This window comes from Candidatus Chlorohelix sp., from assembly GCF_037138995.1.
In the GTDB taxonomy this organism is placed as follows: Bacteria; Chloroflexota; Chloroflexia; order Chloroheliales; family Chloroheliaceae; genus Chlorohelix.
Genome location: NZ_JBAXHI010000008.1, coordinates 57,672 through 115,342, shown reverse-complemented (window position 1 = coordinate 115,342; position 57,671 = coordinate 57,672). Strand labels below are relative to the sequence as shown.

The window sequence follows — 57,671 nt, the reverse complement described above, 5'->3', positions numbered from 1 at the left end:
GTTTGATATATATAATCATAACATTGGAATAATATGTTCATACCATGCCTCACCTATATGCAGCTCGCAAAATAGCTCTAAAGCTCAGACAAATAATAGCTGAGCCAATTGCCGGAGGAATTTCATCCAATGAAACCTAATCGCACTAATCACAAAATTTACAAATCCCGATTATTTCGAGTATCAATACTCCTAATAGTTACAGTAATACTGGTAGAATCTGCGCTTATGGCTTCAAGCTACAGTCCGGTAGCAGATGGAGCTTTAAGTGCGGCTGAACCGACCGCTGTTAGCGCGTCATGGAATGGCGTTTTGCCATCGCTTCCGAATAACAAAGATGAAGCGCAAAGGATTGAAAAGCAATACGCCTCGCCCTTTAATTTTAACAGGGTTATGCAACTGGACAAAGCTTACCTTAATGGCGCGAATCCCAAAGCATTAGCCGCAAATGGAAACGTAGTAAATCAGGCTGCGCCTGTAACCACGCCGCTTGCACCTACACCGGGCTATCGGGTTATGGGAGCTTGTCCCGGAACAGTTGATACATATGAACCAGATAACACAGCCGCTACTGCAAAACCTATTCTGGTATCAACAATACAAGCCCACACACTGAATCCAGCCGATGAAGATTGGGTTGGGTTTACTGCACAAGCAGGACGAAGTTATACAATAACGGCAGAAGCATTAGTTGAAACTCTACCTGAGTATCAAACTTACCCAGCAATCTTTCTGCTGGATAGTATAGCCAATGTAAATACTCCGCTGGCAGCCGATAACGGTAGTGGAACTACTAGTGCCAGCTATATTTCTACTATTACTTTTACAGCATCAGCAACCGGTAGCTACTATATAAGGGTTATTCAGGGTCAACCTGATCATAACAACCCTTGCGGAGCATATGGACTTACACTAACATTAAACGGCATAGGCACTACCGTACCCGCTACCAGTACACCCGGCGCTACACCAACTCTTGGAACATGTTATGACAGATTTGAACCGGATAATAACCCTAGTCAAGCCAGCCAACTTAAACCTAGCCAAAGCGCTACGGCACCTTTCAACCCAACTCCCGGTTTGCCTACTATAGACACTGCTAATGATGGAACCCAATTCCATTTTGCATGCCCTGCCAGCGATGTAGATTGGCAATATTTTGATTTGGTTAAGGGTAAAACGTACAGTGTTTTCACCAGCAAACTGCAAGGCGGAATTGACACCTTTATAGTGCTGTACCAACTTAACGCCGATGGTAGCCTCAAACCTATCTATTCCAGCGATGATTATCCCGGAGCAGGTCTAGCCTCTCGCATTGACTGGGTAGTACCTTACACCACCGGAACATCGCTCGGTGAATTTGTTCGGTATTATCTGGCAGTTAAAGACGTTGCCGGACATGGCACCGATTTAATGAGCTATAACCTCACATTAGCAGCCTTTGGCAACGGAATCGGAACCTGCTTTGATGCTTATGAATCGGATAATACGCCAAATACTGCCAAAGAAATTTTGATAAACGAAACTCAGACCCATACATTCTGCCCTGACGGTGATAGAGATTGGGTCAGGTTTTATGCTAAAGCAGGTCGGATTTACTCAGTCGGCACCAGTTTTACCGGATTACCTACTGCCGGAATTGATACTTCCCTATTCGTATGGGCTATCAGCTTTGATTCGACGGATCCTTCCAAGATTGCAAGCCAAGTTTTGATCGGGCAAAATGATGATAGAAGCGATGGCGACCTATCTTCACAGGTTAATTTCGGCGTACCGAGTGATGGTATATACTATGCAGAGGCAAGGAATACAGGTGATAGAGGGCAAAATGGGATGTCTTACCTGTTAACTTTCTCGACTGGGTCTGGTCCCATTGCTACAACCGCCCCCATAGTCACTACCACTGCTATCAGTACAACGACTGTCGCAGGAGCCTCAGTAAATTCACTAAGCCTAAGCTTCAGTGATTCCGGTTTCAGGCGCGTATGGGATTACACCGATCTAGCGGTACTATCAGGACGCACCGCCCGTACTTGGATGTGGGGAACGCCCGGTTTGTTTAAAACAGAATCCTATGCTGATGCACCCGGCGGTTCACGACAGGTACAATACTTTGACAAAAGCCGGATGGAAATCAATAACCCTAAGAGTAACCGCGACTCACAATGGTTTGTAAGCAACGGTTTGTTAGTCAGGGAAATGATTCTTGGTAAAATAGCAACCGGAGACTCATTATTCCAGCAAACCGTACCAAACACATTACCAATAGCGGGAGACTTGAGTAATTCCAATCCATCACCCACCTACCAAAGTTTTGCAAACCTAATTACAGTCGATGGAAACGGCATGGCAGCCGATCTTTCAGGTCAAACGGTTAATATTGTAGTAACAAGCGAAGGTAACACCTTTGAACTTGATACAGCCCCTGCTCAAGTTAAGCTGTCAAAATATGTAACCGAAACCGGACACAATATTCCTGATGTTTTCTGGAATTATCTCACTTCTACCGGAACAGTATTTGACGGAAATAGTTACATAAAAGCCCAATTAATGGATTGGGTATATGTAATGGGGTTGCCATTAAGTGAACCTTACTGGATAAAAGCTGTGGTCGGTGGACAGGAAAAGGATGTCATGGTACAGGTCTTTGAAAGACGAGTCCTAACATTTACACCGAATAACAGTGCGGAATGGCAGGTGGAAATGGGGAACGTAGGGCAGCATTATTTCCAATGGCGCTACGGAAGACCTTAACAACTATATTAGAGAAATCAACCCCTCTCACTAAAGAGGGGTTTTTCTTTTAGAACAACGAACCGCTACTATCAAACTCAATTTCGGCAAGCTCTGTAATAATTTCAATCCCATCCAAAGATTGGAGTTGCCTCAAAACAGCCTCACTAACCTGCAAAACATCCAGCGTCAAGGTGTTGCGGATACGCATCATTTTGATGTCAGATGGGTTCATTGGAGGCAATAGATATTTGCTGGCAGTCTGTATTGCTTCCTTGTCTGACTCTAATGTAACCGGTATCGCACCATGTTGCGGACCGTTACCGGTAAGCACATTAGTATAAGTGGCATGGTAATCCACTTTGTTAACTAAACGTCGTACAGTCAAATCCGCCAGACCAACACCAACGGCGTTTCCATGTGACTCCTCCGTCATATCCAACGCAATAATCACCTGAATGTCAGGTTCAGGAAAAGCGTTAAGACCGGGCAATCTTACTCTGCCAACTACATTTGAGTCCATACCAGAACCACTGATATTTTTGCCGATTTGATCCACCACCAGAATATCGAACTGCTTGAGGGGTAGTTTCGGCATATAATGTTTTGCTTCTTTTAAAAGCTCAATCTCGGTGCGTAAGAAATTTTCAGGCTCTACTCCTATAATTCGGGTGGCGTTATGATAACCATCTTCAATTGAAGCAAAGCCAGCCAGCACAGGCGCACGGTCTAGGAGCGCCTGCCCTACCTCTGGTATATTATCGCGCAATCCATCCGCGCCCATTGCATGTATAGCCATTGCCTGCCGCTGTTTGCCCGTTCCAATTGCCAACATTTTCATTAATCCGCTCTCAACTTCACCACGAAAATTGGTATGAGCCTTGATGCGGTTTGCAATTATTATTCCATCGGCTTGGCAGGCATTTTTATCCAGAAATACCGGCACTCCCCTAGCGGTAGTACCCAATTCGATTACATCCATACTACTGAGAATGGAACAGCCGATATAGCTCTCGGTTATCCCCAAAGTACCAAGCATCTCTACCTGCCCTTCGGCAGTAGCCCCACCATGACTACCCATTGCAGGAAAAACAAACGGGTTAGCGTTGATTTTTTTAACTTCTTCTACCAGAGTCCTAATTATCAAATTGATTGAGGCTATCCCACGACTACCCGCCCCAATAGCAATAGTTTGTCCAGCTTGAATCTTGTTCAACAAACCAGTTCTGGCAAACTCACGCTGTACCGATGCAATAACCTCTGCCTCACCTAAAGGAGCATGGTACAAACTTTGACGGATAGTAGCCATACGTGGCAATTTCAAGTCGAAAGCGCTCATATCTTTAACCTTTGGCAAAAATTAAATGGTTTTGAGAGTAATACTTACATCTTATTTGGAACAAAAGATAAAGTCAATCGGAATATTTTGACAAAATAGATTGATAACCTTAAAATCTAGTAAGATAAGCTGCTTAAAATAACAATTCTGTAATTTAACAAGGAAATATAATAACTTTATGACTAGAAATCATCCTAGTAATACAGATAATCATCAACTTATCGAACCCCAAAAAGCTTATTTTAATCGTGAAATTAGCTTACTAGAGTTTAATTACCGCGTACTAGAAGAAGCTATGGATGAAACACATCCATTGCTGGAACGTGTGAAATTCCTAAGCATTTTCTATAGTAATGTTGACGAATTCTATATGATTCGGATTTCCGGTTTAAAAGCGCAGGTGGAAGAGGGAATTACCTCACCTAGTGAGGATGGGCTGACTCCTCGCGAACAATTGTTACTACTGAGCGACCGAGTACAGGCACTTTATAGTTTAGCAATAAAATATTTCAAGCAAACACTACTACCATTATTGGCTAAAGCCGGAATCCACATCTATAATTATTCAGAACTAAATGAGGAACAAAAAACCACTCTAAAGGGCTTTTTCGATAGCACCGTTTATCCGGTTCTTACCCCGTTGGCAGTTGACCCTGCTCATCCTTTCCCACATATCTCCAATCTGAGTTTGAGTTTAGCAGTTGCAATTAAATCCCCAGAGGGTGACAATAAATTCGCGCGTGTGAAAATTCCCCAAGTTTTGCCTCGACTTGTTCCGGTAGAAGTGCCATACGACCGCAACCAACCTGAGCTAATACGTGGGCGCAAACGCGGTTATGTTTGGCTTGAACAATTAGTAGCGGCGAATCTAGATAGTTTATTCACCGGTTTGCAAGTAGTGAATAGTTATGCTTTCCGAGTAGTACGCGATGCCGATATTGAAATCCGCCAAGACGAAGCAGGCGATCTTTTGCAAACTGTGGAAGAAAGCCTAGCTAGAAGACGCTTTGGTAGTGTAACTCAACTTCTAGTGGACGCACACACCCCAGAATCAATCAAAAGCATTCTTAGCTCCAACCTCGAAATTGAGTCAGACTATATCTATCCAACCGAGGGTCCACTTGGTTTAGCCAATCTCATGAGTCTGTATGAGCTTGAAATACCGGGGTTAAAAGACCCCCCTTTTCGCCCTCGCGTGCCGTCCAGCTTACGTAGCGGCACAGATATATTTGCCAGTATCAGAGCGCATGATATACTGCTACACCATCCCTATGACAGCTTTACGCCCGTAATTGATTTCCTCAATGCCGCTGCAAATGACCCAGATGTGCTGGCAATCAAGCAAACTATTTACCGGGTCGGTTCTAATTCTCCTATTGTAGAGGCTCTGGCAGAGGCAAGCCTGAACGGTAAACAAGTGTCGGTGCTAGTAGAACTCAAAGCTCGCTTCGATGAAGAAAATAATATAGAGTGGGCGAGGGCGCTTGAAAAAGCGGGGGTACATGTTGTCTATGGCGATATTGAACTGAAAACTCACTGCAAGATTTTGCTAGTAGTACGTAAGGAACCGGATGGTATCAGGCGGTACGTACACTTAAGCACCGGAAATTACAATTACAAAACCGCAAGGGTATATACTGATATAGGTTTATTCACTTGTCAACCGGACTTAGGAGCAGATGCTTCCGCGCTATTCAACTCTCTGACAGGCTATAGCGTTAATACGACTTATCGCAAACTTTTAGTTTCGCCCGGTGGAATCCGAAACGGTTTGCTGGAACGCATAAAACGCGAAGTTGAACATGTTAAAGCAGGTAGAGGGGGACAATTAATCTTCAAAGTAAATGCCCTTACCGATTTTACCTTGATAGACGCTTTATATGAAGCCAGCCAAGCCGGTGTCAGCATTGACCTCATTATCAGGAATAGTTGCTGTATTATCCCCGGTATAAAGGGGCTAAGTGAAAATATCAGGGTTATAAGTATCGTGGGACGCTTCCTCGAACATCACCGAATCTTTTATTTCCGCAATGGTGATAAAACCGCAGAGGAAGTCTGGCTTGGCAGCGCCGATATTATGCAACGCAATCTGGATAGACGTGTGGAGACCATGTTCCCGGTAGAAGAAATAACACTCAAAGAATGGTTAATCAAAGAGGTATTAGCTTCATACCTTAAAGATAACCAAAAAGCCCGGTTCCTATTACCTGATGGCGCTTACAAGCATATCAAACCAAAAAGCGAGGAACCTGCTTTCAACGCTCAACTATGGTTCTTGCGCCGTAGCCAAGAACATGACACCCTTCCAATTATAGAAGAAAATAAAATTACCAAAATAGAAGATTAGTAAGCAACATTGAGGGTGCGAATCTCTCCGCACCCTTGCCCCATTATTTTATTTTTGACTCCAGTGTTTCAAGCCGTTCGCGCAATTCCTTATTCTCACTTTGCAATTTGTCCAAATCTTCACGCAACTTCTTGACCTCGTCATCTTTTGCCGACTCAGTACGAATAGCGGCAATTGCCTCACGGCTGATTCTTATCTCTCGCCCTTCTACCGCAGTATCTACAATCCGTTGTAGATCGGGAATATGTCGGTTATCGCCTAGAGTTTGCGCCGCTCGAATTGCTTGTAAGCGGGTGCGCCAACTTGGGTCTTGCAATAATTCGGTTAACCGTTCAACCACCTTTTCTTTTTCAGCATCCTTAAGGGTTTTGCCAATTTTACCCAAAGCAGCCGTAGCCGCTTGCCGATTTTGGTCAGGCTTCCCGTAGGCAGTCCACTCTAGCGCAATCTGCAAGGCGCGTGCATCTTTCAATTCTACCAACCCGCTAATCGCACCGTTACGCACCATCTGGTTAAACGAATCGCGTGATAAAGCCGCTACAAGCGTATCAAAAGCGTCAGGTTGTTTTGTCTTACCAAGCGCAACAGCCGCAGAACCTTCTACAATATCGGTAATGTCGCCCTCCAGCACTTTGGTAAGCGCCTGCACAACCGCATCGGTGCGAAACTCGCCCAAGCCCACAGCAATTGCACGCCGCACTTTGGCATGCTTTTCAGTCTCCAACGCTACCAGCAACGCTTTTTCGGCAGCAGGAGTTTTAGCCACGCTAAGAGCTTTAGCACATTCGGCGCGAACCGCCCAGAAAGTAGCGTTTGCCAAACCCTTTGATAGAGCATTTACCGCTTCAAGCGTTGCCAGTTTGCCCAATTCTTGCGCTGCTAGGATACGCCCGAATGAATTGGTATCCTTCTCAAGTTGCGCTATTAACTGCTCTGCCGAACGTTTCCAGTCCACCGTCTTAAGAATCCAGTTATCCGGGTCGAAACTGGCAAAAAGCGGTTTTTCAACTAAGCGGAAATAGAAGGTCTGCTCTTTTTCTTCAAGCTCAACCTTAAATAGCTCACGCTTGCCGCTTTCACTTATAAAAGCGATTTCCATCGGTAAGGTGAACAGCAATGTTTCAGCGTTAATCTCTTGCGTTTGCACCACGCTGAATTTTGCAGTTTGGCTCTTATCGTCATAGCTATAGCTCAGCTTGAACTCAGGATAGCCGGACTTATAGACCCACTGCTCGAAAAAGCCTTGCAGATTAAAGCCGGTTGCCTCTTCAATTGCGCGTTCCAAATCGGAGGTAATCACGTTTTGGGTCTTGTGCTTGTTCACATAATAATTGATAGTCTTCCACCACAAATCATCGCCCAGAAGATAGCGAATCATGTGCAGAACCAACGAACCCTTCTCATAGAGATGGCGGTCAAACAGGTCTATCGGCATGTTAAAGGTATAGGCGACAATCGGGCGGCGATAATGCCCAGTATCTTCAGAGAAGTAAATTTGAGAGTTCTGGTACATCTCATAGATAAATTCATCGCGCCCAAGGTCATGCTCCGCCCATAGCGCTTCAAAGTAGGTAGCGAATCCCTCATTCAACCAACCATGACTCCAATCACGACATGTCAACCAATCCCCAAACCACTGGTGCGCCAACTCGTGCGCCAGCAAGGGGTCGCTGGAATAATCCTGATGGGCGCGTTCATCATGCAAAGTAGTATCAGTGAGAGTGGTAGCAGTAGTATTCTCCATACCCCCAAAAATAAAATCGCTGACACAAACACTGGCATATTTCTCATAGGGGTAGCGATGACCGACCTTCTCGGAGAAGAATTGCATCATTTGGGGAGTTTTGGTCAATGAAACACGCGCTTTTTCTTCTTCACCCGGCAAAACATAATAGGGTACTGGAATATCCTCCCAATTATCCTGAATTTCTACAAACTCTGCTGCTGCCAGCGTTATCAGATAAGAGCTATGAGGAATCGCCTGTTTCCAGTGGTAGGTTCTGGTTCCGGCAGAAGGGTGATGCTTAGTCTCAAGTAATGCGCCATTTGACAGAGCGAACATATTCTCCGGCACCGTAACCCGCATTTCGGTAACAGCCTTCTGATTTGGCGCATCGTAGCATGGAAACCAGTAGTGGTTATCGGTATCTTGCCCTTGCGACCACACCTGTAACTTTTTATCGGGATAAGCTTCACTAGGCGCTACAAAATATAATCCACAGCGGGGATAAGCCACATATTCGATTACAATCGTTAGTTCTTCGTTCGATTTACAAGGTTTGCCTAGTTCAATTTTAAGTTTTGCATCTTCGTGTCTGAAAAGCAAAGCTTTGTTCTCACCTTCAAGCCACACTTTATTAACTACAGTATGCTCAGAATCGAAAGTTATGGAATCCAACCCATCATTGACGGGTGTAAGGGTGGTGCGTACCAAACCTGCCACACTTTTGTTATCAAATTGCACTGTAATATCCAGAAATAAATGTTGTAGCGCGTACTCACGGTTAGGCGCATAATGTGGTTTATCGCCCGGTAGTGGGAACGGTCTTACGCCTCCCGCTCGCGCTTCCTTCTGCTCGTAGAGTGAAAGCATCCGACTGCAAGTATGAGAAGGCAGCAATTCATGGTAATTTGCCAATCTGGTTTCCTCTTTCTATAAAGAAACGAATTTAAATTTATTGAGCGAAATATTTTACTATAGGTATTCTATGACATACGAACAGTTTTTTCAAAGAAAAAGGTTGATGCTATAATTCAGCAGAAAGACATTTAGCTATCACTACACACATTTTTTGGAGCTAAGCCATAAATGACAACGTTATCAACTCTGGTGGACGAGTTTGCTTTACGACTCTGGATGCAAACCAATGTGCGGGGTGAAGATGCTCCGGTTACAATTCAACGCATTGGAGAGGGACATTCAAACCTCACATTTCTAGTAAAGCGAGGCACTGACGAATTTGTTTTGCGCCGCCCTCCGCTACCACCCTATCTACCTACCGCCCACGATGTCATCCGCGAATGGCGCGTTATCAATGGGCTAAAAAATAGCCGCGTTCCGGTGCCAGAACCGATTGCAGCTTGTGAGGATAACAACGTAATCGGTGCGCCCTTTTATATGATGAGGCGGGTTGAGGGATATGTTATTCGTGGTGAGTTGCCGTCTGAATTTGATAATGATAAATCCCGCCTTGAAATTTCACGGGAATTAGTACGAGCTATGGCAGAACTACACTCGGTAGATTATCATAAAGTTGGGCTGGCTAATTTGGGCAAACCAGAAGGCTATATCGCCCGCCAGTTGAAACGTTGGAACGGTCAACTAGAAGGTGCTTATACCCGTGATTTGCCCGATTTAATCTGGGTAAGCGAATGGCTTAAGGAACATCTTCCCGACTCTCCTCCTTCTACACTGGTTCATGGCGACTACCGCTTGGATAATGTGATAATCGGCAAGGGGCAACCTGCAAGCATAATCGCAATTCTGGACTGGGAACTCGCTACACTGGGCGACCCTTTGGCAGATGTGGGTTATCTACTTTCGTTTTGGAGCAATCCCGGAGACCCGCCGATTCCCTTTAACCTAGAAATGGGTCAAATATCGGTACAACCCGGTTTTATGAACCGCCATCAAGCTGTTGAATATTATGCGGAATTGACCAGCACCAAAGTTGGAAATCTGAATTTCTATGTAGCTTTAGCTATTTGGAAATTGGCTATCGTGCTGGAGGGCAGTTACAAACGTCACAAGTTGGGTATCACCGATGACCCGTTCTTCGCAACCCTAGATGAAGGCGTACCCGCATTAGCAAAACGGGCGCGTGGTGTGTGCGAAGGAGCGCCAATCTGATTTAATCCAGAAAGATGTCACAACTATGAAAGTATTACTACGAGTACACGCGCTATTGATTTCTTTGCTACTGGATGATTCCGACTCCGATTCTGACTCTGGCGATAGTGACTCCGCTTCCAGCGATGGCAGCGACACCTCCTCAGATGCCTCGTATTCGGCGGAGAGTAGTTCGGATAGTGGAGGAGGAGGCGATACTGTGGCTCAGTCAGCGCAGCCAAAAAAACGATTAAACCCGGAAGATTTAAATCCGGGTGACTTTGGCGATATTCCGCCAAACTTCCCAAACCCACCCGGTCAATAGCTGAAAAAGTATGACGGCTAAATCGAACGACAAAGCTTTCTTGCATGCCTACTATGCACCGAAAGTATGGTGGCGCGTGGCGCTTTTCTGGGTATGGTACACACTTGCAACTATTATTTATCCGCGACTTTCAAGCCTAGTTTTCTTTCGCCGCCTCGTTGATAAGCCAGTACAGGTGGAAGGATTAGAAAATCTGCCCACTGTCGGCTCTTTTGTATTGACGGCTAACCACTATCGGGGAGCAATTACGCTAGATGTAATAGCCGCCATCTATGCAGTAGTACAACAGGCTCGCCCGGAATTTAAGGAAGAATTTATCCTAGTGGTAGGGCAGCGTCCTTCCAAACGCAAGAAAAAACCGCCAATACCCTCACGCCTTACAAAAAAACTGATAAACTATGCTTACCAACGTTGGAGCAAAAATGCGGTGCGGATAACTTTGGGTAACGAGTGCGCCTCCATCAAAGCTCTACGAGAATGGAAATTGCGCGTCAAACAGAATCCGGCGCTGGTCTTCCCGGAAGGAAAAGCTCGACTGGTATTCGGCAATATCCGACCCGGCGCAGGCAGATGGCTGAATTCGCTAGGGCTACCGATAATTCCGGTAGGGGTTTGGTGGCATAACGGCGGTTGGCATGTCCGAATTGGCAAACCGCTCATCTGGTCGGCTCGTTCTGAACTTTTTGAAGTGCAGCTTGGCTTGAACATTGCGGCTCTTTTACCGCAAGAACTGACGGGACAATGGTCGAATAAATTAAAACTATGGCAGGAAGTTCACCGAGTAGCAGCAGAATAACATGAACTGGAAAAATCGTGTTTAGCAACTGAAATGCGCTGTCACACAGAACAAGTCCTTTTTTTTATGGCAGTATTACTTTCCGATGGTATAATCTATGTTTGGGTGCGCTGGAAAGGCAACTCTCTTTTGCCGGAAATCGCGGGGCATATAGCCTGAAACGGTACGCTGGCAATCGGACAACTAGTCATATCATAAAATTTGAACAAAGGAAATTATGAGCGAGACTTCTCAAAACATCGGCTCGAATCCATTTATGAGTCGGGCTAACGCCACCGAAATATTGCTGATAAGGCATGCCGATGCCCTGCCTGACCCTGCCGAAGTCGTTCCCGGCGGTAGTTACGATGACCAACCTTTAAGCGCAAAAGGACGCGCCCAAGCAGACGCGCTGGCGCAACGATGGGGAAGTATCAAGCTAAAAGCAATCTATAGCAGCCCTTTGCGGCGCACCATCGAAACCGCTACCCCGCTCGCCAATTTACAAGGGCTTGACATTATCCCTATAGCAGGGGTGCGAGAAATTAACATTGGACCTCAATTCAAGCTCGAAGAAACTTTATCTCCGACTGAAACTGCCACCGCCCTTCGAGAACGGCTTGACCGCATTATCCAGATTGCCGCAATACATGGCAGTTGGGACGCTGTTAATACGGAAGAACGCTCCGCCGATTTCCGCAAACGTGTTGTAGAAGCAATGGACAGCCTTGCTTTAACACATATCGGAGACCGAATTGCAGTTTTCTCGCATGGGGGCGCAATAAACATCTATATTTCAGAGGTGCTGGGTATTAACCGCGATTTCTTCTTCCCTTGCGGAAACACTTCCGTAACCTTCTTACGTATCTTTAAAGGACAGGACGGAAAGCCACAACGCCTGTTGGTTTCTCTCAATGAATTAAGCCATCTTCGCGATGCCGGATTATTAAAAGAAGATTGACAGTACCAATCTAAAGGCTATTCAGGTCTGGTGCAAGTTCAGAAAGGGGGTGCAGGAGTGTCCATTTGAACTCACCCTTTCTCCTCTTCCTCTCTGTCAGGCGCAACAGGTTTATTGCACGAAAACCTTTTTTTGCAGCTGCCCTGTTGCAAGTAAGGGTTATTCCTCGATAGTAGCCGTCCCCAAAGTTAATCCGCTAATCAGGGGAAATACTATAGATGCCATGCCCTTACCCTGAACCAGACATTACTTTAAATTGACACACTTGCTGTATCTCTTTGCGAGAAGTCTCAACTAAACGCATTTTCCCTACATAATATTTTTAGCCCTTATTGGCTAGTTTGAAGGCTGTACACCCTAAAACGGCGTATTTACCAAACCTATATAACCTAATAGCTGTGGAGTAATCACTGCACCAAAAACTGTCCTACCAAACGATGATACCAGTTATTCATTTGTTCAGCGGAGTAGGGTAGGTCATTGTCGAACCACCACGTTAATAGTGCCATGAGCGAACTCGCAAGGAATTGCACCATCAGTTCTACTGGCACTTCCTCCTGTGACTCATTGTTTGCTAAATACCCACTGAACATTTCTTTCAGGTATTCATAGAAAATTTTGGTAATCACAGAACCGCTTCGTTTTCCCACTACCGCCTTGTAAAGCGCGTAGTGACTTTGAGCGTGTTTGAAAAAAGCAAGGCTTATCTGCATTTCAGGGTCTTTCAATCCCACTTCCAACCCCAGTTTCTGGTGCTGCTCCTCAAAGCTAGTTCGTAACTTTTCAAGCCCGCTCATCAGTAATTCATCCTTATCCAGAAAGTGGGAATAGAAGGTAGAGCGCCCCACATTGGCTTGGTCAATCAAATCCTGAACGGTTATCTCATCGTAATCCTTTTCCTGAATAAGTGAAATTAGCGCGTCTTGTAATAGTTGCCGAGTTCGTTGGATTCGCCGATCTGCTGATTTGTGGGCTTTTTCGATCTGAGTTGTTTTAATTTCCATACAATTTCATTTCCACCATTCAGTATTGAACAAATCTTACAAAATTGATTGTTGCATAATTGGCTAATTAGGATTATATAATAAGTGAACATCTTGTTCAATATCGGCTATAGTGTACCAGATAAGAGAAAGAGGATTTCCATGATTGCACATACCCATGAAAAAGCTTCGAAAGGCAACCTTGTTCGATGGTCTAAACGCTATGACGCGATTTTCGGTCACTTGTTGAGAGGAAGCGAAGGAAGGGTTATCGAACTAGCTGAAATCAAAGCAGGTGATACAGTATTAGATTTGGGGTGTGGTCCTGGTAATCTCACCTTAAATGCTAAAGCTAATGTCGGTAAAACCGGTAAGGTATTCGGGATTGATGCTGCCCCAGAGATGATAGAATTAGCAAACAAAAAGGCGGCTGAAAAAGGGGTAGAAGTGGGATTTCAGGTAGCTTACGCGCAAGAATTACCTTTCGCGGATGCCACCTTTGATGTAGTAATTAGCCGGTTGGTTTTCCACCATTTGCCGGGAGATCTAAAACTTCAGGCGTTGAACGAAATACAAAGGGTGCTAAAACCGGGAGGCAAGTGCTTGGTGGTGGATTTCGACATGCCTTCCTTACCAGTAGTTGGCGGTCTTTTCAAGCATGTCCTGAGCAACCACACTATGCCGCAAACAGATGTTAGAAATTATGCAGTTCTGATGAAGCAGACTGGTTATCAGGAAGTGGAATGTGATTCCACCGGACGACTGTTATTGGCATATGTAAAGGGCAAAAAATAAACGATAGAAAATAGCCAGCCGTTTATTTGGCTATAACTATCATAGATTGGGCTTTCAAGGGTCTGAAACTTTAGGACTAACAGCTTATCTAAGGCAGTTTGGTGGGTACCAGTGGTCTGGCTTAAACACTCGCTAATGGCTTGCTTGAAACCGTCAAACTTTTCGTAATAATGCGAATATAAACATTACCCTGATTGCTAGTGGGTCAAGTTACAAATAAATTGCCTATTAAATCAAGCAAATTGAGCTTAGAGCAATGGCACCTCAATTGCAATGTGACCCACTAGTACAGGGAAAATGCGTTTAGTTCAAACTTTTCATGAAGGCTAAAGCAAACGCAACTAGCCATCAAGAGAGACAAGCTCAAAGTAACCGCTTCAAAGCTGGCATTTATTTCCAAACGCATTTTCCCTACCCGTATAGTATGACCTAAATATAACCAGCATCACTTGTGCTATACTTATAGCCGAATTGAAGAATAAAACAGAATTAAGAATATGTCAGTATTAAACGCATACAAACTAAGCAAATCCTACAATATTTATCCTGTCTTTAAAGACGTTACCTTCCAAGTTAACGAGGGCGAGAAAGTCGCACTAGTTGGGGTGAACGGCGCGGGAAAAAGCACCCTGCTGCATATCATTGCCGGACAGGAAAGCGCTGATACCGGTGAAATCGTAACCCGGCGTGGTTTTCGCATTGCCTATCTTCCCCAAGAAGCTACCTTTGAATCCGAAAGAACTCTATATGCCGAAATGCTGGAGTCTTTTGACTCTTTACGTGCCGACCAGCTAGAAATAGCCAGCCTCGAAGAGCAGATGACTGCCAGTACCGAACATAGCGGAGCGCAATGGGAAGCTCTGCTGGAGCGTTATGGTGAACTGACGCATCGCTTTGAAATGGGCGGCGGTTACGATTATGAGGTTCAGATTGAGCAGGTGCTAACCGGGTTGAATTTCCCGCGCCCGATGTGGCAACAACCAGCCACTCGGTTTAGCGGCGGTCAAAAAACCCGCGCTGCTTTGGCAAAAGCGCTGCTCTCTACCCCAGATTTACTGCTACTGGACGAACCCACCAACCATCTTGACCTTAAAACGTTAGAATGGCTGGAAACCTTCCTTTCTAGCTGGAACGGCACGCTTATCGTAATCAGCCACGACCGATATTTTCTGGATAGGGTAGTAACCCGGGTGCTGGATCTAAGCTTCGGGGTGGTTGAAGATTATCCCGGTAACTATAGCAAGTATCTTTCCTTGCGTGCCGACCGTATCGAGCGGCGTGTGGCAGAATACGAGGCACAACAAGAGCATATTGCCAAAACTGAAGATTTTATTCGCCGCTACAAAGCCGGGCAGCGTTACCGACAGGCACGCGGGCGGCAAAAGCAACTGGATCGCTTGGCTCGATTATCGCGCCCCAAAGAGCGGGACAAGTTGCATATTGCCCTACAAAGCGAGTTGCGTAGCGGGCGTTTGGTGTTGGCAACCGAAGAGCTTGAAATCGGTTATCGTGATAAGCAAAGCGCACATTCGCTGTTCAAAGCTCCAGACCTTGAGGTGCAAAGGGCTGAACGTATCGCAATTATCGGCTCTAACGGCAGCGGGAAAACTACTTTTCTAAAGAATATAATGGGCGAAACAACCCCACTCAACGGTCTGGTGGAACTGGGTACAAACGTGCGGGTTGGCTATTACGCCCAATCGCATGAAGGCTTGAATTTCAAAAATACGGTGCTGGAAGAAATACTTTGGGCAGCCCCGATGAGTGAAGGCGAAGCGCGAAATTATCTAGGACGGTTTCTGTTCAGCGGCGATGATGTGTTCAAGAAGGTTTCTTCTTTGTCCGGTGGCGAGCGCAGCCGGGTGTCGTTGGCTAAATTAACGCTTACCAAAGCTAATTTCCTGATTCTCGATGAGCCAACCAACCATCTGGACATTAATGCACGGGAGGCTCTGGAAGAGCTTTTGAGCGAGTACAACGGCACGATTTTATTTGTTTCGCACGACCGCTACTTTATTGATGCGTTGGCAACTCAGGTTTGGGCTATTGAAGAGGGTGAACTCAACTCATATTTGGGCAATTACAGCGATTATCAGGAATGGAAAGCTCGCAAACGTGCGGAAGTAGAAAATAAACGAGAGCAACCAAAAGCGGTAAAAGCAGTAACCCCTGCTCAAAACGGCAAATCTTCTAGTGATAAAGAAGAGCGACAACGCCTTCGTAAAGTCACAGAATTGGAAGATTCGATAGCAAAACTGGAAAAACGGCTTAATGAGATTAGCGAGGAATTAACCACTGCCAGTTCTCGACAAGATATAGAGGCAATTTCTCGGCTGAGTAAGGAATACGAAACTTCCAGCGCAGAGCTTGACCGTCTTTTCAAAGAATGGGGCGTATTGGCAGGATGAGTTTTTACAAATAAATCGAACAAGGGGGAACCTAGATAAAAATGGCTTACCAGTTTGTATTATTTGACCGTAGCGAGGGTGTTGGGATGGTAACTTTGAATCGCCCCGAACAGCTTAACGCCTTTACGCTCCAGATGCTGGAAGAGCTACTAAATGTGTTCAAGGGTATGGAACGTGACCCGGAAGTGCGTGCGATTATCCTGACAGGCGCTGGCAAGGCTTTTTGTGGTGGCGAGGATTTCAAAGCACGCGCCCAGCAGGAGATGCAAGCTCTGGAATCTACCACTGTCGCCCCGCCCGCTTATGCCTATAACCCCCAACCAATCGCGAATCCAATGCCGATAGCGAATCCCGATTACACACCGCTAAATCCGGGACCTCCTCCTTCTTTTCAGCGCAGTGAGACTCAAGACCCTTTCGCGCCTGTTTACAGCCCGAATCCTGCTCCAAAAACTCCTGAATCTGTCGCTTCAACCCGTCCGGTTTCAATGCCTGAATTGATTAGCCGTGCCTATTCTCCGCTTTTACTGCAAATTCGGCGCATCCGTAAGCCTGTAATCGCAGCGATTAATGGCGTGGCTGCCGGAACGGGGTTTGGGCTGGCTTTGGCTTGCGATGTGCGCTATGCCAGCGATAATGCGCGTTTTCTGGAGGTTTCCACGCGGGTGGGTTTAATGCCGAGCGGTGGGTTAGCCTATCTCTTGCCACGTCTTATCGGTACTAGCCGAGCAATGGAACTGACTTTTGCAGGAGAAGAAATGACGGCAGGGGAGGCGTGCAATTTGGGGTTGGTCAGCAAAGTGGTTACGCCCGAATCCTTGCTGGATGAAGCCCGTAAGTTGGCTTTACGCCTTGCCAAGGGACCTACTCGCTCTATTGGTCTGGCAAAAACCCTTATGAATGAGTCTTCACAACTGAGCTTCGAACAGTCGCTTAATATGGAAGTGCAATTGATGGAAGAATCCTCTCGAACACAGGATTACAGGGAAGGTTTAAAAGCCTTCCTAGAAAAACGTGCGCCAAACTTCAAAGGAAGTTAATCTACACAAATAGAATAATTACTGAGATTGCCTAAAATAAAAGAGTTAGGCGGTTTTTATACTTCTTAGGATTACTTCTAAGCTTACGTTGGCAACGATTGCAATGCCATTTGTACCGCTATAGCCAAACCTTAGCGCGGGGTGAAGCTCTAACTATTTTCGAGTTTTACGCTCAAAATACTAAGTTATTAGGTAGTATCAAAGCCTCTCGTAAAAAACTTCTTAAAGCTTGGCTTCTCTTGTATTTTCTTAAGTTGTCACTGATGGACTTCACACTAAAGGCATAACTCCCCTGATACCTCGCTCAAATATATCACCCACAACTATGAAGAGATGAAAGCCGAGTAGCAAGTTAAATCGTAAAACAACGCGCGGTTGCGGTAAGACCTCAAAAAGGATATAATTACACACCGGGTCTGTCACAAAACAGATAGCCGGGCGCTCAGGATAGGAGCAAAGGCTATGTTGAATTTTTTTAGAATGAGGTGGTTTCTCACTCTATTGCCTCGCACTATAGGCAATCTGATAGACAAACGAGTGCCATTCCTTTATAAACTAATACCGTTTCTGGTAATCCCGTTCTATTTTACTCCGGTAGGTAGATTATTCCATGCCTATTCTATATGGGGTCTTTTAGATGATTTTACAATAATACTGCTGAGTGCCGCGCTTTTCACTTGGCTTTCCGGTAATTATTTACGCAAGAAATATCCGAAGAATGATAAAGGCAACAGCGTGAAAACCACTATTGAAGGCGAATTTACAGTGGTTAACAAAGAAACCCACCCTAGGTAAGCCAGAACGCACCGAAAAAAATATATTGAGGAGATAGAAACTTTTATGCCTAAAAAGAGCCGCTCGGCTCGCGCCCAGCAAATTACCAAGCGGCAGACCGCCACTAGACCGCTGGTAGCCACCGCATATGCGGATAATGATGAAAATGAAGAGCAAGAGCCTGTAAATATCAATACCCTTGACCACGATATTAATTTACCCGAAGATAAAGTTGAACGAGTGGTACGCCAGTCTTTACCATTGCGCCCGGTGCAACAAAGCGATAGCAGCGCTGAGCCAGACGCACGTACTGCTGCAACTAATCGGGCAGTTTCGCGGCGCATAGCTTCTGCAAACGCTTCTAAGCAGCAGCAAAGCGTCTCGCGTCAGCAGGAATATAATTTTATCCGCTCTGACATTATCACCGTAGCAGTATTGACCATAATAATGATTATATTGCTAATCGCTCTGGCGTTTATACTAGCGCGTTAACTCGAAATATTTCAATAATAGTTACCCCCTCACCATCTTTCCGGTCAGGGGTTTTTTATTTCATGGCAATGCTAACTGATTAATGGTTTGCCTCAAGGCAGCTATTGTTGGCGAACTATCCTCGCTCCCGAACCTCGCATTGCGGGCAGGAGAAGCTTACATGTACATACGCTTGCTCTTTGGAATTGGTCTTTTCTTGCCACTTCTGGCTCACTTTCCCCACTGGACACATTGCCTGCTGCTTTTACCATTCCAAATGAAACTATCGTACCTGCCCCGCTCAAGTTGGCTGTCTTTTACTTACTCAGCGCTGATATAAACTCCGTCCACGATATGCAGCTGAGATGCTAAGGCTTCTAATAGATGCCATTTCTAATGCCCTTACGCTGAACCAACTATTACTTTAAATTTACACACTTGCTGTATCCCTTTGCGAGAAGTTTGAACTAAAATCATAATCCCTGCAAAATTTATATAGGAAAAAAGTAATAGTACTACTTGGCTATATTCTTAATATTATTTTAATTGCACAATTACACGATTATAGGTTAAGCTTTATAAAGAGCCGATTATAAAAGGCTTTTGACTATTGATAGTAAAATTAAAATTCAAGTTTGCTTAAAATTGCCGAATCAGAATAGAGTCAATAAGCTATGATAGATAAGTCTGAGAAGACTGCCGAAAAGCCATTGGTCGAAGCATGGGGAAATCATATCCTCATCATTGATGATAGCAACCAGATATGTAGTTTGCTAGTTTCCAGTATTATAAGCCAGTGCGCTGCAGTGAACCGAAATGTACAAGTGGTACAGGCTTCTGCTTTAGGCTTATTGGTAACAATGCCAATTGTTTTCTCGCAGGATGATACAACAGACGTATTAACAATTTATACGGCAAATAACCCTAAAAGCGCTCTACCCGTTCTCCAACTTAATTCTCTTTCCAACCTGACGATAATTTGCGATATTATGACACCCGCCGATACAGAAGTTGGTTTGTTTGGTTTATTGGAAGACTTAACAACAAAGCAAGTGCCGGTAAACCTAGTGTTCGCCAGTAGTGAGGGGCAAAATCGCTATTATGTGGAACAGTTAATCAAACAGCATAAAGCCTTCTTTGTAGAAAAAGGCAGCCAAGCATGGTTAGAGTTACCGTTCGCGCTGGTGCATCGTCGCTCAATGTTCCAGTACAAAACCATCATACGTAGCGATTATGATAGCGGTTTCCTGAGAGGGAACAAACAAAAAGTTGAGGAGCATTCTATCGAGCCGGAAATTAGAAAAGCTTGGTGGCGAAGGCTGTTTTCTTGGCGAAAACAATAATTAGGAAGATACTAAAAAAAGACGCGCCCGAAGCGCGTCCTCTTTGTTACTATTTACTTTCTCGTTTCTCGCGAATACGAGCAGCTTTGCCGCTCAACCCACGCAGATAGTAGAGCTTGGCACGGCGTACTTTACCGCGACGCATAACTTCGATTTTGTCGATACGAGGAGAATGAATCAGGAAAGTGCGTTCTACTCCGATACCATGAGTAGCGACACGGCGTACTGTGAAACATTTATTGATTCCACCGTTGCGCTTGCTGATTACCACTCCTTCAAACTGCTGGATGCGTTCTTTACTACCTTCAACTACCTTAACGCCTATGCGTAAGGTATCGCCCGGGCCAAAATCCGGGATATCCTGACGTAACATCGGCGCAGTTATTTCTTTGATTATTTCTAAGGCTGGTCTAGACATTTCAGCTATTACCTCTTATTACTTACTTCCGCAATTATTTGGGTTTATTAGCGCAAGAAAATATTATAGCGCTTGGTCGTACTCTAGTCAAATTTTTCAACTTCCCAAACCTGCTTCCACAACTCCAATGCGTTCATAAAGACGGGTACACCCGTCGGTGGCAATATCAGTTCGAGAAATTGTAAAGCCTCTTCAGCAGTTACGCCTAGCCGTTTTAGCACTTTCAGATGAGTGATAATGTGATCTGCGCTGCTACCCGCCACGATAATAGCGGTGGTAATTATATATTCTTTGGTGCGGGCATCCAGCAAGCGGGGGGAAGTGTAGGCAACCGCCAGTAAGTCATTATAACTTTTCAGGAAATCCAAATCGTAATGTGCCATTACCTTGTGGAAATCCAGCAAATATCCTCGCTCTGCTTCCATTTTCTTGAGATAGGCGGTGCGTTCTTGCTCCCGACTGCTATCGTCAGACATCCTCTTTACTCCTTGAATTAAGTTTTGACTTTTATTTCGGCAAAGCCCTGCCGCCCACTCTGCAAACCCTTCGCCGTAACCGATTGTGTAATCGGCATAAATGGCTTGAATGTAATGGTAAGGTGCCCTCGCGAATCTGCTATAACCGTAGGCAAACTTTGAGCTTGGTTGCCCCAAGTTAACCAAACCGAAACTTTCTCATTGGGATCATAACCATCTCCGGTAAAAATATAGGTCTGGTCAAGCGTACCTTCACGTGGCGTTACACTTAGAGGACGATTCATGGGTCTGTTGACAATGGTAAAGGGACCGTAATTCACCACATCATGGTAGTTACCCTTTAAGTCATCTATCGTCTGTTTATCTCCGGCAGTTTCTATATGCAGCCACACCAGCGGTTTATCGTCCACTACCGTTCGCAATAAACCATTGATTTCCGAAATAACCCGCAAACCTTGAGCTTCGGAATTGGGGAAATGCCCACCGTCAGGGCGATTCGTCAATACGGTCAAGGCATATATATAGCTGTAATCGCCCCCGTTCTCTGCTTTCGGATTGGGGAAATGCACCGGAATAACCACATTGGAGGGCAAATTCCCGCTTTCCGTTTGTTCATTGAACCACAACGCCACCTGGCGAACATTCTTATCAGGAAAAACGTAGGCGTGGTCGAGCGTGCTTGCTGCAAATAAGCCAAGTATTAGCGCAAATATCGCCCCACCTACAAGCAGCGTTATTAACTGTAATTTCCTTACTGAAGCAGTTTTTAAAACCCATTTTATGCTGATTTCTACTGTCCGACTCACCAACCAAACCACTACCGGCAAGAGTAGCAACAGGTTCGAGACTGGATAACGGGCGCTGCCCGGCGCAATATTATTGGTTGGTAAGGTGATAATAATAAATAGGCAAAACTCGCCCCACACTAACGCCAAATAGGAACGTGCTTGCCGAACAAAAAAAACCAGCAGCACAGTTCCAATAATCGCCAAAATGGTAAGCCACGGCATCAGGTTGTACATAGTGCGGGGATAAAATACCAGACGCTCTAGAAAATCCGCATTCTGGTTCGCCTCGGCAGCCAAAGTGGCATTAATCTCGCTGGTCAAACTGACAAATCCCCATGGCTTGCCCAGTTGTACCCAGCTTGCCAGACACCAGATAAAGGCAAAACTGAAGGGTATTGCTAACACCGCCAAAGTTTTCCAGTGGAACTTCCCTGTTCGCAAAGAAAGAAACAGTACAATCCCACAAAAGGTAAGGCTGTAAAACCAAGCTTCGTAACGCAGCATGGTTGCACCTAACAAGCCCAATGCCGCAAAGGAAAGATGCGACAAGTGGCGCGTTTGTAGCCATCGCGCAAACCACATCACGCCAATGCTCAAAAACATGTGGGTAAGGCTTTCCGCCATTCCGCTCAAGCCAAATTTAATTTCCCACGGAAAAAGCGCAACCAGCGCGGCACATGCATAGCCGTAGCCTTTGCCAAACAACCAACGTCCTAGGAAAAAAAGGTTTAGCGTGGTAATACAGGAAGCCAACAGATTAACAGCACGAGGTTGCCAGTATAAGTCTGACCAAAAATTCATGAGAAAGCCATTAAGCCAGAATTGGAGCGGCAACCATGCATCTACTTCTATCCGGGGTTTTTGCAACCATTCCCAAGCATGTACTGAACGAGTAAAGCCATCCCCGTCATATTCAAGGTAGCCGTTCCGGTATAGCAGCAGGGTAAGACCGGCTTTTAGCAGCAAAACACCAGCCAAAAATAGCAATGTCAGCGGCAGTTCTTTGCGGTCAAACGGTTCAGTTGTTATCTTTTTTGTATGTTCTCTAGTTTCTATCAAACTTTCTCAAACCCGCCCGACAGAATTTTTCACCTTTTTATAACGTCTGCACCCGACTGCAAGCTGTAATGATACCATAATTCAAGGCTGAGAGTGTTTTTTCTTCTTGGGGATATGTTCGCTCAAGGCTATTGCCCCTATCCCCCCTAACGTAAAAACCAGCAGCCAGATTAGCTGAACAGGCGTATTATCCAACCCTTGAGCAGGTTCAAGAACCGTCACATAGGAGGGAAACCAACTCGCTAGATTGGCAGAGCGCAAGAAAGCGATATTATCCTGCAAAAAAAGCAGCAACTTAGCAGGTTGAGTATCTTGCCAATGGTAAAAGAGCTTTGGATTAATTGCAAAGGCAAAGCTAACAAAAAAACCCCAGCTTGCCAGAAAGCTCACCAGCACACGCCCACTCCATTTTCTCCACAACCTTTCCAACGCCAAGCCGAGCGGTAACGCCAGCAAAGGCAGGAATGGTGTCAGATAACGGGCAGGCGGACACCACTCGCCCCACCACTGCCTGTACCGCGCTATATAACTAAAATAGGGTAATATTACTATCGCCAGCCAGATAAAATCTTGACGGTGGTGCTGCGAAATTAGCTGTACGGTAGTTGGCAACACCAGCAGCGCGAGACCTGACAACGCCAACAAATAAATTGGAGCATACAGCAGTAACCCCCACTTTTGGTCCAGAAAGAGACCCAACACGCCCGTTCCCACTTTATTCCACTCTACAAACCCAGCATGATCCTGCTCGTTCGGCAACAACTTTCCAAAGTAATATAGATAGTAGGATGCCAGCAACCCTCCAAACGCTAACACCGGCAGAACCAGCAACGCCGATTCCGCCAAGCCCCACACTTTATCGCGATGGCACAAGTAGGCAACCAATCGCTTTTTCTCAGACCGAAAACGCCAAACGCCCCCCAGCAACCAGTAAACCGCCAGCGAAAGAGTAAACGTTATGTAAAGGGAGTGCAGCCAAGGCAAAAAGCCCAGACACAACCCCACCGCAAAAGCTTGCGCCAGATTATTTGCGCGTATTTCTTCCGATTGCACCGCTAAACGGATACGCCGGAAGGCATAGGTTACACACAAAGAAGCGGGAATAGCCGGAAATATCAGAAAGGCGTAACTAAATAGCGGTAAGCTAAAGGTCAGTAATGCCCACACCGACCATGCAATTGAGCGTTTTCGGGTGGTTTCCCACGCCAGCAACCAGATATTCAGCCCAAGCAAAGCCGACAACGCGGTCATGAATAGAGCCACCGCTAAATGGATGCCGACAACATTTCCCAGCGCGTAAGCGGGCAAGATTAAAAACGGGAGTCCCAAACCATGTTTTGTATAGTTGCCATTACGAATCGTCTGACCAGAAAAATGAGGCGTTATATCAATCGAGATTTGGTCATAGGGCGAAGGACATAGCCGCAAACCCGGCGCAGGCATGCCCGGCACATATAGCGAAGTAGCCCAACCGGGTTGCATTATTTCTTCACAAGACGGGGAGAATTTCCAGTAATTGTGCTGATTGTAATTATTAGTTTCGTCTATATCGTGGTCTGCCAGCAAACTCTGAGCAGTCATAAGGTAAAATGGCTCATCACCTGTCACCGGATTTAGCCACTGGATAACATGCGGGGTTAGAGCCACGAAGAATAACCACGCCACAAAAAATACCAGCGCCATTTCTGCCCGGCGCGGTTTGTCAGAAACGGGAAGCGAAGTTTTCTCTACCACCGCTAACTCCGACTCGGTTTCCAGCGGTACGCTTTCCTCAATACTACTCATCTTTTCTTAAAAATATTCATGAAAGCCACTTCCCGACCCCATTTGCCCCGAACCTATTACGGTGACCCGCTCCACTATACCCGCTCCTGTAGTAAACCGATTCTTTCTTATTTCGGACAGGCTAATAATCGGTTCATTTTAGCATAAAGCAAAAAACGAGGCGTACCTCGTTTCTCATCTCTTGAAATTTTATTCGATATTGCCCTACATAAGCCGTGAATGGTTGTGAGCAAAGTTCGCCATAGTCCAGCAGTGACATTCAGCGCAAAAAACCAGTTGGCGAGTAGCGGCAGGAGACGGGAGCTTGTACGCCCGTTGCCCTCTTTTGCGAGGAGAAAAGCGCGTTATTCGGATTATTCCATTTACAGGTTGAGGCTGTTTTCTAAATTTGAGAATTGACCCGCGCAACGTCAATCCCACCAGACCCGCTACCACCCCCACCAATCCCAATACTCCCAGACTGGCAAAAGTTGTGTCCTGTGAGGGGTAAGGTCTAGGCAATCCGGCAAACCACACTAGTAACCCGAAAAGCGTACAACTAAAAAAATACGCCCTCCGTGAAATACGGCAAACATATAGCGAAAGTAAAGTGAGTAGGATAACCAGAAACAAAACCAGAAATACAGCCAGTAAAGGGGGCATATGTTTCTCCTCTCCAGAACAAGATTTAGTCACAAAGCTGCTAGTATCTGAGTATCTTTCGGTTTAGAAAAATGTGCCTTGTCCGGATGTACTATTGCGACTCTCTGCCTTGCGCGAACGAACCCCCTTGAATTCATCTTGGCGTAAGCCCATCCCGTTTAGCCGATAGCTTATCGCCGAAACCGAAACACCTAATTCCTGCGCCATGCCCTTTACATCTCCGGCATGTTTTTTGTTAAGCCATTGCACCAGTTCACGAGGCATTAGCAAACCGGAAGCAAAAACGTTTGCCTCCCATTCAAAGCGAGCGGCACGTTGTTTGAATTTGATAATCTTTGCCAACCGCGCTTGCGCCTCCGTGTCGTTCAATATTGTTTTCAGAGTGCTATCCTGCTGTTCTTCCATTTCGGTTGAATCGCAGCGAAAGAAACACACGGCTTCCGCTTCGCCCTCTTCTTCCAACTCAAACAAGGTGGGTTGCTGTGCAAGCTCAAGCGCCGGAATATAGTGTAAATAGTAATGCCCAAGCTCATGCGCGATTGAGAAATTCTGGCGTGGTTGCGACTCGTTTTCTTCATAAAGAATCTCGCCCGCTTCGGGGTCAAGCAAACCGGAGAGCGAACGCCCGTCACATTCCAAAAACTTTACGCCCCGCACGGTAAAATCGGTCAGCGTCAACACCACATACTCCACCGGAACAGGTGGAATAGCAGGCATTTCAAGCCCGACTTCTTCCAGCCTACTTTTAAACTCACCGATGAGCTTGACTGCACGTTCTTCTATTTGGTAAAGGTTCGGTCTGCTAGACCATCTGCCGCCCCTATACCCTGCCATAGCTTTTACTCCTGTTCTTCTTCCCCTTTGAGCGCATCAAAGATTTCCGCCTCGCTCAAATTCTGCGTTCGGGTTTCACTATCGCGGGCAAACGCCATTCCACGCATGGCTGGCGTTGCCGGCGTACTCAGGCTCTTCACCGCGTTTTTCAGCCATTTCAGCAAACGCGGGAAAGCTATATCCTTTACCCCATAACGTTTTGCCAAAGCCGCATAATCCGCCAGTCCGTAATTCTTCAAATCATTCAAGGGTGTTGCGTCCTTTTTCAACGCCTCCACCACTTCCGGACTTAACCCGCTACCCGCTAATTCACCTGCGTTTAACGCGGCAGATTGCTGCACATATTCGCCTAAGCTGGGGTTGGCTACAATTTCTCCAATAAAAACTTTGGTTTTAAACTTTTCCCATGCCTTACCCCTATCCGGTATTGCACGTCCGGCAAGTGCCGGTATTTCAAACAGTCCTAACCATTCGTGTAGTTCAACTTCAAGCTCAGGATACTCGCTCGCAAAGGCATCAATCTCAATGGATTGCCCTTCGTTGCGCCTTGCCAGAAATTCCGCTACCGCTAATGCCAATGACTCTTCCCGTGCGCTGATTGTCAGCTCATCACCCGGTAATTCGCTTTTCCCCATGACTTTCACAACCTTTCCACTGCCGCTAAATTAGCCAGTCTTGCGCATGACCGGGCATACGCTTGCGGAGCCATACAATGCCGCGAGATGTATTATGTTTAACCTGATCCATCGTCAAGCCCAATTCATCCGCCACTTCCTTGATTTTCTTTCCAAGTAGCCACTGGTAAACCAGCGGAGTGCGATAATTGGATGGCATTTGTTCAAGCAAATCATGCAGAACCCTGACTTGCTCCAACCGAATAGCCGAGTCTGGCACATTTGCGGAAGCATCTTCCACCAGATTAATGAGTTCGGCACTATCGCCTTCCACCCCCGGCGCAGAAACATTGAGAGAAAGTACCACCGCCCCTTTAAGCTTTGAAGATTCTTCCTGTCCTACCTCGTTGCGGTTGGCGCGTTGCAACTTGCGCCCTTGCAAAAGCTTTTCCAGCATGGTAGCGTACTCACGCTCAAAAGAGTGACGCACCAACCCTTTTAGGTTAGTAACCACCTCTCGCCCGTTCAGCCGCTCCCAAACAGTCTGAAGGGTATCCTGAGCCAAATCTTCGGCATAAACCGCACCGATTTTACGCAACGCCCAAAAATAAGCTTGGTGCCAGTACCGCTCATAGATAGGTCTAAATGCTTCTGCCGCTTCCTCACTAAGTGCGCCGAACTGTTCCGCTCTTGCCTTGTAGATAGCCACCAATTCACCATCGCTGGATGATTGCAAATTCTGGACAGAACCGCGTGGTCTGCCGCGCCCGCGGGGTGCGTTTTCGCTCATGCGTCCTCTAACCTCTTCAATATATTCCCCCGCAGCTTCAATATCAGAATTCAGCTTGTACACGTTTTTTCCTCCAGTTTTTCGTTTCGGCTCAACAATAATTGTTTCGGCTCAGATGAACGTGTAAGGTTCTCAAATATTAATCGAGAGATCTAATAAAAAGTGCCACTATTCTCCTATCATTTACCTCTATTAAAATCCGATTAATCATAGCAAATTATTTCACACAATAAAATTAGTCAGTTAACCCCTTTACCGTTTTATTCTGCGTGCTATAATCCAAATATACCTAAACAGGAGAGAAAATCCAACAGACATTGTGAGAGTGAAACTCTAGTCTGCCTGTACCTAATTATACATTTTAGTCGCGGGGTGGCAGCACAAGCCGCATCCCTTTTTATTAACTTAACTTTTTTCGGGGAGCTTAACATGAGTACCAACGAATTGGAAGGACTAGTTTCTACATTGCGCCGCTTGGTGAACAAAGCACAACAAACAGGCGATACCATTGAGTATTTTCGCCTGAGCGAGGAATTGCGTATGGCAGACGCTGTCCTTAAAAGCATTAAGAATTAGCCTACTCTTCAAATCACCTGAACGGCAACCCAGCCACCTGATAAAGCCCTTTTTACGATGAAGTAAAAAGCCCCTAATTCTGAGACTTATCTGCTTTTATTGTAGATATAGAATCTATTAACGCTCCCAAAAAGTACATCCGCCTACCTACCTATACTGCCTGTCCTGCCTAAACGTTGCTTCCAACCCTCATAAGGGTTATACTGAGTCTCAACTTGAGACAAATTTCACATATAGACAGGAGCCTTGGTATGAGAGAAATACCAGTAGCCACCATCAGAGATGCTGTCGCAGAACTCTGTCGTATCGCAAACTTTGAACTTCCACAGGATTTCGTAACCGCGTTGCGAGTTGCCCAAACCAAAGAAACCTCCCCACGCGGATTGCGAACCCTGCAACTACTAGACCAGAATCAGGAATTAGCCCGCACCGAACAAGTACCAAGTTGCCAAGATACAGGCTTTGTAATTGTATTTGCCGATGTCGGAGCCGAAGTAAAAGTAATCGGCGGCGAACTAGAAGAAGCAATTCAAGCAGGGGTAGGCAAAGGCTATAAACAAAACTATCTGCGTGCCTCAATGGTAGAAGACCCGCTTTTTAATCGCACCAATACCGGCAATAATACACCCGCTATGACCCATTACGAGTTTGAGCCGGGCGACCACCTTCATCTAACATTGGTAGTCAAGGGAGGCGGCTCGGAAAACTCCACCAAACTCTACATGCTTACCCCAGCACAGGGCGCAGAAGGCGTTAAAAAAGCGGTAGTAGAAGCGGTACGAATGGCGGGACCAAACGCTTGCCCTCCGGTAGTTGTATGCGTGGGTGTGGGCGGCACAGCCGATAAAGCTATGTTGATTGCCAAGAAAGCCAGCCTCCGCGAAGTCGGCGCGGCGCATCCTGATGAGCGCATCGCCCAGTTCGAGCGCGAATTGCTGGAAGAGGTCAATGCTACCGGAGTAGGTCCGCAAGGTTATGGTGGGCGCGTTACCGCTCTAGCGGTTCACGTTGAAACCTTCCCAACCCACATCGCCTCGCTACCTGTTGCCGTCAATCTGCAATGCCATGCAGTCAGACGCGCCAGCGTAACAATCTAAAGGAATAAACAATGCGCCACTCGTTACGTAGCGCGATACCTTCAGGGAGATAAATATGAGCGCAGTACAAGACCCGATAAAAATTCACACACCCTTGACCACAGAACAAGCGCTCCAGCTAAAAGCGGGAGATCAGGTACTCATCACTGGCACCCTTTACACAGGGCGAGATGCCGCGCACAAGCGTTTTGCTGAAACTTTAGCGCGTGGTGAAGCTCTGCCGGTAGATTTGAACGGGCAAATCATCTACTATGTCGGACCAAGTCCCGCAAAACCCGGGCAGGTCATCGGTTCGGCGGGTCCCACCACCGCCACCCGCATGGACAGCTACACTCCCCAATTGCTAGAGTTGGGTTTGCGTGGCATGATAGGCAAGGGCAAACGCAGTGATGCCGTCCGCGAAGCCCTCAAAAAACACGGAGCGGTATATTTCGGCTCTATCGGCGGGTTGGGCGCATTACTGGCAAAGTGCATCAAAAAATCCGAAGTAGTAGCCTATGCCGACCTTGGCGCAGAGGCGGTCCATCGCCTCGAAGTCGAAGACTTCCCTGCGGTAGTGCTTTGCGACGCACATGGCGGGGATTTATACAGCAGCGCCGTTAAGGAATGGGCTTTGGCAGAGTAATTACACTCGCTGAAACAAATCAAGCCTCTCGTGTGTCTCAACTTGTGAGATAGGGAGAGGTTTTTTATTGCAATAAAAATTCGGGCAAACTCTCCCCTTGTCGCGGTAAAATTACTATGATAGCATGTCAGGTAAGGCACAATGGGATTTTCGTTAACGCTAAGCCGTAGTGGAATTGAAACACTAACCGCCCACAAGGGTAAACAAACGGCAGCGAGAATGACCGAACCAAACCGGTTGGATACACAGGTCGGTGCGATCCCCTACCATGTAGTAGCGGCACATCCCGCCCACACCGCACCTACCGAAGCAGCTTTGATTGAACTGAGCAAAGCAGGCGATCAGCAAGCTTTTGGCACGCTTATTGAGCTACACCAAGACCGGGTTTATAACCTTGCCTACCGAATTTTACAAAATGCCGAAGAAGCCGATGATGCCACGCAAGAAACATTCCTGAAAGCTTGGCAAGCGTTACCCACTTTCAGGGGCGATGCCAAATTTAGCACTTGGCTCTATCGCGTAACCCACAATCACTGCTTGAACCGTTTGCGCTCTGCCCGTAGTAACCCTAAAACCGTTTCTGTGGAATGGTTCAGCGGAGAGGACAACGAAGAACATGATATTCTGGCTAATTTGTCCGGCAACGAAAGCGATTTACCCTCCATCCAATATGAAGGGCGCGAACAGCGCGATATAATCTGGAGTCAGGTAGATGCGCTTCCCGCTCGCTATCGCGCCATCATTGTTCTATACTATTCGGACGAATTATCCTACGAGGAAATTGCTGCCGCGCTCAACATTCCGGTGGGAACCGTAAAAACCCACCTCTATCGTGCCAAAGGGCTCCTCAAAACCCGTTTGGGTGAATTGCACCAGAAGGGTGTTCTAAGCTAACTTTGGGTAGGTAAACATGGATATGAAAGAAAACAATCAAAATAGCAACGTTGCCGGGGTTCATATCCACTATTATGATGCTCTTGAGCGGGTCTTATCCGAACGTCCGGTTCTGAAAGCGCCTCGCAATACTTCCCACCGCGTATTGGCTAGGCTTTCCGCCTTGCAATCAACAAAAGCACAAGTTACGATGGCAGCTCGCGTTAAATACGCGCCGCCCACCACCCTACCGCTACCCGATAGTGAGGATGAAAACTCCTTGTCGGTCAGCCATCGTCTTGGCTTCTATCTGTTTGCGTTGGGTTGGGTTTCTCTGCTAATTGGGCTTGGAGCATTAGCTTGGTTTTTCGGGCTTTCCCCGCTTTTGCACGGCGATAAATTCGGGCTGATTTATTGGATGCTGGATACGCAAGACGGTTTGATGAGCTACGGGCGCAATCTTCTTGACCTATTCGCACAAACCACGCCATATCTGCCCTCCTTCCTGAGCCTAATAGCGGGGCTAGTAATAATGCTGCTTATCTTCCGGATACAACGTTATCGTGAAACCGCCTAATCCCAGCAAACCAAATTTTTCAGACAATGGACTTAAAGCCTCTTGTCCTTTTGCCCGGTCTAAGCTATGAACGATAAAGAAACTGTCCGCTGTTTTGTGGCGTTAGAGTTACCTCCTATACTCAAGCAAGAACTTGCCACCCTAATAGTCGAATTACAGCACATTGACCAGAGTCGAAAAGTACGCTGGGTGCGCCCGGACGGTATCCATCTCACCCTCAAATTTCTTGGTGATGTGGCGGCTTCACGCTTGCCCGAAATCATTTCCGTTACCAAGAACGCGCTTGCCCCTGTCCAGCCGTTTAGCCTGATTGCCGCTAAACTTGGCGTTTTCCCCAAAGCAGATGCCCCTCGTATAATCTGGGTTGGGCTAGACGGCAACCTGAAAGCGTTAGCGGCAGCGCAACATGCGGTAGAACAGAACCTTGTACCGCTTGGCTTTGCCCCCGAAACGCGCCCATTCTCGCCTCATCTAACTCTTGGGCGCGTCCCCGATATTGGCGCAGAAGACAAACGCCGTCTGGGACAAGCGCTTCAAACCTTTTCAGGCAAAAGCTCTTTTGGTCATTTCCGCTTTGAAGAAGCCGTATTAATGCAAAGTACCCTGCTACCTGAAGGCGCAATTTACAGCCCTATCGCCCACTTCAAATTTGAAGGGGATGCCCCTAACTAATCTAATTTACGAATTAGGATTGTGATTCCCCAATTTGCTAGTGTATAATGCCGCTAGGAAACTCATCGTTCCACCTGTGCCCAGTATGGGGTATTGGAGAAGTTAATGCCCATTATCTCTTTTGGCTATCCCCAAGCTCTCTTTCTGCTTTTACTCCTGCCTCTGGTCTATCTAATCGCACGCCCTAGCAAAAAAAAGCTGTCCGCTCGCCCTCTTTTACGCTGGCGGAATCGCCGTTTGAGCATAGGGTTACGTCTCCTCATCATCACCCTATTGGTGTTGAGCATAGCCGACATTCAGCTAATCACCCAAAGCGATAAACTAGCAGTAGTATTCTTGCTAGATGGTTCAGATAGCGTAGGTGCGGGAGGAAAACAGCAAGGTGCAAATTTCATCCGGCAGGCTTCCGAAAAGATAAAGGACAATCAAGAATACGGCGTAGCAATTTTCGGACAAGATGTATGCATCGAAAAAGTAGTGGACAAACAGCAGCATTTTGATAATCCCACCTGCGCTCCCGGCACAAATTACACTAATTTAGCGGAAGCGGTACGGCTTGGTACTTCCATGCTGCCTAACGACTCACAGCATCACCTAGTGTTAATCTCGGACGGAAACCAAAACCTAGATGAAGTACGTAGCGCCGCTAAACTGGCGGCATCTACTGGAATCCAAATTGATGTAGTGCCATTGGAACAAGCTAACAGCCCTGAAGTATCAGTAGGTAATATCAGTGTCCCCAGCAATTTGCGCGAAGGTGAGCAATTCAGCCTGACCGTCAACATTGACAGTAATTACGATGGCACCGCCAAACTATATATTTTGCAGCAAAATCAAGAAGTTAGCCAAAGTCAGGTTAGCCTGAAAAAAGGCAGCAATACCTTCTCCCAAGCACTAACCGCCACCAGTAAAGGCTTTGTAAACTACACGGTACGAATTATCCCCGAAAATGATACCCTAGACCAGAATAACGAAGCCAACGCCTATAGCGTGGTCAAAGGTAAACCCCGCGTATTGCTGGTAGATGGTCATCCCGAACAACAAGAAGCAGCTAATCTCCAGAAGGCACTCACAGCCGGAGAAATTCAGCCGAACATCATCCCACCCGAACGCTTACCCAACCTCACCGACCTAACGCAATATGACGCGCTAGTGTTGGTAGATGTCCCTGCCAGTAGCCTTACCGCCAATAACCTGAATATTATCCAAGCTTATGTCAAAAATCTAGGCAAGGGCATGATTGTGATCGGTGGCGAAGAAAGCTACGGACTGGGCGGTTACTTCCGCACCCCTCTTGAAGAAATGCTACCGGTGGAACTTCAATTACCCAACAAACTACAAGCCCCAAGCGTGGCAATGGCGCTGGTTATTGACCGTAGCGGCAGCATGGCAGAGGCTTACAACGGGGCGGGCGCAGGCGTATCTGGTGTGCCTAAAATCGAAATTGCCAAAGATGCGGCATATCTTGCCGCTAATCAGCTAAACAATTCCGATCAAGTTGGGTTAGTAACCTTTGATACTACCGCCCAATGGGTAGTTAATCTTGCGCCTATGGGCAACCCTAGCAATCTTGTTAGCGCGATTGGGCGAATTGCGCCGGGAGGAGGCACCCAAATTTCCACCGGACTTTCGGCGGCAGTTGATGAGTTGAAAAAAGTTACCGCCCAGAACAAGCACATAATCTTGCTCACCGATGGTCAGGATTCCGACAATACCAACTATGACGCGCTGATAGCGGAGGCAAATAAAGCTAATATTACCATCAGTACCGTAGGATTGGGCAAGGAAGTGGATGAAAGAAGACTCAAAGGTCTGGCGGATCAGGGTGGAGGGCGTTATTATTTCGTGACTGACCCCAGTAACTTGCCCAAAATCTTTACCAAAGAAACACATCTTGCTTACCGCAGCTATATAGTCGAAGAACCTTTTGTACCTACCGTAAATGCTCCAAGCCCTATTTTGAAAGGCATTACCGCTACACCCCAACTGTTGGGCTATGTAGGCGCTAAAATACGACCGCTCGCCACCACTGCTCTTGTCACAGGCAGGGGCGACCCGCTTTTAGCGCATTGGCAGGTAGGGCTTGGGCGTGTGGTAGCTTGGACTAGCGATGCGAAAGCGCGTTGGGCTACCGATTGGCTAAAATGGAATGATTTCCCACGCTTCTGGGCGCAAACGGTGCGCTGGACTATTGCCGAAAGCGAAACCGGAGGCATGCAAGTCAGCGCCAAAACCGTTGGCAACAAGGTTCAAATTTCCGCCGATGCTATTAACAATTATAGCCAGTACCTTAACGGGCTGGAAATTAATGCCAACGTGGTAAATAGTAACCTGAGCGGCAGCAGCGAAGAAGTTACGCTCTCACAGACCGCACCGGGTCATTATGAAGGGTCTTTTGTCCCCAAAAACACTGGCAGTTACATCATCAATGTACAAGGTGGCGCAAACAACAACACCGTAACGGTGGATAATGGGCAGGTCTCGGAGGTGGGCAACCTCTCCCAAACTGTTGGAGCAGTCGCCGATTATTCGCCAGAATACAAACAATTGGGTACCAACAAGCTATTACTAGATGAGATAGCCTCTCTTACAGGCGGTCACACCCTTACCAATCCTGAAGAAGCCTTTAACGATAATTTGCAGCGTACCAACCGCATCCAATCGCTCTGGCAATTCTTGGTTGCCCTCCTATTGCTACTATATCCGCTAGACATCGGCATAAGAAGGGGCAATCTTTCGCCTCGTGCGCTCCTCAAGGGCTTCCGCAAACGTAATCAGGCTGAGTCTACTAGTCAAATTGAATCTGCGCGGATTAGTCCAGAAGTAAATCGTCTCTTTATGGAAAAAGAAAGAGCTTATGCCCATAGCAGGGCGCGGTCTGAAACGCATCGCCCCGGCGGGGTATTGAGCAACAACGGCGAACTTGACGCAACATCCGGGATTGCCCTTGAAACCCCCCCGCTTGTTAGTAGCAACTCGTCCACCGACACAACCGCAATCGCTCCGATTAACCCCAAAGTAGTGGGAGAACCTTCACCCGAAGCTGATAACGAAAAAACCACAGAACAAAAAGAAAACTAGGCAAAGTAAAGAAAATGAACCTTGCACCTTCGGTACTGAGTAGTAAATTAAAAGTTCAAAACTCGAAACTGAACCGGAGCATTTTCATTTTCTTCCTGTTACTCTATTTCCTAACCTTCGGCGGGCATCTCTACAGCGGTGACGGCTTTACCAGTTATGCCACTGCCCGCAGTTTTATTGAAGGCAATGGCGGTGCGTTGGATAGTTACAGTAACGATACCCGTTTCGCCTTGCGCGGTGCGGACGGCAAATTCTATGGCAAATACGGGCTTGGGCAAGCGTTGGTTGAAATCCCCCCTATCCTTTTTATAAAACTACTGTCGCTTTTCTCGCCCGGTTTCGCCGAAAATGCCACCGCTCGTTTTCTGATTAGCGCGTTGAACCTATTCATTTGCGCCACAACGCAGCTAATCCTATTCAAGCTCGGCAGAAAATTAGGCTTTAGCACGCTCTCCGCTTTTTCGGTAACGCTGCTCTATGGGATAGCTTCGATGAGTTGGGTTTACAGCCATCTCGATTTCAGCGAACCGTTGGTCACGCTCTGCTATTTGCTCATGTTCTCCGCGCTGCTAGAAGGACAAAACAGGCGGAATTTACTTCGCGCCGGGTTTTGGCTAGGCGCAGCCATTCTCTTTAAAACGGTAGCAGCCATCGCCTTTATCTCCTTGCTGCTTTACCTGATAATGAAAACGGGTTGGCGTAATGCGTTACAAACAATGGTATGGTTATCGCTGCCCTTACTGGCTACCGCCACGCTGATACTTTGGTACAACTTCTACCGCTACGGCAAATTCACCGAATCAGGCTACAGCGCGATAGCCGACCAATTTGTCTTCGGTTCTGTTTACGGCGGAATCTACGGCTTCCTGTTCAGTTCTGGTAAAAGCGTCTTTCTCTATGCACCCGGACTACTCCTTGCCCTTTTCGGCTTAAAGCCATTCTGGCAAAAGCAAAGAATTGAAGCGGTTTTCGGTCTGAGCTTGTTCCTGTGTTATCTAATCTTTCACGCCCTATTCTGGAACTGGGAAGGCGATTGGACATGGGGTTCGCGTTATCTTTATCCCGCCCTGCCTTTCCTATTCCTTTTTGCGCTGCCGCTGCTGCAAAACCCAAGCAAGCCGATACAGCAGTTCTTCAAATTGCTGCTGGTCGCCGGGATTCTGGTGAATATTACCGGGTCGCTGGTCGAATTCAACTATTATTTTTACGTGAGTCGCGCTGCCAACGCCGAACCGGACTGGCGTTTTGTACCAGAACTCTCGCCCCTACGCGGACAAGTATTTTTAGCTGCGTCCGCCCTCAGTCGCGCCACTGGAGGCGCTTCACTGCAAATGGACTATACCGGGTGGGATGCCGAACGGGTGCATGCCATTACCAAAATCATCGAGCTTACGCCTTACGACAAATTCGACTTATGGTGGCTGCGTTTTGCCAACCCTGAAGGCAACGCTAACGGTTGGGGGGGCTTGTTATTCGGTGGGCTTACCGGAACCATTTTGCTTGGAATACTCTGGGTTATCTGGCAAAAGCTAAAAATTCAACGAGATATAGTAGCCGCTAGTGAGGTTTGATTAAAAAACTCTCAAAACCTAACGACTCTACCAATTTCCACCTTATATAATTGGGCTATTTTCTTGAGTCGCTCTGCATCACCGAATAGAGACAAATCGGTGGTGGTGATTAATACTTGCTGCGAAATTGCCAGCACTGTATCCAACACATACTGCCGCCGTCCTGCGTCTAGTTCGGACAGAATATCGTCCAGTAGCAAAATTGGACGTTCTTCGGTTTGTTGCTCCATCCAACCTGCCTCTGCTAGTTTCAAAGCCAATACGGCGGTGCGCTGCTGCCCTCTTGAGCCGAACACCGCCAAATTCTTGCCCTCATGCAAAAAGCACAACTCATCCCGGTGAGGACCTGCTAACGAAACGCCTCGCACAAATTCCTGCGACCGTACTTTTTCGAGCTGCGTGGTAAAAGCGGCGGCAATCTGCCCCTCATTCTCTACCACTCCCTGCGGCAATTCAAAACTGGTCTGATAAACCAATTCAAAATCTGGAGTAATGCTAGCACCTAGCAAACCAAGCAAGTTAGAGTGTAGCAACGCGGCACGGCGGTTCAGCCCTTGAATACACTCATAGCGCCGCTTTATGATGTACGACCCTGCCTTTATCAGTTCCTCATCCCAAATAGATAATTCCAATTGCTCTTTCTGACGCAGTGTACCTGCCAACCGTTGCGCCTTTTGCTTCTCGCGATAGTGGCGCAAATAGCCATTGCGCTGTGCAAGCACTTTGGTATAATCCTGAAGGCAGCGGAGATAACGGTAATCTACTTGTGAAAGTGTAATATCAAAATAGCGGCGCCGCAATGAAGGCGAACCGATTACCAAATCCAAATCTTCCGGCGAAAACAGCACCACATTTACCTTGCCAATCAAGTCCACCGCTCGTTTGGCAGAACCGTTAAGCTTGATACGTTTGCGTGCCGGAGCAGGTTGCTCCAGTTCTTCGCCCGCTGGCGCATCACGGGTAATCACTATCTCCGCCTCCAGTTCGTCTTCGGCACGCTGAACTTTGGCATGGAGGCGAGCAAAAGCGGGTACTCCAAACTGGGGTTCTGCTGCCAAATTCACCAGTTCTTGATCACTTCCGGCACGCGCAGATTTAGTAGTGGCAAGCATATAAATCGCTTCCAGCAGAGTAGTCTTACCCGCCGCATTTTCACCCTGAAACACACTCAAACCGGGCGAAAGCGACAAATCCAGCTTGCGGTAATTGCGAAAATCTTTGAGATATAGTTGAGTGCAATACATGCGCCGATTATAGCATAAGCTGGACAAATCCCTCGTAAGCCCGGATAATATTGAGGTGCGGACTGACAAAATAATATAGGCTTGAAAGAGAAATAAACCAATGTACAGGCTTAATCACATACGCAAAGTGGCGATGAGTAATATTTTGGGTGGTGTAATCGTTGCAATCGTTGGTACAGCCGAATGGATATTGCTACTCAGAGATTCAGCCCAAATCGGGGAGTCGCTCATCGGTGCGCTTGTTTCGTTTCTAAGTTTTGGCGCAGTCTGGTATTTTTTACGTGTTATGCTCGCCACGCAACTTTACCTGAACCTGAACAAAGAGCAAAACTGGAACAAAACTGAAATCACGCGACTCAATAAAATGCCCGCTGCCGAACCGACCCGCAACGGGCTACCCTTCATGAATTACCACATCACCCGTCTAGTGGTGATATTCATCGCCGTTCTGATACTCACCTACATGCTTACCGATTTGGTCGGGCTTTCATTGGGGAGTTTCGTAGGTGGCTGGTTGGCTGGTAGCGGACTAGGCAAGTGGCATTTTATCGCTAAGATGGAAAAGGAACAGGCAATAAGCGGGCGTATCTATTTCTTCAACGACCCGGATTTCGGACCCTATGCCAAAATCAACTATTTTAACCCTGCTGAAGTTGTCGTCTTAGCCGAATCGCAAGGATTGTCGCAAGTAAAAAAGCCGACTCGAAACAACCCTAAAAGTCGCGCTGCCCAACCGCTCGTCCGAAGTGATAGCCATTATAACAAGCGCAAAAGCTAAGAAAAATTATGTGCAACCCTCTTTCTAAACCGCAAAAAGCCGCGCTGGAAATAGCCGCCAAGCTGTTTGATTCAGACTCGCTTTGGTTGGTGGGCGGGTGGGTGCGCGATGCCCTGCTATCTCGTCCGGCGGATGATGTTGATTTAGCGGTCAGCGGCACTCCTGCTGAAGCACTGGCAATGGCGCGTCGGTTCTCCAACGCCATCCAAGCACACCTTTCAGGCTGGCAAATCTCCTATTTCCCGCTCGATACCGAGAATGGCGTGGCACGCATCGTCTTTAAATCAGGCGATGAACATTTCTACTTCGATTTTGCCGCCCTTCAGCAAAATGACATCACTGCCGATTTGCTACGGCGCGATTTCACCCTAAACGCCCTTGCTATTGCGCTGCCCGATTTCCTAGAGCATGGGTTGGAGGCAACCGTAATTGACCTGTGCGGCGGTCTGGCAGATATAAAAGCGCGTCTGATTCGCCCCATCCGCGAAGCAAACATCATTAGTGACCCTTTGCGTATGTTAAGGGGAATCCGCCTCAAGGCGCAGCTATCCAGTTCCGGTGTAGATTGGCAACTTACCGCAGATGCGCTTGAAATCTTCCGGCGCAACGCCCCTCTCATCAAACAGTCAGCTGGCGAACGCTGCGCGACAGAACTGAACAAAATCTTGCTAGCAGGCGGCGTAATCGAGAGCCTACGTCTGCTCGACTCATGCGGATTGCTCTCGCTGCTCATCCCCGAACTAGGCGAGGGCAAAGGCAATATCCAAATGAACGCCCACTATTACGATGTCTGGAATCACAGCTTGGTAACGGTTGACCGGGTGGAATGGTTGGTGCGTCCTAATTATCGCGGACAAAGCGCCGATGAAATGATAATGGCGGAGCGTCCTGAAAATTATATTGCACACTGGTCAGAAATTTTGGCGCAACTTCACGGACGAGAGCAAGAACGATTCCTGTGGCTGCTATGGAGTGCGCTACTCCATGATGTCGGCAAACCTCGCACCCGTAACGTGGATAGCGATGGCGAAATCCACTTCTACCATCACGCGCAGGTAGGGGCGCAAATGGCACGCACCATCCTTGAGCGATTTCATTTCAGCCGCCAGATGGTTGAAGGCATCACCACAATGGTAGACAACCATATGCGTATAGGAATGCTAAAAGCCAATTACGATGTGAAAAGCGGCAGTGGAGTCAGCAACCGTGCCATCTTTCGTTTTCTCAAGGATACCAACCCGGTACAAATTGAAATGATGCCGCTCTCGCTTGCAGACCATGCGGCAGTAGTCGGTCCCCGGATTGCACAGGCGCGACAGCTAAAAAGCTGGAATCATCACCTGCATTTTACCGACAGGCTTTCTCGTAAATATCTGGGACCGGTTGAGGAAAAGTTGGTAGATAAGCCGCGCCTGCTGGACGGACATTCATTAATGCAGGAACTGAAGCTGACACCGGGACCGCAGCTTGGCAAAATCTTACGTGAAATCGAAGAAAGCCAAGCAGTAGGCGAAATCAGCACCACAGAAGAAGCGCTGGAATTGGCGCGTCGCCTTTTGAACGGCTGATTCTTAAAACTCCGAAACCCGTTGCCTTGCTCTCGTCCAACGCTTTATATTCGCTACCCTTCAGACTAAACTTATCCCCATGTGCAATTTACACCTATAGTATTTTGAACAGGCGGAGCAACAATTCTAGCGAATCTTCCAAAGTAAAAAGTTGTTGGAAATTCTATCCTTTATTTTTTTAAATTCCATTTGTAAAATCAATATGAATAAATATATATGAGAATTTTACCCGAAAATAATTTTTCTAGTACTTAATTCCTATGACCATGTTCTCATAGCAGGTTAACATTAATTATATTAAAATATATTTATTGATATAGGGTGCAACTGGTAAAATGGATCTGTTAAAAGTAAATAGCTTTTAAAGGTATCCTTACTATTTTGCATTGAGGTCAGAACAATGAATAAAAATTCTGTAGCGCAAAATGTTGTACAACGGTTGCGCCACTATAATCATGAGATTGCAAATTATCTGCTCACAGCATCACTTACACTAGAGTTATGTGGTTCAGTTCGTAATATGACTCCCGAAGACTTTGATTTACTTAAAGTCGAACTGCTTAAAATAATGGGGGAGCTTCAAAAGAGCCAAGATGACATGAAGCTGTTGAGCGGTATTTTACAAACCGATAGCTCTACCAACATGCCAATATTATTGTTAGAAAATGAAGTAGCCTAGCCTTTGCCTACTTTACTTTGTTTCGGCTTATAAAAGCGACGAGCTTTACACCCGTCGCTTTGCGCCACAAAAAACTGCGTAATCAATATTAGGGATAAATTCCACGTATGCTGGTAGCATCCGCCACGCGCCCTATTGCCAGCAAATAAGCCGCTGTACGCATATCGGTTTTCTCGCGCTGCGAAATGCTATGTACCTGTGCAAAACTATTTGCCATCACATCAACCAATTTTCGGTTAATTTCCTCTTCCGTCCAGAAGAAAGCCTGTCGGTCTTGCACCCACTCAAAGTAACTAACCGTCACGCCACCCGCATTGGCTAAAATATCTGGAACCAGTAAGATTCCCCTATCCCGGAAAATGTGATCCGCTTCAGGGGTAGTGGGTCCGTTCGCGCCTTCTACTATTAGTTTCGCTTGTACCGCATTGGCATTTTGCGCGGTCAGTTGATTCTCAAGCGCTGCCGGTATTAGAATATCGCAAGGTAAGGTCAAGACTTCAAGGTTTGAAATAGCATCAGCTTCAGGATAACCCAATATTGTATTATTCGGGGTGGTACGGGTATATTCGAGTAGCGCCGGAATATCTATGCCTTTCGGGTTATAGAGACCAGCATAAACATCACTAACCGCAACTACCTTGCAACCCATCTCATGCATTAGGCGTGCCGAAACCGAGCCGACATTACCAAAGCCCTGCACCACCACCCTAGTAGCTGGAAGAGACAGATTTATTGTTTTTGCCGCTTCCCGCGCCGATACGCTAACCCCTCGTCCAGTCGCTTCCACGCGCCCCAGCGAACCGCCTGCAACAATCGGTTTGCCTGTAACCACCCCGGTGATACCTCTTCCATGGTGCATCGAGTAAGTATCCATAATCCACGCCATAGTTTGCGGGTTTGTCGCCACATCAGGAGCGGGAATATCGGTTTCAGGTCCGATTAATATAGAGATTTCTGTTGTAAAACGGCGAGTCAATCTTTCCAGTTCACGTTGTGAATATTGAGTGGCATCTATCACCACGCCGCCCTTTGCTCCACCATATGGTAGATTGACCACCGCGCATTTCCACGTCATCCACATTGCAAGCGCACGCACTTCATCCATAGAAACGTTAGGATGGTATCGAATCCCGCCCTTAACCGGTCCCCGAGCATTATTATGATGCACCCGATAGCCGGTAAACACTTTGATACGCCCATCGTCCAAACGTACTGGAAAATTAACCTTTAATTCTCGTTGCGGTACTGACAGTATTTCCCGCAATCCATCATCCAAACACAGTTTATCTGCCGCATAAAAAAACTGTTCTTGCGCTATCTCGTAAGGTGAGCGAGCTTTGACAGTTTCTTTTACTATAATTATTTCATTTGAATACGATGGTAGCGTCTCCTTAGCAGGCGACATTGCCGCTGCCTCACCGTTGAGGCGGTTTGCTGCGAGAGTCATCACATTCCCTCCATTTTATGTACATCTTGCACAAAATATATGCAATTTATTTTAGCATATTGCCCAAACCCAAATCAAGACGAAATTTATCGCTTTAACTTTATTTGAACTTTTATTTACGTTATTCACACTTTCCTAGTGTATGATATAATCTTGATTAATCCACGATGAAGTGAAGCGAAGTTCTCTTAACCTCATTATTCTTTTACAGGTGCGAAAAAATGAATATCACCCCGAATGCCAGTTACAGTTTTACGCTGCGAATTGAAATCCCTAACCGGGTAGGGATGTTGAGTCAGGTAATGGCTGCCATCGCCAACTCCGGTGGAGACCTCGGCGCAATTGATATAGTACAGGCAAGCCGTGACAAAATGGTTCGTGATATTACGGTAGCGGCTGGCTCTGAGCAGCACGCCGATGAAATTTCTTCAAATGTTGCTGCCATTGAGGATGTAAATATTATTAATGTCAGCGACCGCACTTTTCTTCTTCACCTTGGCGGAAAAATTTCGGTTAACTCTAAAATCCCGCTTAAAACCCGTGACCAGTTGAGCATGGCTTATACCCCCGGTGTCGCGCGGGTTTGCAACGCCATCGCCGAGGATAAGAGCAAGGTCTATTCTCTAACCATCAAGGGCAACACCGTAGCGGTTATCTCCGATGGCACTGCGGTTTTGGGTCTTGGCAATATCGGACCCGAAGCGGCAATGCCCGTTATGGAAGGCAAAGCCATGCTCTTCAAAGAATTTGGTCAGGTGGACGCTTTCCCAATCTGCCTCTCAACCCAAAACACCGAAGAGATAATCCAGACTGTAAAAGCCATAGCACCGACTTTTGGCGGTATCAACCTCGAAGATATATCTGCCCCACGTTGTTTTGAAATCGAGGAGCGGCTGATTAATGAACTCGATATTCCGGTAATGCACGATGACCAGCATGGTACAGCGGTAGTGGTGTTAGCTGCCCTTTTAAACGCCCTTAAAGTCGTAAACAAGAATATCGGCGAGATAAAAGTAGTGGTAAACGGGATTGGCGCTGCCGGAGTAGCTTGCAGCAAAATCCTGATGGCAGCAGGGGTACAGCATATCATTGGTTGTGACCGACGCGGCGCAGTTTATAAGGGGCGCGTCGAAGATATGAATGTTGCCAAAGAATGGTACGCTGAACATACTAACTTTGAAGGCGAACGCGGCGTTTTAATGGATGCCATGAAAGGCGCAGATGTGTTCCTAGGCTTGAGCGGTCCCGGTACTGTCACTGTTGAACATCTCAAGCAGATGGGACACGACCCGATTGTGTTCGCCCTTGCCAACCCAACTCCCGAAATCCAGCCTGAGGATGCCGCACCCTATGTGGCAGTTATGGCAACCGGACGCAGCGACTACCCCAACCAGATTAACAATGTGCTGTGCTTCCCCGGTATATTTCGAGGCGCGTTGGATTGCCGAGCCATCAAGATTAATGACCAGATGAAATTGGCGGCAGCACGCGCTATTCAATCAATTATTAGCGATGATGAGCTAGGTCCCGACTATATCATACCCAGCGTCTTTGATCGCAGGGTGGGCGTAAGTGTGGCTAAAGCGGTGATTGATGCTGCCTACGAAACAGGCGTGGCACGCCGTGACCGCAAAGCCGGTTCCGGTAATCCGGTTGCACCTTTACCCACTTCCGTATAAATCGCTTCTCTAATAGCTCAAAGTCGAGCATCAGTTACCGACTTTGAGCGTTCCTCACAGTCCAATAAGCTTTAGCTCGTTTGCGCCCTGCTATTTAAAATGCTAAGATACCTTATCTGTTAACCGTGCAACAGGAAAGAATCTTATGGCAAAATCAGTTAAATTAGATACAAAGACTCTGGCAGCCGGGCAGAAAGCTATCAAAACGCTGGATAAGCAAGCTGTCAAAAAACAGAGTGAACGGGAAGCCGCCGCCAAAAAACCGCGAACATCGCTGGGTTTTGCTCGCTACAGTGCAAGCCAGCGGGATAAATTCACCCAATTACCAAATCTGCTAAAAGTGTTGGTAGTTCTGTTGGTGGTACGTTGGTTCCTTGGTCGCCGTGACGAAGCCAAAGGTGAAAACGAAATCGCGGAAGCTGTAAAGTTCCTGCGAGAGAGTCGGGGCTTCCAGCCATAGGGTGCAAACTCATACTCCACCCGGCAAGAATAATATAACCCCCACCACGACTCGCTATTATTCAAAGCGCAGTATTTTTCTGGCGTTGGCGCTTTTATTACTCGCATTTATCGCCTGCCTTCCCGGTCTAATCTCTTCCCAAAATGTTATGAGTGTTGCCGTAATACCTACACAGGCGGTAGATGCCACTTTCCTAAATGATTGGGACGCTGCCCGCTCCCTCTTGCTTGAACGCCAACCCCCGTTATGGTACAACAATCACCCGCTGCTGGCATCCAGTTCCGCTCCAATGTTATATCCCTTTTCTGTATTATATTATGTAAACTTGAATATATTACTATTCACCGCCTTCCATCTGTGGATCGCGCTGGTAGGAATCGGGCTATTGGCGAAGCGGATACCGAGCAAAACAGGGCGTATCATTGGGACGTTAGCCGGGTTCGCGCTGATTCTGGTGGGATTACCCGCTTTACGCCCGGACTATATGGCAGCAATGGCATGGCTACCGCTGTCTATCTGGCTGCCTCTTTGCTCTCGCCGTTATATAAAAATGTTGGGTCTAGGGTTGGCGCTTGGCTTTATAACGTTGGCGGTAGAAACTAGCCTTTCACTTGTCCTATTGGGTGGGGTAAGCCTATGGCTAATATTGGCTCAAGCTAAGTCAGGCAAATGGAAAAGCAAAGCGATTTTTGGCGGCTTGCTGTGGGCAATAATCGTGTTGGCTTTGGCGCTGGGGCTGGCAGGTCCCCAACTATTCCCACGCCTAGCTTACCAACCCCTCAATTACAGCGCTCCTACCAAACTCGAACCGCAAATAAAGGGCGCAACTCTATTGGGTCTTCGGCAAGTGAGCGAAACCGACTTGCGCTACACCCTGCAAATAGACTCTGGCACGTCCCGCAGCATTGAAATGACAGTTCCAGAGCAGTACGATAGCGGTTGGCAAGCACAATACAGCCTCCCTGACGAACCGAACAAATTCAGCGAAGCAAAGTTGGTAAGTACCTCGGAGGGTTGGCGCAAAATCAGCCTCGAACCGCCTTCCAAAACGAGTATAATAACCTTGCGCCTACGCTACAATCCGCTCTCCTTTACACTAGGGCTATATGCCACCTTCCTTTCGGTTGCCAGCATGGCAATGATTCTGCTGGTACTAGGCTGGGTGCGCTTCTATCGCGAGGACGAGGGCGACCACCCCTTGCGGCGCATCGTAAAAAACAGCGTTACACCTATGTTTGCACAACTGGCGGGCAAGGTTATAGATTTCGGTTTCGCCTTTATCTCTCTGCGTCTGCTCGGTCCTGAAGGTAACGGGCGTTATACTTTCGCCGTAACTACTTGGCTCTTTTTCAATACGCTAGCAGATTTCGGGCTGGAAACGCTGGTCACACGCGAAATAGCCCGCGACCGCAGCCCCGCCAACACCAACCGCTATTTCAGCACTATGCTGGTAACGCGCCTGAGTTTCTCCGCCCTGTCGCTGCCTATCGCTATGCTGTGGGTGGGCGGCTTCAGCCTCACCGGAGAAATGACCGGGGATATAGCGCTGGCGGTTGCCCTGTTAATGGTAGGCATGATGCCTAGCGCGGTTTCCGGCACGCTCTCGGCGGCTTTCCGTGGTAACGAAAAGTTTGAATATTTGGCGGCAAATCAGATTCTTGGCTCAATCATCAAAGTACCGCTTGGACTAGGCACATTGCTCATCGGTTGGGGCGTGGCTGGGCTTGCCGCCACCTCGATTGCGGTCAACCTAATAGCAATGTCCTCGCTGTGGACTATTTTCACCCGTGAGGTAATCAAACCGGATATTCGCAAAGGCTTCGAGCGTACGCTTGTACCTGCTATGCTAAAAAGTGCCTTCCCCTTGATGTTGAATGGCTTCCTCATCAGCATAATGTTCAAAAGCGATGTATTCTTGCTCTTTCCTTTCCGGGGCGATATAGAGGTCGGTTTGTATAACTCCGGTTACAAGTTTATTGACGCGCTGTTAATTTTCCCATCTGCCATCACATTGGCGTTGTTCCCGCTTTTCAGCACCTATAGCCGCGACTCGCGGGAAAACCTAATGCGTGCTTATTCCGAAGCTTTGCGCCTATTGATTATCATAGGCTTGCCAATTTCAGCCGGGACTCTTTTTGTAGCTAACGACCTTATCGGCGCAGCGTTCGGCGACAAATTTCTGCCCGGTGGCGCAATCGCCTTGCAAATCCTAATTTGGTTCTTGCCCTTCAGCTACATAAACGGTGTCACTCAATATGTACTGATTGCGCTGGACAAGCAACGTTATATTACAATAGCCGTTCTGATTACCGCCGGAGTAAACATTGGCGGAAACCTGATTTTCATCCCCTTCTTCGGCTATATAGCTGCCAGCGCCATGACCATCGCCACCGAAGTAACCTTGCTGGTAATCTACGCCATCCTAATGCGCCGAATATTTGCACCGATTCCCTTCTTTAAAACGATGGCGCGTCCTGCTGCCGCTACTCTGGTAATGATGGCGGCGTTGACGCTTATCACGGTGGTCTTTGGCTTCAATAATTTCTTTGTTACAATTATCGTAGGTATGGCGGTGTTTTTGGGTGGATTGGCGCTATTTGGCGGAATCACTGGGGAAGATATGCGCTACCTACGCAAGGTAATTCGAAAATGATATGGCTAAAATAGCTTTTATAGATTTAGATGGAGTAGTAGCAAATAGCGTTCTTCGCTTTGAAAAAGCCGCCAAAAACGGCAAAATCAATTGGGCTTTGGCTTTTCATCCGCCTATGCTCAGCTTAGCTACACTGATTCGTAATATTATTTTTGGGAAAAGGCAAAATGGAAAATAAAATCAAAGTTTCGATAGTCGGCGTAACGGGCTATACCGGCAGCGAACTGGTACGGCTATTGGTGCGCCACCCGCAGGTGGAATTACTGGAACTGGAAGGACGTAGCGCGGCAGGACAACCGCTCGGCAGCGTCTTTCCACACCTCGCCCCCTTGGGCTTGAACGTCAAGGAAAAGCTCGAACGCCCCGCGGAAGCCGCTTTTATCTTTCTAGGCTTGCCCCATCATGCCTCCGCCGAACGCGCCGCCGAAATATTCGAGCAAGCACCCAATACCCGTATCATAGATTTATCGGCAGATTTTCGCCTACGCAACCGCGCCACTTACGAAAAATGGTATGGTGAGCATCACGCCCCCTACATCTTACCAGAAGCCTTCTACGGCTTGCCAGAGCTTTATCGCAAGCAAGTAACCGCTAATACCCGATTAGTTGCCAATCCCGGTTGCTATCCCACTTGCAGCAGCCTTGCGCTTGCACCCGCACTGACTGAAAAAATTATTGAACCCTATGTAATAATTAACGCCCTCTCCGGCACAAGCGGGGCGGGGCGCGGCTTGAAGCAAAACCTACACTATAGCGAAATGCACGACAGCGCCTGCGCCTACGGTTTGGAGGGACACCGCCATGCCCCTGAGATTACCCAGATTTTAACCGATGTAAACCAACAGGCTAAGGTTACGGTATCTTTCACCCCACACCTAATGCCACTCTCACGCGGGATGCTGGCAACTTGCTCGGCGCGGCTCTCCCCCGAATGGCTGGAGCAAAACACAGCCAATCCTACCGCCGCGATTCGCGCCCTCTATAGTAGCTTCTACGCCGGGGAACAGTTCGTTCGTATAGCTGCCACCCCTCCAACCACTAAAGAGGTGTTCGGCTCAAACTATTGCTTCCTTTACCCCACTGTTGATACTGAAGCAGGGCGGCTGGTAGTAATCTCGGTGATAGATAATCTGGTCAAGGGTGCGGCAGGGCAAGCAATCCAAAATATGAACCTTCTAGCGGGTCTGTCCGAAACCACCGGACTAGAAGCATTGGGCATATATCCCTAGAATATATCGCGTTTATTTTAGACTTTCGCCTCTAATTAGACCTGTTTCTAAATCACAGAAGCGAAAGTCTAAAGTCGAGTTTATCTTATCTGCAAATTCTTTGCTTTTTCGACCACTTCTTGTTGGCGATATAAAGCGTAATTCCTCATGCATTCTGAGAGTTAGAAACATACCATAATCCGTACCTGCGCCTAAAACCAGAATTGTCAGGATGGCTTGTGTTACGCTGGAAGCCTGAATGATTCCGGTCGTCACCAGCCCGGCAATTACCGGTCCCGACAAAACCAAAACAGGCACTAGGAGGGTAAGTATCGGCGCTAGTATAGCGCGATACACCAGAACTAACATGATTAGAATAGCCAAATTTGAAAGGGTCTGGGTAAGACGTTGAGCATCGGCTGATGCCTTGTTATTATCCACTGTTGAGGCTAATTGCCCGGTCAGATTGAAGCTTAATCCGGTTGGTAGATTTTGTGATGTAAACTTGGTGCGGATAGTATTTATTATATTTTCCGCATCAGGACTGCCCGTACCAATATCAAACTCAAGCAAGGCTTTATGTGCTTTTCCATCACTGGAAATGCCTTGATCACGCACGTTTTTAACATGCGCTACACTTTTTACGGAAGTAAGTATAGTAGCAAAGGCTGTTTGGTCATCGGCGCTTAGCTGCGCGTCATTACGAGAAGCCACCAACAGAGTGGTAGCGCCTCCGGTAGCTTGGAAAGGATTGTCCAATTGCAAAGCGTGTAAACTCGGCGCGTCTGATGGTAAGAAGGCACTGTTGTCACTATTAAGAACGCTGCTGAGCTGAGTGAGGGCAAAAAAGTCACACATCCCATTGTTACACCTACCCAGATTAACACCACTAAGTAGCGGAATTTTACTGCAATCCTGCCAAAAACTCTCATTAAATTCCTCGCAATCTATAGTTTTAAAATGATCGAATTATTGTAGTGACACTCTTACCGCTATATATGAAATATTAAGCGACACCGTTTTATATCCTGTGCCGCTTAATGGATTTTATTATTTCTGAAGCGCTGCTCCTATTTTGTAACCTTCTGATAAGAATTGGTGAGGTCGTCCTGTATAAGATATGCCGCACCTTTTGCCACCAAATGCAGGTCTTGATCAGGAGTAACGATTTTGAATTGCCAGCCTGTTGGCAGTTTCAGCCGTGTACCGAGATTTGCTAAATCATCTATAGAAAGCTTAGGGTCAATAATTTGCGAATATGTTTGCATAACATAGGTGTCTCCATTAGGAGAAACAAGTTGAAAGGTGGGCTTGCCACTTAAAAACACATATTCGGTATTGCGCTGAATGATATTTTCGGAATAGGGACCTGCCATTGTAGTACCTGCCGGAATTTCGATTTTTGCCCGCAATTGCATTTTCAGGTCACCAAAGGTTTTTACTTCTCCAGCTGCACTATCACCGCTTGCAATAACCTGATCCATCATCCAATAGCGTGGACCATTCAGCGTAACTTGTAACGCGCCAAGACTTTTTGCTAAATCAGTTGCGTTTAAAGCTTTCCAAGCATCTTGTGGGCAATCACTCAACCCTTGGGTGTTATACACATACTGAGCCAGTTTGCCAGATTCCTGAAAGACCGGTATCACTTCGCAATAGCGAGAGTTGCGCAACGGTTTTGATGCAGCCGCGGTATTTGCAGCCACAGCAGTTGTGGTTGTAGCAATTGGCGTTGGGGCGGCGGTTGTAGCAGGTGAGATAGTCGCGGTATTGTCGCCACAAGCACTAAGAGTCATCGTACTTAACAAAAGTGCTAGTAAGACAAGCTTGATACCAGTTTTATACATCGGTTCCCTTTCTGATTGATAGCCATAAGCTAGATTTGAAATTTATTTACAGTATTGAGCATAATAGAAAATCTGATATTTTTGATGTGGCTGTCGGCATATTTTGAATATGTCTGTAGTAATGTGACTTACGGCATATTGTTCTCTCCGATTTCCTCTGCTATAGTTAAATCCCAGATGAGGTACTTGTTTTATGCTAGGTAGCAAATTTTTGGAAAATTCCCAAACCAAATTAGAATTTCAACCCGACGAGAAAAATATACCCCTTGGGAGGAATTCCCGACACTGGTATAATTGGGTAATTTCCAAACCCTTTGACTGGATTTCAACTCCAATCTACCTCGGAGCCTGCCTAAGCCTTTTTTATGATCGTAATTTTTACGGCAGCAGTTACCATGTTTTTGGGTGGTGGCAAATAACAGCGTTGGTTGTAGCTACCTTTATTCTGCTGGCAATTGACCGTTATGAATATTGGCGTTGGGGCGAAGAAATACCAAAACGAGTAGCTATCGGTTATTTTCTGCTGCGGGTCGGGTTGGTGGCGCTTATTTCAGTAGTGAATCCAAATGAAATTACCCTTTTTATGTATCTGATAATCCCATTCTCGGCGTTAATATATTTCGGAAGTAGGGTGGGAATCGGTGTAGGGTTACTAACTTGGCTGGTTTTTGCAATTCGAGTATTATTCTTTGCGCCAATCGCTTCTGAAATGCCCAGACCCTTGCCGTTTATAAATATTTTTACCATCTGCCTCATTTTTATTATAACCACTGCTTATACTCTTCGCCGTGAAAAAATCAGCCGGACAAACGCCGAGCGACTATTGAAAGAGTTAAAGCAATCACAGCGTCAGGTAGAGGAATTAGCCGCAACTAGGGAGCGTAACCGACTAGCCCGTGATATTCATGATAGCTTAGGACATTATCTTACCGTTATAAGCGTGCTTCTAGGAAAAGCCAGAGCTTTTAAAGAGAAGAATCCTACAGAAGCTGAGCAAGCCTTAACCGATGCCCGCCGCTTGGCAAACGAAGCTTTGCAAGATGTGCGCGAGTCGATAAAATCGTTGCGTACCAGTCAAGAACTCTTTTCACTTGAAAGGAAATTGCCGATATTGGTAGCAAATCTGCAAAATGAACAGTTAAAAATTGAGCTTGAAATAAGCGGAAGCGAAGCTGGTTTCTCAAAACAGGTTTTGATGGTGCTTTATCGGGTGGCACAGGAAGGGCTAACCAATGTGCAACGCCATTCCAACGCTAGTCGAGCTAGATTGCAATTGAAGTTTGATGTACACGTGGCTGAACTAACGCTTGAGGATAACGGTAAGGGATTTGATTTGCAAAACTTGTCAACCGGGCAGAGTAGTGGTTACGGGTTACTGGGGTTACAGGAACGCCTTGAAATCGTCGAGGGTGAATTTCTACTGGATAGCCAGCCCGGAAAAGGAACTCGTCTGGTCGCTAAGGTCTGTAAAATATCGGCAACCTCTATGGAAAAACCTCAACAGAGCCTAGCTTATTCTTGAGGACAATTATACCTGTGGCTACTTCATCTCCAAATCAAAACTCACCTGTGCGGCTACTAATAACCGATGACCAACGTTTGTTGCGAGAGGGTATTGCTTCTTTACTTAGCTTGCAAGCTGGAATTGAAGTGGTCGGAACGGCTGCTAATGGTAAGGAAGCGTTAGAAAAAACCCGCTTACTTAATCCCGATGTTATTTTGATGGATGTTCGGATGCCTGTAATGGATGGAGTAGCCGCTACTGTTCTAATCAAACGCCAATTCCCAGCATGTAAAATTTTGATGCTGACTACTTTTGATGATGAGGAATATGTAATCGACGCTTTGAGAGCGGGAGCCAGCGGTTATTTGCTCAAAACCATCCCAGAAAACGACCTAGCTCAGGCAGTAATAGCCGCTCACAATGGGATTTACCAACTTGACCCTGCAGTTGCGCTTAAAGTTGTGGCTTCTCTTAGCAATCCTTCAGCAAGCAACCGTTCTCAATCTCCTACCTCGCAAAACCCTACTCCAACTAATGCGGGATTGACAGACCGCGAACTGGAAGTGTTAAAGCTAACCTCACAGGGGCTTTCCAACGGCGAAATTGCTCGCTCTCTTTCCATCAGTGAAGGTACGGTCAAAAACCATATTTCAAGTATCTTATCCCGGTTGGGTTTACGTGACCGCATCCAAGCCATTATCTATGCCCGTGAAAACGGCTTGGTTTAATCTCTGACAATCCAAAGCCTAATCGGGAGATAGAGATAATAATCAGAGCAATAGAGGTTGCAACGGTATATGCGTATTATCCGGCAGTTTCAACCGCCCACTGCGCTAGTTTCCGCTCCCAAAGTGGAGTAACACTACGCATTATCGCCCAATTGGTGATTGCTAACCCATCCGAGATACCGGGGGAGATAATTTCACGCTCAATATCGCGAGCCGCAAACCATCCCATTACAAAGCGAATTGCCGCCCCTAATAAGTTCACTTCTTGCTCACCAAGCTTGCGTACTTTCTGGTAGGCTCTCAGAAAAGCGCAGCTGTATTCCTCATCAAAATCATAACGGTCTGGCAAACGCGAACCGAACAGCGATATAAAAGTGTTTTTGGGCCAAACACAGTTCCAGCCCAACACCAACGCCATATCGAAAACCATCTCCCCCAAACCCGCATCTTCCCAATCTATCAAGAAGAGTTCACCGTCTGAGGTACGCAACATATTGCCCTCATGCACATCAGTATGAATCAAGCCAAGCGGCAAAACGCTCAGGTCTGGCAGGCTTCGCAAATTATCCGCCACCTCGCGGGCAATTTTGCCCCATTGCGGATGCAAACTGGAGCGTTCGGCGCGTTCAATACTGACAGGCAATTCTTCCAGCCAATTTACCAATGCCGGATATTCGGCGGTAGTATGTACCAAATCATGAATTTCGGCGAGCAATCCGGCGAGATAATTAAGGGTAGGCAAATCCATTTCCGGCTGCTCGCCCTCGATATAATCCAGCACATACGCCCAGCAGCCCGTTTGCCATTGGAAAATCCGCTCGCCCTTTACCGTCAGGCGCAAATGTGGCACTGGAAACCCACCCCGACTCAACCGCAGCAAAGCCCCAGTATCGGACAACACTCTTTCGTAACGGCGGATAGGCACGCACAGCCTCACTATCAGAGGCTTACCATCCAGAATATTGCATTTCAAAACACGCTGCCCGTCCCGCTCGTTCAATTCCTCAATCTCGCCCCATACTTCCACGCCGTAATTGGTATTCACCAATCGAGCAATTTCGGCGAAATCAAGCTGTGGTGTGCCTGCCAAGTTCATTATCACACCTCCTGCAAGGTAGGTATAAATTGCGCCTGTGCGGTAGTTATACGCCCACCTACCCGCGTATAGCAGCCTCCCCAATCACCGCCTATTACAAAACTACCCACACAAGGGTAAACTTCAGTCTGTTGCACCTCTCTAGCAAGGTTTACCACCGCGTGCGGCACTGCCGAAAGATTTATACGGCGTTGGGCAATATAAGTGTGGTAATCCCTGATTTCCTGCCAATCACTATCGCTCAATTCTGCCCCGTTATAAACTTCTGCCCCTTCTCGCCCATAAAATTCCTTGATGATATAATCGCCTCGCTCAAAATTAGGGGGTAAAGCATTCAGTAAATAGGTTTCGGGCAAGCTACTGTAAATTGCTTTGCGCTCATCTGCGGTGAAAAGAACATAATTATCACGCTCATGCCACACCCATGCCATTATCGCCTTTGATTGTGCCAAAAACCCACGCAAGTTGTTCAGGCATTTTAGCGCGCCCGTCAGGTTAGCCTGCAAATAAGCGGCAAAAAGCGGCTCTTGTGAGAGAAATTCAATCGGGAACAGGCGATAGAGCGCATCTATTGGTTCTCCAAGTAGATATATCCGATTGCCAACCAACGAAAGGTTGTTAGGGTCGCCCACTACGCACTCCAGACCACGCGCCTCCAAACCACGCTTGTACCACATTACCTGCGCTAGATCGGTAAGATACCGCCCCCGCACCATAAAACCCACGCGAGGAGGGCGCATGGGACCTTCAGCCGAGGCATATCCCGGCGGAACAGGCAAAAAACGCGCTTCTTGATGTAAGGCTTCTAGCATATTTTCACCAATAAGCGGATTAAGCCGTGCTACCCCTTCGCAACAACGCAATGCTTTCCAAAGACGCGCTTCTACATCTGTAACTTCCTGCGAACCGCTTGGCGTATCGCTGTTATACTCCATCAATTGCCAATTGCCGGATTCATCCAATCCAAAATCCAAACGCCCGATTGGAGTCAGCCAGCGATTTGGCGGTTCATGTCGTAGCGCGTATGCCAGTGAGGGGGGCCAGCCCAGTTCTTCAAGCTCTGTATCGGACAGTTCAGTTACAATGATGCCCATCGCTTTACTCATAATGCTGGCAAACAGGCTCGTCAACTTTATCAGGCTATCCTTTTCATAGGCAGTCAAAACCAGACCATTCAGACCAGTATAAATCTGACCTTCTACCCGACTCTCAATAAGTTGATCGCAAATAGCGGCACGGTCATTAAAAGCTACTGCCATTGTTGCGTAGCGGCGTGGGTATATTTTTAGCAGCCGTTCAATTAAGCTATACAATTTTTTGCTTCTGTTATGTAACGTATTTACTTGAAAGGAATATTAAGCCGGGAAGAGTAAATATCAAAACCCGCCTCAGCAGCAAGCTCATAATAATCAAACAAATCTGGCAAGACCTCCTCACCAAGCGGGCGAACATCCACCAAAGCCCGGATTCCCTTGACCTGCAATACCTCAAATGGAGGAAAATACTTTTCTCCCAGAGCATAACGGTTATCGAACTGCCCAATAAGAGCGAGCTTATCTGGCTCAGGATAGGGAAGACGTTCACGCTCAAGTAAAAAAGCTAATCCTTTTTCTGCACTATATCCCCCTAGGATAGCGCCATAGTAAGCGAGATTAGGAAGGGAGGAACGCCCATCAATAAAGGCATTAGCATAATAAAAGGATGCCAACAATAGAACCGGAGCAATTCCTTCTGCTTGCAAATATGCGCCGGTTCCGACTGAGATAAAGCCGGGTAAATCAAGAACGAAAGCTGCCCCCCCCGCTTTTACAAGCTCACCCGCTTCTGAATTAGCCAAAGTAACCGCGATTGAATGGCATAACTCATCAGCGCGTGGTTGGGCTGCATCGTGCTTGCTAAGATTCATAATTGCTCCTATCTCCGAGAAAGGAGCAGCAGGCACGTTCATTCCGAATAAAGGACCGGCGGCATCTCGCCAACGCCGGAACAACTGAACCGGTTTTAACATAGGAAAGATTTATCAGCCACTACTGCCGTAAGATCCAACATAAACATAACTGCTCCCATAATAACGGCTGCCGCTACTGTAGCAATTGGTAACAGGTTGCTGGTTAGTAGAACCGGTAAAACCTGAGGAAGTTGGTTGGTTGACCTGCTTGTAAATATAAGTGCAATCTTGGTCGGCGCAAGCAGCTAACAAAAGGCTGGTTGCCAATAAACTGGTTGCCAGCAACTTCCCAGAATGCTTCTTCAGGCGGTTTTTACGGGGTTTTACCGTTGCACCGTTTGTTTCAGGGGTTAAGAGTATATCGTCTTCGGTAATCTCATCCATCGCCATTTGCCTTGTCTAAATGCGTTAAAGGTACGCCAGAAATTCCACGTCTAATATACGGGAATTCTTCTCGAAACGATACAAATATTTTACCCTCTAAAAGCAGTTTAGACAATTGTTTTGGCAACAGCTTCTAAATCCTTTTTCTTTACTGTGGTTGACTAAGCGCAAAGACTGCCCTTTATTGTTAGACATTTAACATCATAAAGCATTTGCCTGCATTTTGTGGAGGCTACATTACAACCATTATTGTTGCGACTTGGCAGGGATTAGTGTATTCTAGCCAATCAAGGCTTCTTGCCCACTTTTATCAGAGTAACGCCTATTTTGAGGAGTACCATGGAGGACACCGAACCACAAAACGAGGTGGCGAACGGCATAGCGCTGCGCCGCACCAATATTAAAAGCGTGGAGATTCTGGACACCACGTTACGCGAGGGCGAGCAATTCAGCCGCGCCCATTTTTCTTTCCCACAAAAAATCGAAATTGCCACCGCATTGGCGCGGTTCGGTGTTGATTACATTGAAGTAGGTTCGCCCGTCAGCTATCCAAATGCGTTGGAAGAACTTACTACTATGGTAAGCCAACTTAAAAAGAAAAATTCAAACAGCAAAGTGCTGGTACATTGTCGCGTCAATCAGGAAGATGTGGATATGGCGCTCGAAACTGGCGCATATGGTATCAACCTTTTCATGGGTACCAGTAAGTTCCTTCAGAAAGCCAGCCACGGCAAAAGTGTTGAGGAAGTTTCAAAACTCGCCTGTAATATGGTAGAGTATGTACACAGTAAAGGGCGTTTCGCTCGCTTTGGCGCAGAAGATGCCTTCCGCACCGACCTTAAAGACCTTCTTTACATTTGCGCTGCGTTGGATGAAGCCGGCGTAGATCAGGTGGATTTCCCGGATACTGTCGGAGGGGCAACCCCGTTTGAAGTGTACGACCGCATATTGGAATTTACCAAACGCTTCCGGTTCAAAGTGGAGTTTCACGGGCATAATGATACCGGATGTGGGGTGGCAAATGCCCTTGCCGCGATGGAAGCCGGCGCACACTGCATTAATGTTACGGTTATGGGTATCGGCGAACGCAACGGTATTTGCTCCCTGAGCGGATTGGTAGCGCGACTTTATTCGCTGGATCGAGAATTGGTCAAGCAATATAATCTGGTGGAATTGCCCAAACTGGATAAAATGGTAGCTACCATTCTGGGCGTGCCTATTCCACATGATATGCCCATCACCGCTCCGAATGCTTTTACTCATAAAGCCGGAATCCACACTAAAGCGATTTTGCAGGACAGTCAGGCTTACGAAGTGCTACGACCGGAAGATTTCGGTATACGCCGAACTCTCGATATTGCCAGCCGTATCACCGGCAAACACGCTATCGCCGCCCGTGTCCGTGAATTAGAACTAGAACTGTCCGATGCTGACATTGCTATCATCACTGAAAAAGTGCGGCACGCGGCAGGGCTTGAGCCGATTTCACTGGAAAACGTTGACCTGATTATCAAGAGTCATAAACCGTCTAGCGCCGGGAAGGAAGACTAATATGGGGAAAAAGCTTGGCATTCTCTACACGGAACTGCGCGAAGACGAAAACGCTTTAATTGAGGCGGCACGCAAACTCGGAGTAGAGCCGCTACTAATAAATACTTCCGAAATTGCGTTCGATATGCAAGAAGGTAAGGTTATTGCACCGGGTGAAGCCGAAGTGGTTATTGAACGCACCATTGACCACTTTGTAGCTCTGTACAGCCTTATTCTGCTTGAAAGAGCCGGAGTCAAAACGGTTAATAGCTATGAGGTAGCAAGAACATGCGGCGACAAATTGCTTACTACCATAG

General features: G+C 47.0%; 51 protein-coding genes (1 of these 51 only partly in view). 32 read left to right on the top strand and 19 right to left on the bottom strand.

Going from position 1 to position 57,671, the window contains the following annotated elements; translation table 11 throughout:
• Positions 1-129: 129 nt before the first annotated feature.
• Positions 130-2,754: a PPC domain-containing protein gene (locus WCK19_RS06050; protein ID WP_342396475.1), complete on the top strand. Its 2,625-nt coding sequence runs from the start codon at positions 130-132 to the stop codon at positions 2,752-2,754.
• A 49-nt stretch (positions 2,755-2,803) separates the two neighbouring features.
• Here WCK19_RS06050 and WCK19_RS06045 read toward each other — a convergent pair whose 3' ends face one another.
• Positions 2,804-4,072, bottom strand: coding sequence for a lactate racemase domain-containing protein (locus WCK19_RS06045; RefSeq protein ID WP_342396474.1), 1,269 nt, complete (start codon positions 4,070-4,072; stop codon positions 2,804-2,806).
• Positions 4,073-4,250: 178 nt separating this feature from the next.
• Here WCK19_RS06045 and ppk1 point away from each other — a divergent pair, with 178 nt between their 5' ends.
• Positions 4,251-6,419 carry a polyphosphate kinase 1 gene (ppk1, locus tag WCK19_RS06040; protein WP_342396473.1) on the top strand — a complete coding sequence of 723 codons (2,169 nt, stop codon included), beginning with the start codon at positions 4,251-4,253 and terminating at the stop codon, positions 6,417-6,419.
• Between the two features lie 43 nt (positions 6,420-6,462).
• On the opposite strand, the gene WCK19_RS06035 is transcribed toward ppk1, so the two are convergent.
• The gene (locus tag WCK19_RS06035) at positions 6,463-9,057 is read right to left on the bottom strand and encodes a M1 family aminopeptidase (RefSeq protein WP_342396472.1); all 2,595 of its coding nucleotides are present in this window, start codon (positions 9,055-9,057) and stop codon (positions 6,463-6,465) included.
• A 171-nt stretch (positions 9,058-9,228) separates the two neighbouring features.
• Between WCK19_RS06035 and WCK19_RS06030 the strand changes: the two genes are divergently transcribed.
• From WCK19_RS06030 to WCK19_RS06015, 4 genes are all read left to right on the top strand, one after another.
• A complete protein-coding gene (locus WCK19_RS06030) occupies positions 9,229-10,269 on the top strand; it encodes a phosphotransferase family protein (RefSeq protein ID WP_342396471.1) in 1,041 nt (346 codons plus the stop codon).
• A complete protein-coding gene (locus WCK19_RS06025; protein ID WP_342396489.1) occupies positions 10,244-10,573 on the top strand; it encodes a hypothetical protein in 330 nt (109 codons plus the stop codon). The genes WCK19_RS06030 and WCK19_RS06025 overlap by 26 nt, the downstream gene beginning before the upstream one ends.
• 10 nt (positions 10,574-10,583) lie before the next feature.
• Positions 10,584-11,369: a 1-acyl-sn-glycerol-3-phosphate acyltransferase gene (locus WCK19_RS06020; protein ID WP_342396470.1), complete on the top strand. Its 786-nt coding sequence runs from the start codon at positions 10,584-10,586 to the stop codon at positions 11,367-11,369.
• Between the two features lie 217 nt (positions 11,370-11,586).
• Positions 11,587-12,309 carry a histidine phosphatase family protein gene (locus tag WCK19_RS06015; protein WP_342396469.1) on the top strand — a complete coding sequence of 241 codons (723 nt, stop codon included), beginning with the start codon at positions 11,587-11,589 and terminating at the stop codon, positions 12,307-12,309.
• Between the two features lie 407 nt (positions 12,310-12,716).
• Here WCK19_RS06015 and WCK19_RS06010 read toward each other — a convergent pair whose 3' ends face one another.
• Positions 12,717-13,313 (bottom strand): TetR/AcrR family transcriptional regulator, encoded by a 597-nt coding sequence (locus WCK19_RS06010; RefSeq protein ID WP_342396468.1) that lies wholly within the window; start codon positions 13,311-13,313, stop codon positions 12,717-12,719.
• Positions 13,314-13,454: 141 nt separating this feature from the next.
• Here WCK19_RS06010 and WCK19_RS06005 point away from each other — a divergent pair, with 141 nt between their 5' ends.
• The 6 genes from WCK19_RS06005 (at position 13,455) to WCK19_RS05980 (ending at position 20,123) form a co-directional block, all read left to right on the top strand.
• The gene (locus tag WCK19_RS06005; protein ID WP_342396467.1) at positions 13,455-14,087 is read left to right on the top strand and encodes a class I SAM-dependent methyltransferase; all 633 of its coding nucleotides are present in this window, start codon (positions 13,455-13,457) and stop codon (positions 14,085-14,087) included.
• Positions 14,088-14,584: 497 nt separating this feature from the next.
• Positions 14,585-16,495, top strand: a complete 1,911-nt coding sequence (locus WCK19_RS06000) for an ABC-F family ATP-binding cassette domain-containing protein (RefSeq protein ID WP_342396466.1) — start codon at positions 14,585-14,587, stop codon at positions 16,493-16,495.
• A 41-nt stretch (positions 16,496-16,536) separates the two neighbouring features.
• Positions 16,537-17,535 carry an enoyl-CoA hydratase-related protein gene (locus WCK19_RS05995; protein ID WP_342396465.1) on the top strand — a complete coding sequence of 333 codons (999 nt, stop codon included), beginning with the start codon at positions 16,537-16,539 and terminating at the stop codon, positions 17,533-17,535.
• 462 nt (positions 17,536-17,997) lie between these two features.
• Complete coding sequence (locus WCK19_RS05990) at positions 17,998-18,330, top strand: hypothetical protein (protein ID WP_342396464.1); 333 nt, start codon at positions 17,998-18,000, stop codon at positions 18,328-18,330.
• A gap of 45 nt (positions 18,331-18,375) precedes the next feature.
• Positions 18,376-18,801, top strand: coding sequence for a hypothetical protein (locus WCK19_RS05985; protein WP_342396463.1), 426 nt, complete (start codon positions 18,376-18,378; stop codon positions 18,799-18,801).
• Between the two features lie 653 nt (positions 18,802-19,454).
• Positions 19,455-20,123 (top strand): hypothetical protein, encoded by a 669-nt coding sequence (locus WCK19_RS05980; RefSeq protein WP_342396462.1) that lies wholly within the window; start codon positions 19,455-19,457, stop codon positions 20,121-20,123.
• A 49-nt stretch (positions 20,124-20,172) separates the two neighbouring features.
• Here the strand turns inward: WCK19_RS05980 and rplS are convergent, their stop codons facing one another.
• From rplS to WCK19_RS05940, 8 genes are all read right to left on the bottom strand, one after another.
• Entirely contained in the window at positions 20,173-20,541 is a 369-nt protein-coding gene (rplS, locus tag WCK19_RS05975) for a 50S ribosomal protein L19 (RefSeq protein WP_342396461.1), read from the bottom strand.
• Positions 20,542-20,624: 83 nt separating this feature from the next.
• Positions 20,625-21,017, bottom strand: a complete 393-nt coding sequence (locus WCK19_RS05970; protein WP_342396460.1) for a carboxymuconolactone decarboxylase family protein — start codon at positions 21,015-21,017, stop codon at positions 20,625-20,627.
• Between the two features lie 17 nt (positions 21,018-21,034).
• Positions 21,035-22,864 carry a hypothetical protein gene (locus WCK19_RS05965; RefSeq protein WP_342396459.1) on the bottom strand — a complete coding sequence of 610 codons (1,830 nt, stop codon included), beginning with the start codon at positions 22,862-22,864 and terminating at the stop codon, positions 21,035-21,037.
• Positions 22,865-22,945: 81 nt separating this feature from the next.
• Positions 22,946-24,649 (bottom strand): hypothetical protein, encoded by a 1,704-nt coding sequence (locus tag WCK19_RS05960; protein ID WP_342396458.1) that lies wholly within the window; start codon positions 24,647-24,649, stop codon positions 22,946-22,948.
• Positions 24,650-24,853: 204 nt separating this feature from the next.
• Entirely contained in the window at positions 24,854-25,291 is a 438-nt protein-coding gene (locus WCK19_RS05955; RefSeq protein WP_342396457.1) for a hypothetical protein, read from the bottom strand.
• Between the two features lie 63 nt (positions 25,292-25,354).
• On the bottom strand, positions 25,355-26,125 hold the full coding sequence (locus WCK19_RS05950; RefSeq protein WP_342396456.1) for an ImmA/IrrE family metallo-endopeptidase: 771 nt from the start codon (positions 26,123-26,125) through the stop codon (positions 25,355-25,357).
• A 5-nt stretch (positions 26,126-26,130) separates the two neighbouring features.
• Positions 26,131-26,760 carry a hypothetical protein gene (locus WCK19_RS05945; RefSeq protein ID WP_342396455.1) on the bottom strand — a complete coding sequence of 210 codons (630 nt, stop codon included), beginning with the start codon at positions 26,758-26,760 and terminating at the stop codon, positions 26,131-26,133.
• Between the two features lie 25 nt (positions 26,761-26,785).
• A complete protein-coding gene (locus WCK19_RS05940) occupies positions 26,786-27,592 on the bottom strand; it encodes a sigma-70 family RNA polymerase sigma factor (protein ID WP_342396454.1) in 807 nt (268 codons plus the stop codon).
• A 366-nt stretch (positions 27,593-27,958) separates the two neighbouring features.
• Between WCK19_RS05940 and WCK19_RS05935 the strand changes: the two genes are divergently transcribed.
• From WCK19_RS05935 to WCK19_RS05900, 8 genes are all read left to right on the top strand, one after another.
• A complete protein-coding gene (locus WCK19_RS05935) occupies positions 27,959-28,105 on the top strand; it encodes a hypothetical protein (protein WP_342396453.1) in 147 nt (48 codons plus the stop codon).
• Between the two features lie 251 nt (positions 28,106-28,356).
• Positions 28,357-29,202 (top strand): fumarate hydratase, encoded by an 846-nt coding sequence (locus tag WCK19_RS05930; protein ID WP_342396452.1) that lies wholly within the window; start codon positions 28,357-28,359, stop codon positions 29,200-29,202.
• A gap of 55 nt (positions 29,203-29,257) precedes the next feature.
• Positions 29,258-29,827, top strand: a complete 570-nt coding sequence (locus tag WCK19_RS05925) for a Fe-S-containing hydro-lyase (protein ID WP_342396451.1) — start codon at positions 29,258-29,260, stop codon at positions 29,825-29,827.
• Between the two features lie 141 nt (positions 29,828-29,968).
• On the top strand, positions 29,969-30,721 hold the full coding sequence (locus WCK19_RS05920) for a sigma-70 family RNA polymerase sigma factor (protein WP_342396450.1): 753 nt from the start codon (positions 29,969-29,971) through the stop codon (positions 30,719-30,721).
• Between the two features lie 22 nt (positions 30,722-30,743).
• A complete protein-coding gene (locus WCK19_RS05915) occupies positions 30,744-31,277 on the top strand; it encodes a hypothetical protein (protein WP_342396449.1) in 534 nt (177 codons plus the stop codon).
• Positions 31,278-31,343: 66 nt separating this feature from the next.
• Positions 31,344-31,949 carry an RNA 2',3'-cyclic phosphodiesterase gene (thpR, locus tag WCK19_RS05910; protein WP_342396448.1) on the top strand — a complete coding sequence of 202 codons (606 nt, stop codon included), beginning with the start codon at positions 31,344-31,346 and terminating at the stop codon, positions 31,947-31,949.
• 105 nt (positions 31,950-32,054) lie between these two features.
• Entirely contained in the window at positions 32,055-35,030 is a 2,976-nt protein-coding gene (locus WCK19_RS05905; protein WP_342396447.1) for a VWA domain-containing protein, read from the top strand.
• 14 nt (positions 35,031-35,044) lie between these two features.
• On the top strand, positions 35,045-36,601 hold the full coding sequence (locus WCK19_RS05900) for a DUF2079 domain-containing protein (protein WP_342396446.1): 1,557 nt from the start codon (positions 35,045-35,047) through the stop codon (positions 36,599-36,601).
• 11 nt (positions 36,602-36,612) lie between these two features.
• Here WCK19_RS05900 and recF read toward each other — a convergent pair whose 3' ends face one another.
• Entirely contained in the window at positions 36,613-37,872 is a 1,260-nt protein-coding gene (recF, locus tag WCK19_RS05895) for a DNA replication/repair protein RecF (RefSeq protein WP_342396445.1), read from the bottom strand.
• A gap of 73 nt (positions 37,873-37,945) precedes the next feature.
• On the opposite strand from recF, the gene WCK19_RS05890 reads away from it, so the two are divergent.
• The 3 genes from WCK19_RS05890 (at position 37,946) to WCK19_RS05880 (ending at position 40,870) form a co-directional block, all read left to right on the top strand.
• Positions 37,946-38,623, top strand: a complete 678-nt coding sequence (locus WCK19_RS05890; RefSeq protein ID WP_342396444.1) for a hypothetical protein — start codon at positions 37,946-37,948, stop codon at positions 38,621-38,623.
• An 8-nt stretch (positions 38,624-38,631) separates the two neighbouring features.
• Positions 38,632-40,191, top strand: a complete 1,560-nt coding sequence (locus WCK19_RS05885; RefSeq protein WP_342396443.1) for an HDIG domain-containing metalloprotein — start codon at positions 38,632-38,634, stop codon at positions 40,189-40,191.
• Between the two features lie 400 nt (positions 40,192-40,591).
• A complete protein-coding gene (locus WCK19_RS05880) occupies positions 40,592-40,870 on the top strand; it encodes a hypothetical protein (protein ID WP_342396442.1) in 279 nt (92 codons plus the stop codon).
• Positions 40,871-40,958: 88 nt separating this feature from the next.
• Here WCK19_RS05880 and WCK19_RS05875 read toward each other — a convergent pair whose 3' ends face one another.
• Positions 40,959-42,317: a Glu/Leu/Phe/Val dehydrogenase gene (locus WCK19_RS05875; RefSeq protein ID WP_342396441.1), complete on the bottom strand. Its 1,359-nt coding sequence runs from the start codon at positions 42,315-42,317 to the stop codon at positions 40,959-40,961.
• A gap of 221 nt (positions 42,318-42,538) precedes the next feature.
• Between WCK19_RS05875 and WCK19_RS05870 the strand changes: the two genes are divergently transcribed.
• The 5 genes from WCK19_RS05870 (at position 42,539) to argC (ending at position 48,338) form a co-directional block, all read left to right on the top strand.
• A complete protein-coding gene (locus WCK19_RS05870; RefSeq protein ID WP_342396440.1) occupies positions 42,539-43,996 on the top strand; it encodes a malic enzyme-like NAD(P)-binding protein in 1,458 nt (485 codons plus the stop codon).
• Between the two features lie 145 nt (positions 43,997-44,141).
• Complete coding sequence (locus WCK19_RS05865) at positions 44,142-44,456, top strand: hypothetical protein (RefSeq protein WP_342396439.1); 315 nt, start codon at positions 44,142-44,144, stop codon at positions 44,454-44,456.
• A 1-nt stretch (position 44,457) separates the two neighbouring features.
• The gene (locus WCK19_RS05860; RefSeq protein WP_342396438.1) at positions 44,458-47,109 is read left to right on the top strand and encodes a flippase; all 2,652 of its coding nucleotides are present in this window, start codon (positions 44,458-44,460) and stop codon (positions 47,107-47,109) included.
• Position 47,110: 1 nt separating this feature from the next.
• Positions 47,111-47,287 carry a hypothetical protein gene (locus tag WCK19_RS05855; protein ID WP_342396437.1) on the top strand — a complete coding sequence of 59 codons (177 nt, stop codon included), beginning with the start codon at positions 47,111-47,113 and terminating at the stop codon, positions 47,285-47,287.
• Positions 47,277-48,338, top strand: coding sequence for an N-acetyl-gamma-glutamyl-phosphate reductase (gene argC / locus WCK19_RS05850; RefSeq protein WP_342396436.1), 1,062 nt, complete (start codon positions 47,277-47,279; stop codon positions 48,336-48,338). The genes WCK19_RS05855 and argC overlap by 11 nt, the downstream gene beginning before the upstream one ends.
• A gap of 12 nt (positions 48,339-48,350) precedes the next feature.
• On the opposite strand, the gene WCK19_RS05845 is transcribed toward argC, so the two are convergent.
• Both WCK19_RS05845 and WCK19_RS05840 read right to left on the bottom strand, forming a co-directional pair.
• Positions 48,351-49,175: an MMPL family transporter gene (locus tag WCK19_RS05845; protein WP_342396435.1), complete on the bottom strand. Its 825-nt coding sequence runs from the start codon at positions 49,173-49,175 to the stop codon at positions 48,351-48,353.
• A 212-nt stretch (positions 49,176-49,387) separates the two neighbouring features.
• Complete coding sequence (locus WCK19_RS05840) at positions 49,388-50,164, bottom strand: hypothetical protein (protein WP_342396434.1); 777 nt, start codon at positions 50,162-50,164, stop codon at positions 49,388-49,390.
• 211 nt (positions 50,165-50,375) lie between these two features.
• Between WCK19_RS05840 and WCK19_RS05835 the strand changes: the two genes are divergently transcribed.
• Positions 50,376-51,686 carry a sensor histidine kinase gene (locus WCK19_RS05835; protein WP_342396433.1) on the top strand — a complete coding sequence of 437 codons (1,311 nt, stop codon included), beginning with the start codon at positions 50,376-50,378 and terminating at the stop codon, positions 51,684-51,686.
• A 14-nt stretch (positions 51,687-51,700) separates the two neighbouring features.
• A complete protein-coding gene (locus tag WCK19_RS05830) occupies positions 51,701-52,396 on the top strand; it encodes a response regulator transcription factor (protein ID WP_342396432.1) in 696 nt (231 codons plus the stop codon).
• 76 nt (positions 52,397-52,472) lie between these two features.
• On the opposite strand, the gene WCK19_RS05825 is transcribed toward WCK19_RS05830, so the two are convergent.
• From WCK19_RS05825 to WCK19_RS05810, 4 genes are read right to left on the bottom strand one after another with little or no spacing between them, the layout of a single operon-like run.
• Positions 52,473-53,492 (bottom strand): phosphotransferase, encoded by a 1,020-nt coding sequence (locus WCK19_RS05825; protein WP_342396431.1) that lies wholly within the window; start codon positions 53,490-53,492, stop codon positions 52,473-52,475.
• A gap of 2 nt (positions 53,493-53,494) precedes the next feature.
• The gene (locus tag WCK19_RS05820; protein ID WP_342396430.1) at positions 53,495-54,805 is read right to left on the bottom strand and encodes a glutathionylspermidine synthase family protein; all 1,311 of its coding nucleotides are present in this window, start codon (positions 54,803-54,805) and stop codon (positions 53,495-53,497) included.
• A gap of 26 nt (positions 54,806-54,831) precedes the next feature.
• The gene (locus tag WCK19_RS05815; RefSeq protein WP_342396429.1) at positions 54,832-55,500 is read right to left on the bottom strand and encodes a hypothetical protein; all 669 of its coding nucleotides are present in this window, start codon (positions 55,498-55,500) and stop codon (positions 54,832-54,834) included.
• A gap of 12 nt (positions 55,501-55,512) precedes the next feature.
• On the bottom strand, positions 55,513-55,830 hold the full coding sequence (locus WCK19_RS05810; protein WP_342396428.1) for a hypothetical protein: 318 nt from the start codon (positions 55,828-55,830) through the stop codon (positions 55,513-55,515).
• Positions 55,831-56,163: 333 nt separating this feature from the next.
• Here WCK19_RS05810 and WCK19_RS05805 point away from each other — a divergent pair, with 333 nt between their 5' ends.
• On the top strand, positions 56,164-57,375 hold the full coding sequence (locus tag WCK19_RS05805) for a hypothetical protein (RefSeq protein WP_342396427.1): 1,212 nt from the start codon (positions 56,164-56,166) through the stop codon (positions 57,373-57,375).
• A gap of 1 nt (position 57,376) precedes the next feature.
• On the top strand, positions 57,377-57,671 hold the 5' end (the start) of the coding sequence (locus WCK19_RS05800) for a RimK family alpha-L-glutamate ligase (protein ID WP_342396426.1). It continues 554 nt past the right edge of the window; 295 of the gene's 849 nt are visible here — the first part of the coding sequence; its start codon is at positions 57,377-57,379; its stop codon lies beyond the right edge, outside the window.

What these genes read in the sequence shown, in the direction of transcription:
- WCK19_RS06050 (WP_342396475.1), top strand. Translation starts at nt 130, where the DNA reads ATGAAACCTAATCGCACTAATCACAAAATTTACAAATCCCGATTATTT.
- WCK19_RS06045 (WP_342396474.1), bottom strand. Translation starts at nt 4,072, where the DNA reads ATGAGCGCTTTCGACTTGAAATTGCCACGTATGGCTACTATCCGTCAA.
- ppk1 (WP_342396473.1), top strand. Translation starts at nt 4,251, where the DNA reads ATGACTAGAAATCATCCTAGTAATACAGATAATCATCAACTTATCGAA.
- WCK19_RS06030 (WP_342396471.1), top strand. Translation starts at nt 9,229, where the DNA reads ATGACAACGTTATCAACTCTGGTGGACGAGTTTGCTTTACGACTCTGG.
- WCK19_RS06020 (WP_342396470.1), top strand. Translation starts at nt 10,584, where the DNA reads ATGACGGCTAAATCGAACGACAAAGCTTTCTTGCATGCCTACTATGCA.
- WCK19_RS06015 (WP_342396469.1), top strand. Translation starts at nt 11,587, where the DNA reads ATGAGCGAGACTTCTCAAAACATCGGCTCGAATCCATTTATGAGTCGG.
- WCK19_RS06010 (WP_342396468.1), bottom strand. Translation starts at nt 13,313, where the DNA reads ATGGAAATTAAAACAACTCAGATCGAAAAAGCCCACAAATCAGCAGAT.
- WCK19_RS06005 (WP_342396467.1), top strand. Translation starts at nt 13,455, where the DNA reads ATGATTGCACATACCCATGAAAAAGCTTCGAAAGGCAACCTTGTTCGA.
- WCK19_RS06000 (WP_342396466.1), top strand. Translation starts at nt 14,585, where the DNA reads ATGTCAGTATTAAACGCATACAAACTAAGCAAATCCTACAATATTTAT.
- WCK19_RS05995 (WP_342396465.1), top strand. Translation starts at nt 16,537, where the DNA reads ATGGCTTACCAGTTTGTATTATTTGACCGTAGCGAGGGTGTTGGGATG.
- WCK19_RS05990 (WP_342396464.1), top strand. Translation starts at nt 17,998, where the DNA reads ATGTTGAATTTTTTTAGAATGAGGTGGTTTCTCACTCTATTGCCTCGC.
- WCK19_RS05985 (WP_342396463.1), top strand. Translation starts at nt 18,376, where the DNA reads ATGCCTAAAAAGAGCCGCTCGGCTCGCGCCCAGCAAATTACCAAGCGG.
- WCK19_RS05980 (WP_342396462.1), top strand. Translation starts at nt 19,455, where the DNA reads ATGATAGATAAGTCTGAGAAGACTGCCGAAAAGCCATTGGTCGAAGCA.
- rplS (WP_342396461.1), bottom strand. Translation starts at nt 20,541, where the DNA reads ATGTCTAGACCAGCCTTAGAAATAATCAAAGAAATAACTGCGCCGATG.
- WCK19_RS05970 (WP_342396460.1), bottom strand. Translation starts at nt 21,017, where the DNA reads ATGTCTGACGATAGCAGTCGGGAGCAAGAACGCACCGCCTATCTCAAG.
- WCK19_RS05960 (WP_342396458.1), bottom strand. Translation starts at nt 24,649, where the DNA reads ATGAGTAGTATTGAGGAAAGCGTACCGCTGGAAACCGAGTCGGAGTTA.
- WCK19_RS05955 (WP_342396457.1), bottom strand. Translation starts at nt 25,291, where the DNA reads ATGCCCCCTTTACTGGCTGTATTTCTGGTTTTGTTTCTGGTTATCCTA.
- WCK19_RS05950 (WP_342396456.1), bottom strand. Translation starts at nt 26,125, where the DNA reads ATGGCAGGGTATAGGGGCGGCAGATGGTCTAGCAGACCGAACCTTTAC.
- WCK19_RS05945 (WP_342396455.1), bottom strand. Translation starts at nt 26,760, where the DNA reads ATGGGGAAAAGCGAATTACCGGGTGATGAGCTGACAATCAGCGCACGG.
- WCK19_RS05935 (WP_342396453.1), top strand. Translation starts at nt 27,959, where the DNA reads ATGAGTACCAACGAATTGGAAGGACTAGTTTCTACATTGCGCCGCTTG.
- WCK19_RS05930 (WP_342396452.1), top strand. Translation starts at nt 28,357, where the DNA reads ATGAGAGAAATACCAGTAGCCACCATCAGAGATGCTGTCGCAGAACTC.
- WCK19_RS05925 (WP_342396451.1), top strand. Translation starts at nt 29,258, where the DNA reads ATGAGCGCAGTACAAGACCCGATAAAAATTCACACACCCTTGACCACA.
- WCK19_RS05920 (WP_342396450.1), top strand. Translation starts at nt 29,969, where the DNA reads ATGGGATTTTCGTTAACGCTAAGCCGTAGTGGAATTGAAACACTAACC.
- WCK19_RS05915 (WP_342396449.1), top strand. Translation starts at nt 30,744, where the DNA reads ATGAAAGAAAACAATCAAAATAGCAACGTTGCCGGGGTTCATATCCAC.
- thpR (WP_342396448.1), top strand. Translation starts at nt 31,344, where the DNA reads ATGAACGATAAAGAAACTGTCCGCTGTTTTGTGGCGTTAGAGTTACCT.
- WCK19_RS05905 (WP_342396447.1), top strand. Translation starts at nt 32,055, where the DNA reads ATGCCCATTATCTCTTTTGGCTATCCCCAAGCTCTCTTTCTGCTTTTA.
- WCK19_RS05900 (WP_342396446.1), top strand. Translation starts at nt 35,045, where the DNA reads ATGAACCTTGCACCTTCGGTACTGAGTAGTAAATTAAAAGTTCAAAAC.
- WCK19_RS05890 (WP_342396444.1), top strand. Translation starts at nt 37,946, where the DNA reads ATGTACAGGCTTAATCACATACGCAAAGTGGCGATGAGTAATATTTTG.
- WCK19_RS05885 (WP_342396443.1), top strand. Translation starts at nt 38,632, where the DNA reads ATGTGCAACCCTCTTTCTAAACCGCAAAAAGCCGCGCTGGAAATAGCC.
- WCK19_RS05880 (WP_342396442.1), top strand. Translation starts at nt 40,592, where the DNA reads ATGAATAAAAATTCTGTAGCGCAAAATGTTGTACAACGGTTGCGCCAC.
- WCK19_RS05875 (WP_342396441.1), bottom strand. Translation starts at nt 42,317, where the DNA reads ATGACTCTCGCAGCAAACCGCCTCAACGGTGAGGCAGCGGCAATGTCG.
- WCK19_RS05870 (WP_342396440.1), top strand. Translation starts at nt 42,539, where the DNA reads ATGAATATCACCCCGAATGCCAGTTACAGTTTTACGCTGCGAATTGAA.
- WCK19_RS05865 (WP_342396439.1), top strand. Translation starts at nt 44,142, where the DNA reads ATGGCAAAATCAGTTAAATTAGATACAAAGACTCTGGCAGCCGGGCAG.
- WCK19_RS05855 (WP_342396437.1), top strand. Translation starts at nt 47,111, where the DNA reads ATGGCTAAAATAGCTTTTATAGATTTAGATGGAGTAGTAGCAAATAGC.
- argC (WP_342396436.1), top strand. Translation starts at nt 47,277, where the DNA reads ATGGAAAATAAAATCAAAGTTTCGATAGTCGGCGTAACGGGCTATACC.
- WCK19_RS05845 (WP_342396435.1), bottom strand. Translation starts at nt 49,175, where the DNA reads ATGTGTGACTTTTTTGCCCTCACTCAGCTCAGCAGCGTTCTTAATAGT.
- WCK19_RS05840 (WP_342396434.1), bottom strand. Translation starts at nt 50,164, where the DNA reads ATGTATAAAACTGGTATCAAGCTTGTCTTACTAGCACTTTTGTTAAGT.
- WCK19_RS05825 (WP_342396431.1), bottom strand. Translation starts at nt 53,492, where the DNA reads ATGAACTTGGCAGGCACACCACAGCTTGATTTCGCCGAAATTGCTCGA.
- WCK19_RS05815 (WP_342396429.1), bottom strand. Translation starts at nt 55,500, where the DNA reads ATGTTAAAACCGGTTCAGTTGTTCCGGCGTTGGCGAGATGCCGCCGGT.
- WCK19_RS05810 (WP_342396428.1), bottom strand. Translation starts at nt 55,830, where the DNA reads ATGGCGATGGATGAGATTACCGAAGACGATATACTCTTAACCCCTGAA.
- WCK19_RS05805 (WP_342396427.1), top strand. Translation starts at nt 56,164, where the DNA reads ATGGAGGACACCGAACCACAAAACGAGGTGGCGAACGGCATAGCGCTG.